43 protein-coding genes, 2 tRNA genes and 1 pseudogene are annotated in these 54,371 nt (G+C 64.0%); 12 read left to right on the forward strand and 34 right to left on the reverse strand.

Features of this window, described 5'->3' with window-relative positions; translation table 11 throughout:
• On the reverse strand, positions 1 to 1,398 hold a 1,398-nt coding region (locus tag Q0D45_RS02440; protein ID WP_293388001.1), incomplete at its 3' end, for a hypothetical protein.
• A gap of 598 nt (positions 1,399 to 1,996) precedes the next feature.
• Here Q0D45_RS02440 and Q0D45_RS02445 point away from each other — a divergent pair.
• The 3 genes from Q0D45_RS02445 (at position 1,997) to Q0D45_RS02455 (ending at position 4,224) form a co-directional block, all read left to right on the forward strand.
• Positions 1,997 to 2,470, forward strand: a complete 474-nt coding sequence (locus tag Q0D45_RS02445) for a Plug domain-containing protein (protein ID WP_293388003.1) — start codon at positions 1,997 to 1,999, stop codon at positions 2,468 to 2,470.
• Positions 2,446 to 2,634, forward strand: coding sequence for a hypothetical protein (locus Q0D45_RS02450; RefSeq protein WP_293388006.1), 189 nt, complete (start codon positions 2,446 to 2,448; stop codon positions 2,632 to 2,634). Before Q0D45_RS02445 ends, Q0D45_RS02450 begins: the two co-directional genes overlap by 25 nt.
• A gap of 96 nt (positions 2,635 to 2,730) precedes the next feature.
• A complete protein-coding gene (locus Q0D45_RS02455; protein ID WP_293388008.1) occupies positions 2,731 to 4,224 on the forward strand; it encodes a TonB-dependent receptor in 1,494 nt (497 codons plus the stop codon).
• Positions 4,225 to 4,335: 111 nt separating this feature from the next.
• On the opposite strand, the gene Q0D45_RS02460 is transcribed toward Q0D45_RS02455, so the two are convergent.
• The 3 genes from Q0D45_RS02460 to Q0D45_RS02470 all read right to left on the reverse strand — a co-directional run bounded on the left by Q0D45_RS02460 (position 4,336) and on the right by Q0D45_RS02470 (position 11,992).
• Positions 4,336 to 10,095: an alpha-2-macroglobulin family protein gene (locus Q0D45_RS02460; RefSeq protein WP_293388011.1), complete on the reverse strand. Its 5,760-nt coding sequence runs from the start codon at positions 10,093 to 10,095 to the stop codon at positions 4,336 to 4,338.
• Entirely contained in the window at positions 10,092 to 10,592 is a 501-nt protein-coding gene (locus Q0D45_RS02465) for a hypothetical protein (RefSeq protein ID WP_293388014.1), read from the reverse strand. The genes Q0D45_RS02460 and Q0D45_RS02465 overlap by 4 nt, the downstream gene beginning before the upstream one ends.
• Positions 10,593 to 10,654: 62 nt before the next feature.
• Positions 10,655 to 11,992, reverse strand: coding sequence for a class II 3-deoxy-7-phosphoheptulonate synthase (locus tag Q0D45_RS02470; protein ID WP_293388018.1), 1,338 nt, complete (start codon positions 11,990 to 11,992; stop codon positions 10,655 to 10,657).
• 84 nt (positions 11,993 to 12,076) lie between these two features.
• On the opposite strand from Q0D45_RS02470, the gene Q0D45_RS02475 reads away from it, so the two are divergent.
• From Q0D45_RS02475 to Q0D45_RS02490, 4 genes are all read left to right on the forward strand, one after another.
• Positions 12,077 to 12,325: a type II toxin-antitoxin system Phd/YefM family antitoxin gene (locus tag Q0D45_RS02475; protein WP_293388021.1), complete on the forward strand. Its 249-nt coding sequence runs from the start codon at positions 12,077 to 12,079 to the stop codon at positions 12,323 to 12,325.
• A gap of 8 nt (positions 12,326 to 12,333) precedes the next feature.
• Entirely contained in the window at positions 12,334 to 12,765 is a 432-nt protein-coding gene (locus Q0D45_RS02480; protein ID WP_293388023.1) for a type II toxin-antitoxin system VapC family toxin, read from the forward strand.
• On the forward strand, positions 12,762 to 15,341 hold the full coding sequence (gene mutS / locus Q0D45_RS02485; protein WP_293388026.1) for a DNA mismatch repair protein MutS: 2,580 nt from the start codon (positions 12,762 to 12,764) through the stop codon (positions 15,339 to 15,341). Before Q0D45_RS02480 ends, mutS begins: the two co-directional genes overlap by 4 nt.
• A 337-nt stretch (positions 15,342 to 15,678) precedes the next feature.
• A complete protein-coding gene (locus Q0D45_RS02490) occupies positions 15,679 to 16,584 on the forward strand; it encodes a recombination-associated protein RdgC (protein ID WP_293388029.1) in 906 nt (301 codons plus the stop codon).
• A gap of 123 nt (positions 16,585 to 16,707) precedes the next feature.
• Here Q0D45_RS02490 and Q0D45_RS02495 read toward each other — a convergent pair whose 3' ends face one another.
• From Q0D45_RS02495 to Q0D45_RS02530, 8 genes are all read right to left on the reverse strand, one after another.
• Positions 16,708 to 17,646: a pseudouridine synthase gene (locus Q0D45_RS02495; protein WP_293388032.1), complete on the reverse strand. Its 939-nt coding sequence runs from the start codon at positions 17,644 to 17,646 to the stop codon at positions 16,708 to 16,710.
• On the reverse strand, positions 17,643 to 18,377 hold the full coding sequence (gene scpB, locus Q0D45_RS02500; RefSeq protein WP_293388035.1) for an SMC-Scp complex subunit ScpB: 735 nt from the start codon (positions 18,375 to 18,377) through the stop codon (positions 17,643 to 17,645). Before scpB ends, Q0D45_RS02495 begins: the two co-directional genes overlap by 4 nt.
• Before the next feature lie 85 nt (positions 18,378 to 18,462).
• A complete protein-coding gene (locus Q0D45_RS02505) occupies positions 18,463 to 19,992 on the reverse strand; it encodes a hypothetical protein (RefSeq protein WP_293388038.1) in 1,530 nt (509 codons plus the stop codon).
• Complete coding sequence (locus Q0D45_RS02510; RefSeq protein ID WP_293388041.1) at positions 19,989 to 20,756, reverse strand: ABC transporter ATP-binding protein; 768 nt, start codon at positions 20,754 to 20,756, stop codon at positions 19,989 to 19,991. Before Q0D45_RS02510 ends, Q0D45_RS02505 begins: the two co-directional genes overlap by 4 nt.
• Positions 20,753 to 21,538: a ScpA family protein gene (locus Q0D45_RS02515; RefSeq protein WP_366946320.1), complete on the reverse strand. Its 786-nt coding sequence runs from the start codon at positions 21,536 to 21,538 to the stop codon at positions 20,753 to 20,755. Before Q0D45_RS02515 ends, Q0D45_RS02510 begins: the two co-directional genes overlap by 4 nt.
• A gap of 65 nt (positions 21,539 to 21,603) precedes the next feature.
• Positions 21,604 to 22,608 (reverse strand): tryptophan--tRNA ligase, encoded by a 1,005-nt coding sequence (gene trpS / locus Q0D45_RS02520; RefSeq protein WP_293388046.1) that lies wholly within the window; start codon positions 22,606 to 22,608, stop codon positions 21,604 to 21,606.
• Between the two features lie 28 nt (positions 22,609 to 22,636).
• Positions 22,637 to 23,305 carry a site-2 protease family protein gene (locus Q0D45_RS02525; RefSeq protein WP_022975597.1) on the reverse strand — a complete coding sequence of 223 codons (669 nt, stop codon included), beginning with the start codon at positions 23,303 to 23,305 and terminating at the stop codon, positions 22,637 to 22,639.
• 39 nt (positions 23,306 to 23,344) lie between these two features.
• Positions 23,345 to 23,980 (reverse strand): L-threonylcarbamoyladenylate synthase, encoded by a 636-nt coding sequence (locus tag Q0D45_RS02530; protein WP_293388050.1) that lies wholly within the window; start codon positions 23,978 to 23,980, stop codon positions 23,345 to 23,347.
• Between the two features lie 156 nt (positions 23,981 to 24,136).
• On the opposite strand from Q0D45_RS02530, the gene ispZ reads away from it, so the two are divergent.
• Both ispZ and Q0D45_RS02540 read left to right on the forward strand, forming a co-directional pair.
• On the forward strand, positions 24,137 to 24,682 hold the full coding sequence (gene ispZ / locus Q0D45_RS02535; RefSeq protein WP_293388052.1) for a septation protein IspZ: 546 nt from the start codon (positions 24,137 to 24,139) through the stop codon (positions 24,680 to 24,682).
• Positions 24,666 to 24,938 carry a BolA family transcriptional regulator gene (locus Q0D45_RS02540; protein WP_293388055.1) on the forward strand — a complete coding sequence of 91 codons (273 nt, stop codon included), beginning with the start codon at positions 24,666 to 24,668 and terminating at the stop codon, positions 24,936 to 24,938. Before ispZ ends, Q0D45_RS02540 begins: the two co-directional genes overlap by 17 nt.
• On the opposite strand, the gene Q0D45_RS02545 is transcribed toward Q0D45_RS02540, so the two are convergent.
• The 4 genes from Q0D45_RS02545 to smc are packed head-to-tail and all read right to left on the reverse strand — an operon-like array spanning position 24,935 to position 32,483.
• Positions 24,935 to 26,020 carry a hypothetical protein gene (locus Q0D45_RS02545; RefSeq protein WP_293388057.1) on the reverse strand — a complete coding sequence of 362 codons (1,086 nt, stop codon included), beginning with the start codon at positions 26,018 to 26,020 and terminating at the stop codon, positions 24,935 to 24,937. The two genes, Q0D45_RS02540 and Q0D45_RS02545, sit on opposite strands and share 4 nt — an antisense overlap.
• Positions 26,020 to 28,110, reverse strand: a complete 2,091-nt coding sequence (gene ligA / locus Q0D45_RS02550; protein ID WP_293388059.1) for an NAD-dependent DNA ligase LigA — start codon at positions 28,108 to 28,110, stop codon at positions 26,020 to 26,022. The genes Q0D45_RS02545 and ligA overlap by 1 nt, the downstream gene beginning before the upstream one ends.
• The gene (locus Q0D45_RS02555) at positions 28,103 to 28,870 is read right to left on the reverse strand and encodes a cell division protein ZipA C-terminal FtsZ-binding domain-containing protein (protein ID WP_293388062.1); all 768 of its coding nucleotides are present in this window, start codon (positions 28,868 to 28,870) and stop codon (positions 28,103 to 28,105) included. The genes ligA and Q0D45_RS02555 overlap by 8 nt, the downstream gene beginning before the upstream one ends.
• 55 nt (positions 28,871 to 28,925) lie before the next feature.
• On the reverse strand, positions 28,926 to 32,483 hold the full coding sequence (gene smc / locus Q0D45_RS02560; protein ID WP_293388065.1) for a chromosome segregation protein SMC: 3,558 nt from the start codon (positions 32,481 to 32,483) through the stop codon (positions 28,926 to 28,928).
• Positions 32,484 to 32,637: 154 nt separating this feature from the next.
• Here smc and queF point away from each other — a divergent pair, with 154 nt between their 5' ends.
• The 3 genes from queF to phaR all read left to right on the forward strand — a co-directional run bounded on the left by queF (position 32,638) and on the right by phaR (position 34,670).
• Positions 32,638 to 33,063: a preQ(1) synthase gene (gene queF / locus Q0D45_RS02565; protein WP_293388067.1), complete on the forward strand. Its 426-nt coding sequence runs from the start codon at positions 32,638 to 32,640 to the stop codon at positions 33,061 to 33,063.
• A 120-nt stretch (positions 33,064 to 33,183) separates the two neighbouring features.
• Entirely contained in the window at positions 33,184 to 34,095 is a 912-nt protein-coding gene (gene gluQRS / locus Q0D45_RS02570) for a tRNA glutamyl-Q(34) synthetase GluQRS (RefSeq protein WP_293388070.1), read from the forward strand.
• Between the two features lie 83 nt (positions 34,096 to 34,178).
• Positions 34,179 to 34,670, forward strand: coding sequence for a polyhydroxyalkanoate synthesis repressor PhaR (gene phaR / locus Q0D45_RS02575; protein WP_293388073.1), 492 nt, complete (start codon positions 34,179 to 34,181; stop codon positions 34,668 to 34,670).
• 362 nt (positions 34,671 to 35,032) lie between these two features.
• Here the strand turns inward: phaR and pnp are convergent, their stop codons facing one another.
• The 18 genes and pseudogenes from pnp to Q0D45_RS02665 form a co-directional block, all read right to left on the reverse strand.
• A complete protein-coding gene (gene pnp / locus Q0D45_RS02580; protein ID WP_293388076.1) occupies positions 35,033 to 37,132 on the reverse strand; it encodes a polyribonucleotide nucleotidyltransferase in 2,100 nt (699 codons plus the stop codon).
• Positions 37,133 to 37,182: 50 nt separating this feature from the next.
• A complete protein-coding gene (gene rpsO / locus Q0D45_RS02585) occupies positions 37,183 to 37,452 on the reverse strand; it encodes a 30S ribosomal protein S15 (RefSeq protein WP_028475122.1) in 270 nt (89 codons plus the stop codon).
• Between the two features lie 80 nt (positions 37,453 to 37,532).
• On the reverse strand, positions 37,533 to 38,492 hold the full coding sequence (truB, locus tag Q0D45_RS02590; RefSeq protein ID WP_293388082.1) for a tRNA pseudouridine(55) synthase TruB: 960 nt from the start codon (positions 38,490 to 38,492) through the stop codon (positions 37,533 to 37,535).
• A complete protein-coding gene (gene rbfA / locus Q0D45_RS02595; RefSeq protein WP_293388085.1) occupies positions 38,473 to 38,871 on the reverse strand; it encodes a 30S ribosome-binding factor RbfA in 399 nt (132 codons plus the stop codon). The genes truB and rbfA overlap by 20 nt, the downstream gene beginning before the upstream one ends.
• A gap of 30 nt (positions 38,872 to 38,901) precedes the next feature.
• Positions 38,902 to 41,595, reverse strand: a complete 2,694-nt coding sequence (infB, locus tag Q0D45_RS02600; RefSeq protein ID WP_293388088.1) for a translation initiation factor IF-2 — start codon at positions 41,593 to 41,595, stop codon at positions 38,902 to 38,904.
• A gap of 19 nt (positions 41,596 to 41,614) precedes the next feature.
• Complete coding sequence (nusA, locus tag Q0D45_RS02605; RefSeq protein ID WP_293388090.1) at positions 41,615 to 43,108, reverse strand: transcription termination factor NusA; 1,494 nt, start codon at positions 43,106 to 43,108, stop codon at positions 41,615 to 41,617.
• The gene (gene rimP, locus Q0D45_RS02610; RefSeq protein WP_293388093.1) at positions 43,105 to 43,560 is read right to left on the reverse strand and encodes a ribosome maturation factor RimP; all 456 of its coding nucleotides are present in this window, start codon (positions 43,558 to 43,560) and stop codon (positions 43,105 to 43,107) included. Before rimP ends, nusA begins: the two co-directional genes overlap by 4 nt.
• Before the next feature lie 116 nt (positions 43,561 to 43,676).
• Positions 43,677 to 43,753, reverse strand: a tRNA-Met gene (locus Q0D45_RS02615).
• A gap of 100 nt (positions 43,754 to 43,853) precedes the next feature.
• A tRNA-Leu gene (locus Q0D45_RS02620) sits at positions 43,854 to 43,938 on the reverse strand.
• A 75-nt stretch (positions 43,939 to 44,013) separates the two neighbouring features.
• On the reverse strand, positions 44,014 to 44,445 hold the full coding sequence (gene secG, locus Q0D45_RS02625; protein ID WP_293388096.1) for a preprotein translocase subunit SecG: 432 nt from the start codon (positions 44,443 to 44,445) through the stop codon (positions 44,014 to 44,016).
• A 21-nt stretch (positions 44,446 to 44,466) separates the two neighbouring features.
• Positions 44,467 to 45,249 carry a triose-phosphate isomerase gene (gene tpiA / locus Q0D45_RS02630; protein WP_293388099.1) on the reverse strand — a complete coding sequence of 261 codons (783 nt, stop codon included), beginning with the start codon at positions 45,247 to 45,249 and terminating at the stop codon, positions 44,467 to 44,469.
• A gap of 44 nt (positions 45,250 to 45,293) precedes the next feature.
• Positions 45,294 to 46,643, reverse strand: a complete 1,350-nt coding sequence (gene glmM / locus Q0D45_RS02635; protein WP_293388101.1) for a phosphoglucosamine mutase — start codon at positions 46,641 to 46,643, stop codon at positions 45,294 to 45,296.
• 7 nt (positions 46,644 to 46,650) lie between these two features.
• Positions 46,651 to 47,505: a dihydropteroate synthase gene (folP, locus tag Q0D45_RS02640; RefSeq protein WP_293388104.1), complete on the reverse strand. Its 855-nt coding sequence runs from the start codon at positions 47,503 to 47,505 to the stop codon at positions 46,651 to 46,653.
• A 67-nt stretch (positions 47,506 to 47,572) separates the two neighbouring features.
• On the reverse strand, positions 47,573 to 49,498 hold the full coding sequence (gene ftsH / locus Q0D45_RS02645; RefSeq protein WP_293388106.1) for an ATP-dependent zinc metalloprotease FtsH: 1,926 nt from the start codon (positions 49,496 to 49,498) through the stop codon (positions 47,573 to 47,575).
• 43 nt (positions 49,499 to 49,541) lie between these two features.
• On the reverse strand, positions 49,542 to 50,171 hold the full coding sequence (rlmE, locus tag Q0D45_RS02650; protein ID WP_022975574.1) for a 23S rRNA (uridine(2552)-2'-O)-methyltransferase RlmE: 630 nt from the start codon (positions 50,169 to 50,171) through the stop codon (positions 49,542 to 49,544).
• A 7-nt stretch (positions 50,172 to 50,178) separates the two neighbouring features.
• Positions 50,179 to 50,658 (reverse strand): transcription elongation factor GreA, encoded by a 480-nt coding sequence (gene greA, locus Q0D45_RS02655; protein ID WP_293388111.1) that lies wholly within the window; start codon positions 50,656 to 50,658, stop codon positions 50,179 to 50,181.
• On the reverse strand, positions 50,655 to 53,891 hold the full coding sequence (carB, locus tag Q0D45_RS02660; protein ID WP_293388114.1) for a carbamoyl-phosphate synthase large subunit: 3,237 nt from the start codon (positions 53,889 to 53,891) through the stop codon (positions 50,655 to 50,657). The genes greA and carB overlap by 4 nt, the downstream gene beginning before the upstream one ends.
• Positions 53,884 to 54,371 (reverse strand): annotated as a pseudogene (locus Q0D45_RS02665) (gamma-glutamyl-gamma-aminobutyrate hydrolase family protein); the annotation flags it as partial. The pseudogene Q0D45_RS02665 and the gene carB, both read right to left, overlap by 8 nt.

Genomic DNA, 54,371 nt, shown 5'->3' on the forward strand with positions numbered 1-54,371 from the left:
GGCGTCGACGATGTACAACACCTCGCCGTTGGAGCTGACCGCCATCGAGCCCGCTGCGGTGGTGCCGATCGGGAATCGGCCCAGCAACTCGCCGGTGTGGATGTTGCGTATCGCCACCTGGTTGCCGCCCTCGTGGCTGTAGGCCAGCGGCAGCACCGGATTGGTCGCGGTACGCAGACCTTCGGCGGCGTACGACAGTCGGCCCGGCTCGGTGCCCGAACGCCAGAACGACACCTCGATGGTCTCCACCGCCGGCTCGCCAGTGCCGATTGCCGGATCGTTGCCGGTCACCGTGACCGTTGCGCGGTGCACGGTATCGGCGGCAAGCACGCCTGGCGTCACGGTCAGACGCAGGGCGCCGCCGGTGACGCCATTTGCCGTCACGCCGAGCCAGCCGGCGCTGGAGCTTGCAGACCAGGGCACACCGGCGCGATCGAGGCTGGTGGTGACGCCGATGTCGCGGCTCAGCAGTTGCCGCGACGGGAATTGCGAGAACGCGACACCGTCGGTCACCACCTGCAGGCGTTCGACCTCGCGATTCAGGCGCACCGGCAAGGTGTAGCTCAGCACGGTGCCGCGGACATCGACGTCGAGCCGCGCCGAGCCGATGTAGACGCCGCCGGTCAGCACCGCGCGGTTCGCGGAAATCATCGTCGACGCACTGCTGCCGCCGACCTGTCCGCCGAGCGCGCTGGCAGCGAGCCAGGCCGGTGCGGGCGGATCGCTGGACAGCGTCACGGTCCACGGATAGGTGTTCGCGCCGGTATTGATCTGGAAGCTGAACAGCTGTGGCGGCGTGCTGGCCAGACCGTCGTCACCGCCGAATTGCAGGCTTTCGGGCCCGGCATTCAGCGTCGGCGCAGTCACGCTCAGCGACACCGGAATGATCACAGTGTTGCCGGCATCGGCGCTGTTGGTCAGGGTCACCGTGCCGTCGTAGTCGCCGATCGAAAGGGTGCTGGCGTCGAGCGTCACCGAAAGCGTCCGGCTGCCGGTGAACGGGCCTGCCGGCACCACAATCCACGGCGCACTCGCGGCTGCACGCCAGGTGACGGTATCGGCCGACACCGAGACCAGCTGTTCGATCGTGGTTGTCGAATCGCCGAACACCAGCGTGCCGGTCAACGGAAACTCGCTGGCCGACAGCCGTGCTCGAACCATCAAGGTCACGGTGATATCGCGATAGCCGAGCACGTTGCCGCTGGCATCGGCATAGCCAAGGCTCGGTCGTGCGGTGTAGGTCCCGGGCGCGAGATTGGTCGCAGCGACCGAGAAGACGGCGTCGTAGGTCGAGCCGGAGCCACTGATACTGATTGCCAGCCAGTCGGCCGGCGTCTGCCCGTCGGGATAGGCCGCTCCGACGAACGCCGCGCGGCTGTCGTTGACGGTGATGCGCACCGTCTGCGCCGGGGTCGCTGATGCGAACTGGTCTGCCTGAAAGCTCAGGCTGGTCCTGTTGACCGAGATACTGCCGCCTTCCGATCCACCTCCGCCTCCCCCGCAGGCCGTCAGCAACACCGCCAACAACGCGCACCACAAGACCCGGATCGACACGGCAGACACTTCCTTTCTGGATGAATAGGCCCCAGGGCCTTGGCGCCCGGATCTCTGTTGCGCATGCGCATCGCTGGGCGGGTCAAGTGTCCAAGTTCGCGAATGGCCGCGCAAATCGCGTTCGTCAGGACGAAGTTCCTGTGACTCGGGAGATTCAAGACTTGTCGCGGCGAACGCCTGAGGATCGGTCGATTTCATTTGCAGCAATTACCACCGGCGGCCCGCATCGCGGCCTCCAGGGCAAATGGATTTTTGATCCTCGTCAACGATCAACGGATGAAAAGTGAAGATTCGGCGCATTTCACAACATGCCGAGAACACCGGCCGGATTCGGGGAACTTTTCCCATTTATTGCCAGCGCTGACCTTCTGATCATGGCGCGCGCCGCCGGCTTTTCCGCGCGGCCGCCCACGACTAGAAATCCCCCGAGAGGAAAGAGACCATGCCGACGACACCCTGCCGCCGCAAACCCATTGCGCTGGCCGCTGCCCTGATGGCCGCCGGCAGTCTGTGGAGCGCCCCTGCGGCTGCACAGGAAACGGCTGAATCCGCGACGGCCGAAGAAGCGGTGAAGCTGGCTCCGGTGCTGGTCGAAGGCACGTTCAAGGGGCCGATCGAGAACACCGCCGGCACCGCTCGCCAGTTGACCGCCGAAACCATCGAGGAACTCAAGCCGGTGCCCCTGCACGAAGCGCTGCGCAGCCTGCCCGGCCTGCGGATGATCGACGACGATATCGCCGGCCGCCGCTCCGGCATCGGCCTGCGGGGCGCGCCTTCGCGGCGCTCGCGCAAGGTGTTGCTGCTGGAGGACGGCTACCGATCAACGCCTCGCCGTATCTGGATTCATCGGCCCACTACACGCCGCCGCTGCAGCGGCTGCAGAACGTCGAAGTGCTGCAGGGCACCGGCCATGTGATCTATGGCCCGCTGAACAATCACGGCATTGTCAATTTCCGCTCGCTGTCACCGACCACGACGCCGCAGAGCAAGATCGACTTGGGCCAGGGCAATGACGACAACTTCCAGCGCCACGCTTCGCACACGCGGACCATCGGCGATCTCGGCATCGCCGTGGCCTAAACCGGCGCCAATGCCGATGGTGCTTTCGATGTCGAGAAGTCGCAGTTCGATGACTTCTACGCCGAGCTCGAATACCAGCTGTCGAAATCGCAGCTGGTGGAGTTCAGCATCACCCGGATGCTCGAAGATTCGAACTACGACGAATCGAATCTGACGCCGGTGGAATACGCGCTGGCGCCGCGGCGCAAGCTTGGCCGCTTCGGTCAGCAGTACAACACCATGGCGGTGGACTTCTCGAAGTACGACTTGAAGCACCAGTGGAATGGCGAGCACCTCACGCTGTCCTCGCGCCTCTACACCACGCGCACCGATCGCCGCCGGTTCACCGTCGATCCCGAAGCGGTGTCAGTCGATGCGCTGCCGACGTTCGTCTATGACAATCCCGACTACCAGTTCGAGCCCGGCGTCAGCGGCGTGATGGTCAGCCGTTCGCGGCTGTACGAGAACTACGGCGCGGAGACGCGCGCCGTGATCGATTTCCAGACCGGCAGCCTCGGCCATGAACTGGCCTTCGGCATACAGGCGATGCGCTCGCTGTTCGATGACGGACGCAGCTTCGGCGCCGTCGGGGAAGTCATCTCCAGGGGCAATCCGGGCAGCAACTTCGGCGAAGGCGAACTGGCCGAAGCGCGACTCGACAAGTACCAGTCGACGGCGATCGCCGGCTACATCCAGGACGCCGTACAGGTTGGCAATCTGCAGATCACGCCTGGCCTGCGAGCGGAGCATTACACCCAGCATCGCGAGCGCCGCTTCACCGGTGCGGAGTTCGAGTTCGATGGCGAGCGTGACGATCGCCTGCTGGCGCTGCTATACACCCGCGTCGAACGCACACAGATCTTCGCCAATGTCGCGCGTGGCTACACGCCGGCCTTCGCACGCTCGGCAGACGAGTTTCCGCTCAAGCCGGAGACCGGCATCAACAGCCAGATCGGCTTCCGCCACAAGCTGGCCAGCGGCCTGAACGTGGAAGGTGCGGCGTTCTACAACCTCATCTACGACACCGTCGTGCAGCTGCCATACACCGTCGACGACGCCAACATCGTCGTCAACTCGGCGGACTCGCGCAGCCTCGGTTTCGACTTCGGCCTGAACTACGAGACGCCGACGATCGCCGGCACCAACGTCCGCGCCAATTCGACGGTCGCCTATAGCTACGCCCGCTCGACGTTCACCGAAGGCGAACTCGACGGCAATCGCGTGCCGGAAACGCCGCTGCATGCCGGCAGCATCACTGTCGGCCTGCGTGGCGGCGAACGCTGGAACGCATCGCTGACCGTCAACCACTTCGGCAGCTACGTCTCGGACCTGCTGAACACCCGCGATTTCGTGCTGGCCGACGAAGATCGCAAGCCGGTGCAGGCGGGCGACAGCGTCGAGATCCGCGAAGTGGTGGTGCTCGGCCGAGTGTCGTCGAACACGCTGCTGCCGGCAAGAGTCGGCTACTTCCTGCCCTGGTCCGGGCCGAAGACCGAGCTGTGGGTGACCGGCCGCAACCTGACCAACAAGCTCTACATCGTCGACATCGAGAACGGCATTCGTCCGGGTGCGGCGCGGACTGTTATTGGTGGCGTTACCGTGCGCTTCTGACTCCTTCCCCCGTTTACGGGGGAAGGTTGGGATGGGGGCGTATGCCGGCAGCGCCAAAGTCAAACGCCCCTACCTCAGTCCTCCCCCGCAAGCGGGGGAGGAAGACCTGAGTCAAGGCTTCGCCGCTTCCTCGACGATCAAGCGCGCCGGCACATCGTTGCCGAAGATATCGGGGTCGTACATCGCTTCGGCATGCGGCGCCTGCACGGCGAACTCGCCGGTCGCAACGGCTTGTCCCACCCAGTACAGACGATGGCTGCCCGACCCGACTTCATCAGCGAACCAGCGCGCCGCTTCGAAGCGCAGTTCGCGGTGATAGAACGGATACGGGCTTGCCGAACCCGGCGGCTCGGCCTCGGCGGCGTCGAGACCGCTGCTGACCGCGAGATCCGGATTGACCGGCTCCAGGCCGCCCGGCACCGGATCGTCGACGACCACGAAGCTGCGCGCCACCGGCGTGTTCAGCAGCAGTTCGATGCGCACCAGTTCGCCACGGCGGATGGTCATCGGTGACGTCAGCGCCTGCCATTGGCCATCGCGCTTCACCGCGTAATTGCGCTTCAGGCTGATGCCGGCATTCGCCGCAGTGGCCTGATCATCGGCCTGCACATAGCGGACGTTCGCGGCCCAGTAACCACGGCCCTCGCCCGCATGACGAATCTCCAGTTCGCGACGCTTGCCGATGTCTTCGGCCTTGATCGGCTTGGCAGCCGCAACGGCGGCATCGCGCGGTGTCGAGAACTTCGCGTTCGCGAAGCTCTGACCATCGAGCAGCGCTTCCAGCGTGAACGCCGGCGCGGCCGATTCGTAGCGCCGTGCATAGGCTTCCATGGCGCTGGCGCAGAACACGTTCTCCTGGGTGTTCTCCCAGTGATCGCGACCGCCTCGGGACTGGCTGATCGAGCGCACCAGCTTGGCCGGCAGTTCGCGCAGCGAAGCATCGTCATCAACCAGTTTGTCGTCGCTGCCGACCAGGGCCATCAGCGCCATGCAGTTGGCGCGCAAGGGCGAACCGAGCAGTGGAATCCAGGCGCTGTCCTCGGTTTCACGCAGCACGAAGGTGCCGGCACTTTGCTGGCCACGTGCCAGGATCTGATCGAGCGCTGAATGCGCAACGGCAGACCCACCATCGACCCGCTGCGCCGCATCGAGCAGCATCGCCTGACCGAACAGGCCCATGCGCGGCAGCGCCGGCGCATGACGTTCCAGTTCCGCCGCATCGAGCTTGCCGCGCCGCGCCAGCGCCGCCAGCACCACCGCGCGCACCGTGCTCGAGGCTTCGGCGGACTGGCCGGCGACGTTCTTCCGCAACAGCGTCTGCAGATAGCCATCGAGCTTGGTCTGCACCGCCTGCGGCGGCTGCAAGCCAGCGGCACGCAGCCACTCGAAGGCCAGCGCGGTGTAGGCGGACAGATAAGGGCTGACGCGCGACTCGTCGCCGTTCCAGTAGGTCATGCCGCCGTTCTGGGCCTGGAAACCGGCGGCATCGGCGAACAACTGCGTGGCGATGCCCGGTGCTTCCGGCCAGGCGAACGCCGGGTCGAGCCAGGGCTGCAGGCGGCCGTACTGCGCGGCCATCACGCCCTTGGTCAGGCGCTGCTCCCAGCACAGGTAGGGGTAGTCGCGCAGATAGCGGAAGGCACCGTCGAGATTGCCGAGCACGGTTGGCGAGAAGCGGACCGCGACTTCGCCGCCGGGCAAGCTGCCGGCCGGCACTTCGATCGGCGTCGTGGCGCTGCCGTCATCGAGGAAGCCGAACTCGGAGGCGGTCACCGTCGGCCGGCGTGGCTTCACCGGCAGGCTGAACGTCAGGCCATCCTTGTCCTTGGCATCGCCCGCCGTCGCCTTGAACGCGATGGTGCCCGGCTCATTGCCGGCCACTTCGGCGGCGATATCGAGATACACGGTCTGGCGCTCGAAAGCCGCGAGCTTCACGGTCTGTTCGGTCTTCGCCGTCGCAGCGCCCGTCGCCTCGATGGTCACCACCAAGCTGCGTGGCGCATCGGCGCGATTGAGCACCGAGAAGCCGGCGCGGAACTGGTCGCCGCTGCTGATCTGGTTCGGCATCACCGGCCGCAGCTCGGTGTCCTTGGTCGAGATCAGCTTGCTCGAACCGAGGCCGAAGCGATCGCCCGGCGATACCGCGAGGACGATCACCTTCCAGGCGGTGAGATTGTCCGGCAGCACGAAGTCGAAGCTGGCCCTGCCATTGGCATCGGTGACCAGCGACGGGTTCCAGTAGGCGATGAATCTGTCGACCGAACGCAAACTGAGATCGGCACCGCCATCACCACCCGGCGTCGCGCCCTTCTTCTCGAACTTCTGGCGGCCGACGAGACGGGTCAGCAGGCTGTAGTTGGCGAGGTCCAGGCTCTGCAGGCCGTTGAAGCCACGATAAGGATCGAAATAGCTTTCGCCATCACGAATCAGGTCGTAGACCGCTTCGTCGACGACGGCGACGGCGAGCTCCATCTTCGGATCGGCGAGCGCTGCTTTCGGGGTCGCGCTGATGCTGAGCTTCGCGGTTTCGCGCGGCCGGTACTTGGCCTTGTCGGCGGTCACCTCGACATCGATCTGCCGGTAGGGATCATCGACGGTGATCGTCCGATAACCCATCCGGAAGGTCGGCTTGCCGAGATCGACATCACCATCCGGCGGCGGGCTCGCCACACGCGGCGACTGCACGACCACCGACAGATAAAAGCCCGGCAGATGCTCCGGCGTGATCTTGACCTCGATCACCGGCGTCGAACCTTCGAGCACCTGGGTGCGGCGATCGATGACGCCGTAGCGCTCGGTGGTGATCAGTGCGATCGCGCCGGGGTACGGATTCTTGACCAGGATCTTCGCGACATCGCCAACCTTGTAGCGCTTGCGATCGGCATCGAGTTCCAGGCCGTAATCGTCCTTCTCCTGCCAGACGAAGTGATTGCTGCCGCTGGCCCACATCCAGCGCGAGGAACGATGCAGGCGGTTCTGGGTATCGCGAACCATCGCGGTGATCCGGTACTGGCCGCCGGCATCCGGCGTGAACGCGCAGGCCTGCGGGCCGGCGGTGGAGCGGCCCTTGCAGATCGCGACATCGACCCACTTCTCGCTGTAGCGCGAGACATAAGCGTTGCCGATGTCCTTGACCCGGGCCACCGAGACATCGCGACGCTCGATGCGCACATAGCGCGGCGTGCCGGCCGCTGGTTTGCCATCGGCATCGCTGACCAGGGTTTCGATGCTGGTCGCCTTGCCTTGGCTCAGCAGCCAGTCCTTGCTGCGCAGGCCGATGAAGCGATCGCGGCCGGCGTAAGGCGCCGATGCCGCAGCGGCGATGGTGCGGCCGCGATCGTCCTGCACGCTGGCTTCGACCATTACCGTGCCCCAGGCGATGTCGCTCTCGGGCGCGGTCAACTCGGCGCTGAACTCGCCCTGGCCATTGGTCGTCGCCCGCTTGGTCGAGATGCCGCGGCTGCCGCGCGGATCGTCGCCGGCATCGGCCGAGTAGCTGAAGTCTTCGGCAGCTGGATCCTTGCTGGTGAACGGTGCCGCTTCGACTCTGGCGCTGATCGTGGCCGGCGCGCCGCTGAAGCCGCCGCCGCTGTGCAGGCTGGCACGAAGCAGCGCAGTGAACGGCTGGCCCGGTGCCACGCGCTTGGCGTGGATCTCGGCCGCAAGCTTGAACGGCGCCGGAGTGAAATCGGAGACCAGCACTTGCATCGGATACAGCGTGTCCGGATGCCGCTTGCCCTCGCTGTCCGGCTCGCGATCGGCGGCGGTATAGCTGGCTTCCAGCTCGAAGCGATACCAGCCGACCTTGCCCTGCTTGGCCACCGCGAACTCGCCATCGACAGCACCGAATTCGGACAAGGTCAGGCCGTCGCGCTCATGCACCACCTGGTCCGCCGGATCGAGCACGCGCAGCTTGTATGGCCCGCGCTCGGCAGCCGCCAGCGCCTTGTTGGCCTCGTTGCGGACATAGAGCTTGAACTGCACGGTATCGCCGGCGCGATAGACGCCCTGCGCCGTGGTGCCCCAGCTCTTCAGATGGCCGTGGCGCTGCTGGCGCGAGGCGTAGACCTCGTAACCGGAAGCGCGATAGGTATCGACGCTGAAGCCGTCATTGAGCGGCAGCACGGCGATGTCGCCATCGCGCACCACCCGCACGGCCAGCGGTGCTTTCGCATTCCAGCCGCTGTACGTGAGCATTGGATCGACGCTGGCAGCGCCGGGCAGTTCGGCCAGGCCATCGGCATCGGTCTTCACGGCGACCGCATCGCTCGACGACTCCGGCTGCCACACCGGCGGCTTGGCAACGAACAGATCGACGGCAGCACCGGCCACCGGCTTGCCGGTGGCGAACTCGGTGACCCAGACCAGGGTGTTGTAGTGGCCGAACTTGGCGTGCACCTGCCAGGGCGTGACCTGCGCGAACAGCGGCTCGCCCGGGCGCTGCAGCGGATACTTGCCAGTCGCCGGCCTAGTCGTCAGCCAGCCTTCGACGACGCCGGAATGGCCATCGAGCAGCTTGCGGATATCGAGCGGCATCGCGAAGGCGATGTCCCGCGCCTGAGCCACCGGACGGCTGGCCTTGAGATTGCGCTCGACACCGCTCGCCGTGGTCCGCGTGTAGGCGATCTCGACACTGTCGAGATTGGTGACCACCGCGGGCACTTCGGCATCGATACCGGCTTCGAGCACGGCCTGCGGATGCGAGAAGCTGAGATTCGGGCTGCGATGCGCGGTACGGAAGGTGAGGCTGATCGGCGGTTTGATTGAATCTGGCAGCTTGCGATCGAACAGATCGTGGATGTCTTCGCCGCCGCTGATCCGATACTCGGCATCGGCCTTCAAGGTGAACGGGAGGCGCAGCAGGTAGCGACTGTTGTCGCGGTTGCTCGAGCCGGCATACCAGCTGGTCGAGGCGTTCGCCCAGGGGTCGTAGTCCTTGCGGCCGCCGGAGGGGTCCGGCGTGATCCTCAGCTTGCGGCCATTGCCTTCGGCTTCGACTGGCGCGGTGAACACCAGTGCCGCGTTCGACAGCGGATCGCAGAGCGGCGCCTTGTCGCCGGGCCGGGTCAGCAAGGTCTGGCCGCCGGCCGTCACGCATTGCAGGCCGAGCAGGCGCAGGTCGGCAAAGGTGTGGAACGGTGCGGCGCTGTCGCTGGCAACGCCGCGCTCGGTGCCGAGCGCCGATACCAGCCCCGGGCCGACTTGCAGCTCGCCATCGCGATCGGCCGGCAGCGGCTTCGCTGGCAGCACCCGCCATTGCTTGCGCGCCTCGCCCGCCGGCATGCCGTGCAGTGCCGGCACGTAGTAAGGCGTTTCATCGTCCTGCGGATCGGCTTCGACGATCACCGGCATGCCACCGAGATTTGCCGCTGCTTGCAGCGAAGCCGCAGTGACCGGCTGATCGAACACCGCGCGAATCACCGGCAGGGTCGGCGAACGCCATGACGCCACGCTGCCGTAGCGCAAGGCCGGCCGCGCGGTGATGAAGCGATGGCTCATGCTCTTCAGCAGCTTCGCGCCGCTGTCGGCGACCAGTTCCGGATGCACCTCGACGGTGTAGGCCGTGGCCGGCGTCAGTGCCGCTTCCTCCGGCAGCTGGCAGGCCAGGGTCGTGATATCGATCCAGCGCCACTCGCAGGGCAGCGTGGGCGTGATGGTCACCGGCACTTCTTCGGGCTTGCGCTCCATGCGGCCTAGCGGCACCACGGCGCGATCGAAGGCCAGCACGATCTGCTGCTGACCCGCTTCGACATCCTCACCGGCCGGCGTGATCCGCAGCAGCTTCAGCTCATCCGCCGTGGCGCTGTTTGCGATCAGCAGCGCGCCGATCAGCGCACTGACACCGCGCCCCAGAGTCATGACCACGCTCATGACTTCACCTTGATGCGCAGCATCTGCACGCCATCGCCACTGCTGACGGCGCGCACTTCACGCAGGCCGGCAACGCCGGTCCAGATCAGTTCTTCGGTGGTGCTCTGGTCCGGCTTCTTCTCGACCAGGCCGATACGAGTCAGCACGCTGGCATCGAAGGCGACTTCGCCCGGCGAGCGAACCGTCAGCCAGTCCGCCTTGCCATCAATGAACACCACTTCGGTGCTGCCCGGTGCGTAACGGCAGCGGCGCGAATACAGCGAGCTTTCGCAATCCCAGGGCGGCCCGAGCACGACCGCGAGTTCGGCTTCGGTGCGGCCGGCGACATCAGCAATGCGGAACAGCGGCGCGCCGCTGGCCGGGTCCAGCGATTCGAACGCGGCCGCGTAGTCGTAGTCCTCATCACCGTGGCGTGCACGGGTCAGCCAGAAGGTGACGGCGGCGGCGATGACGATCACCACTGCCAGTACTGCGAGCTTGCTGAAGTTCTTGCCCATGCTTTCCCTGCTCCTGGCTTCGGTCATGCAACGCGGCGGGATGCGCCCGCGGCTTTTCCAAGCTACGGCTTGTGACCACCATGGGCCGCGATCTTCAGCGACAACTCCAGCGCCTGTTCGTAGTTCAGACGCGGATCGACGGCCGATCGGTAAGCGCGTTCGAGGTCGGTTTCGGTGAGGTCACGGGCACCGCCGAGACATTCGGTGACGTCCTCGCCGGTCAGCTCCAGATGCACGCCGCCGAGCCGCGACCCACAGGCCGCATGCACCGCGAACGAAGCTTCGACTTCGCTGAGGATATCGTCGAAGCGCCGGGTCTTGAGGCCGTTGCCAGCGGTCTGGGTATTGCCGTGCATCGGATCGCAAAGCCACAGCACTTCATGGCCCGCGGCGCGTACCGCATCGATCATCTTCGGCAGCCCGGATTCCACCTTGCCCGCGCCCAGGCGATGAATGAAGCTCAGGCGGCCCGGTTCCTTGTCCGGATTCAGCAGGCGGCAAAGCTCCTGCACCCATTCCGCGCTCATCGACACGCCGAGCTTCACGGCAATCGGATTGCGGATGCCGCGCATGTATTCGACGTGCGCGCCATCGACCGCCGCCGTGCGCAGGCCGATCCATGGCAGATGGGTCGACAGGTTGTACCAGCCCGGCTTGCGCGGCACCTGACGCGTCTGCGCGGCCTCCGCAGCCAGCAGCAGCGCTTCATGCGAGGTGTAGAACTCGACGCGATTGAAGTCGTGGATCGGCTGGCCGGCCAGCGTTTCCATGAACTTCACCGATTCGGTGATCGCTTCGACCCGCTTGGAGTACTGCTCGGCGAGTGGCGCGTGATGCACCCAGTCGAGATCCCAGTATTCCGGGTGATGCAGGTCGGCAAAGCCGCCATCGATCAGGCCACGGACGAAGTTGATGGTCATCGCCGAACGCTTGTGGCCTTCGAGCAGCAAGGCAGGGTTCGGAATGCGCGCGTCGGAGGTGAATTCCGGCCGATTGACGGTGTCGCCGCGATAACACGGCAAGGTCAGACCGTCCTTGGTCTCGACATCGGCCGAACGCGGCTTGGCGTACTGGCCGGCGATGCGCCCGACCCGCACCACGGGCATCTTCAGCCCGTGGACCATGACCAGACTCATCTGCAGCAACACCTTCAGCCGGTTGGCGATCAGACCGGATTCGCAGTCGGCAAAGCTTTCCGCGCAGTCGCCACCCTGCAACACGAAACGCTTGCCGGCTTGCGCTTCGGCCAGCCGCGATTTCAGCGCATCGACTTCCCAGGACGTGACCAGTGGCGGCAGGCGGCGCAGTTCGCCGAGTGCAGCTTCCAGCGCATTCGCATCGGGGTAGTTCGGCTGCTGTACAGCTGGCATGGCCTGCCAGCTCGAGGGGGTCCAGGTCATCGGTTTCGGGAGGTGTTCTTTGGAGGGAGAATTATAGGCGGCGTGGTAGGATGACCATCGAGATGACCAACTGGGAAATCGCCCGTGGACAACAGCATCAACATCAGCGTCGCCGAAGCCAAGAGCCATCTGAGCGAAATCCTTGATCGCGTCGAAGCCGGCGAGGAAGTAGTGATCACCCGCCGCGGCAAGGCCGTGGCGCGACTGACTGCAGAGGGTACGAAGAAGCGCAAGCCCCTGCCATCGCTGGCCGAGTTCCGCGCCCAGATGCCGATGGCCCTGACACCTGCCGGTGAAGTGATCCGCCAGATGCGCGACGAAGAGCGCTACTGAGCAGCCCGATGCTGTACTTCGATACCAGTTTCCTGCTGCCCTACTTCACGACCGAAGCCTCGTCGACGGCTGTAGAGACGTTTTTCTCCCGTCACGATTTCGAAAGCTTCACGATCAGCCAATGGACCGCTACCGAGTTTCACAGCGCGATCAGCTTCAAGATCCGCTCCGGTCAACTGGCTGCTGCCATGCATGACGCCATCCTCGAACGCTTCGCCACCGCCCGCGCTGAAACCTTCCTCGTCGTATTACCCACCGCCGCCGATTTCGAACTGGCCGGTGGCTTGCTGCGCGACTGGAAAAGCGGCCTGCGCAGCGGCGACGCCCTGCATCTAGCCATCGCCCGAAATCGTGAAGCGACTTTGGTAACGCTCGACAAAACGCTGCTGAAAGTAGCTCGCAGTCTCAAGATCGCCCACAAGACCCTGCCCGGCTCATGAGTAGCGCGAAACCCGGCGAACACACGCCGATGATGCAGCAGTACCTGGCGATCAAGTCGCAGTACCCGGACACGCTGGTGCTGTATCGGATGGGCGATTTCTACGAGCTTTTTTACGAGGACGCACGCAAGGCCTCGAAGCTGCTCAACATCACGCTGACCAAGCGCGGCGAATCGAATGGCGCGCCGATCGCGATGGCGGGCGTGCCTTATCACCAGCTCGAAAACTATCTCGGCCGATTGATCCGCCAGGGTGAATCGGCGGCGATCGTCGAGCAGGTCGGCGAAGTCGGCGTCGAGAAAGGTCCGGTGCGCCGCGAAGTGGTTCGCGTGGTCACGCCGGGTACGGCGACCGAGGATTCGCTGCTCGATTCGCGTGCCCAGAATCTGCTCGCGGCAGCCTGCATCGGCGGTGGCAAGTTCGGCCTGGCCTGGCTGGAACTGTCGTCCGGACGCTTCTCTGTGCTGGAAACCGAGAGCGCTGGCGACTGGCGCGCCGAGCTGCATCGGCTGCGCGCTTCTGAACTGCTGACACCGGAAGACGCGGCCTATGAACTCGGCGGCCTGCACGGCCGGGCGCGGCCGGTCTGGCATTTCGACACCTCGTCCGCTCGCCGCCTGCTGACCGAGCAGTTCGGTACTCGCGATCTGCGCGGCTTTGGTGCCGATGAACTCGGCCCTGCGCTCGGCGCAGCCGGCGCGCTGCTGCAATACGTGCAGGAGACGCAGAAGGCCAAGGTCGCGCATCTGACCGGTTTGCGAGTCGAAACCATCGACGAAGCGCTGATCCTCGATCCGTCGACGCGGCGCAATCTGGAGATCGAGCATTCGCTGTCCGGCTCCGTGCCGCACACCCTGGTTGCGGTGCTCGATGCCTGCGTGACCAGCATGGGCAGCCGGCAGATGCGGCGCTGGCTGTCGCGGCCGCTGCGTGATCGCGAAACGGTGGGTGCCCGCCATGACGCGGTGGCGATGCTGATCGACGATGGCAGCTATCGGACGCTACGCGAAGCGCTGCGGCCGATCGCCGATATCGAACGCATCCTGGCGCGCGTGTCCTTGCGCTCGGCAAGGCCGCGCGATCTCGCCGGGCTGGGCGCTTCGCTGGCCGGGCTGCCGGCGCTCGTGCAGACCTTCGCGGCCATCGATGCACCGCTGCTGAGATCGCTGGCCGCAAGACTCGGTGATCACCCTTCCCTCGCCGCCGAACTGGCCCGCGCGATCGTCGACGAGCCGCCGCTGCTGGCCCGTGATGGCGGCGTGTTCCGTCCGGGCTTCGATGCTTCGCTCGACGAGCTGCGCAATCTGTCGACCAATGCCGACGGCTTCCTGCTCGATCTCGAAAGCCGCGAGCGGGCGCGTTCCGGCATCGACGGCCTGAAGGTTGGCTACAACCGCGTGCAGGGCTATTTCATCGAGGTGTCGAAGCTGCATTCGGCGAAGGTGCCGGCCGACTACCTGCGCCGCCAGACCCTGACCAATGCCGAGCGCTACATCACCGAGGAGCTGAAGCGCTTCGAGGATCAGGTGCTCGGTGCCCGTGACAAGTCGCTGGCCCGCGAGAAACAGCTTTACGAAGCACTGCTCGACCGGGTTGCTGCCGATCTCGTGCCGCTGCAGGCCACCGCCGCTGCGATCGCCGAACTCGATGTGCTGGGCAGCTATGCCGAGCGCGCCGAAGCACTGCGCTGGACGCGGCCGGCACTGGTCGAAACCGCCGGCATCCGGATCAGCGGCGGCCGGCATCCGGTGGTCGAAACCACGCTCGATACGCCGTTCGTGCCGAACGACAGCCTGCTCGACGACAGCCGCCGTCTGCTGCTGATCACCGGCCCGAACATGGGCGGCAAGAGCACCTACATGCGCCAGACGGCGCTGATCGTGCTGCTCGCCCACGCCGGCAGTTTCGTGCCGGCGGAAAGCGCGGTGATCGGCCCGGTCGATCGCATCTTCACCCGCATCGGCGCTGCCGACGATCTGGCGCGCGCGCAGTCGACGTTCATGGTCGAGATGTCGGAAACCGCGAACATCCTGCACAACGCGACCGCGCAAAGCCTGGTGCTGATGGACGAAGTCGGCCGCGGCACGTCGACCTACGACGGCCTCGCCCTCGCCCGCGCCTGCGCCGAATATCTGGCGACGACCTCGAAAGCCTGGACGCTGTTTGCGACCCATTATTTCGAACTGACCGCACTCGCCGACGAACTGCCGGCGGTGGTCAACGTCCACCTCGACGCCGCCGAGTATTCATCGGCCGCCGGCGAACAGCTGGTGTTCCTGCACAAGGTGCAGCCGGGCCCGGCGAACCGCTCCTACGGCCTGCAGGTGGCCGCATTGGCTGGCGTGCCGACGCCAGTGATCGCGCGGGCGCGGACCATCCTCAACACGCTGGAAACGCAGGCCGAAGCGGCACCGGCGAAAGCCCTGCCCGCCGCGCGCAAACCGGAACCGCCACAGCTCGCGCTGTTCGCGCTGGCCGAATCGAAAGCGCTGAGCCTGCTCGACAAGACCGATCCCGATTCCCTGAGCCCGCGCGAGGCGCTGGAGCTGCTCTATCGGCTGAAGAAGCTGCGCTGAGCGCTGGGCCTGTTCACGATCGCTTTGATCGCTGCGTTGCAGGTCAAAAGCACGCCGGGCGAGGCGCGAACCGCAGGCCATAGCCACCTATGGTCAAGGTTCGCAACGAAGTCCCGGCGCGCTTTTGGCCGCAACCCTTCGGGGCGGGGCCATTTCTGCGCATTGCTGCCTCTCTCGTCGCGCCAATGGGTCGGCCATTGGCCGCTCCTCGTTCGTTGCACTACGCAGGAATGACCTCCGCCGCAGCGATCAAAGCGATCGTGAACAGGCCCACGGCTAGCGACCGGCGCCCGCCTCCGCTACCCTCTTGCGCCCCACGCTGACCTGCCTCCATCCGATGTCGATCTGGTTCAAGAATTTGACGGTGTACTCGCTGGCGCCGGGCTGGCGGATGACGGCAGCGCAGGTGGAAGAAGCGCTGGCCAAGCACCCGCTGATCCCGGTCAACAGCGCCAGCATGCAGAGCCAGGGCTGGGTGCCGCCGGCGCCAGGCGCCGGCCTGGTCTACTCGCAGGGCAAGCAGTTGCTGATCGCGCTCGGCATCGAGCAGCGCATGCTGCCGGGCTCGGTGGTCAATCAGGTGCTCAAGGAAAAGGCCGCCGCGCTCGAACAGCAACAGGGCTTCGCGCCGGGCCGCAAGCAGCTGCGTGATCTCAAGGATCTGGTCATCGACGAGCTGCGGCCGCGCGCCTTCATCCGCAGCCGCACGGTCCGCGCCTGGATCGATTTCGAGCATCACTACCTGATCGTCGACAGCTCGTCGCCGAAGCTCGCCGAAGATCTCGGCACCGTGCTGCGGGCCGATCTCGGTGATCTGCCGGCGGTGCCGCTCGATACCAAGGAAGCGCCGTCCGCGGCGATGACGGCCTGGCTGGCGACGGGTTCGTCACCGCCGATGTTCATCGTCCAGGACGATTGCGAGCTGCTGGCAGACAATCCGACCAAGGCCGCGGTGCGCTACGCCCGCCACAGCCTCGATGGCCCGGAGCTGAAAAGCCTGATCAGCGGCGGCAAGATCGTCACCCGCGTCGGCCTGGGCTGGCGCGAGCGCCTGACCCTGGTGCTGACCGACAAGCTGGCGATCAAGCGCATCCGCTTCATCGACATCAGCGAAGACGATGCGGCCGCGAAGAAGAACGACGCCGACGCCTTCGATACCGATTTCACCCTGATGACCGGCGAGCTGAGTCTGCTGGTCGGCGATCTGGTGGCGGCGCTGGGCGGCGCCAAGCCGGCGGGCTGAACAGAACAGCGATCTCACGCAAAGACGCAAGGACGCCACGAACAGCGACGTCAAAATTCTTCTGTAAAAGCTTCTCTTTGCGTCTTTGCGTGAGACAGCCTTTGATGTTCAGCCGCCGCCGATTTACTCCGGCTTGCGCGGCTTGTAGCCGGTCCAGCCTTCCGGCTTGGCCTTGCGATCGACCTTCTTGATCGCATCGCGACGCGGCACGTCGCCGATCTTTCGCTCTTCGGCGCCCGGCCGTGAACGCCGCTCGCGCGGCTCCTTGGCTTTCTTCGGTGCTTCGAAGCCAACCGCCGCACGCAGCGCGCTCAGCTCGTCGCGATCGAGATCGCGGAAGCCGCTGGACTTGACGCCACGGCCGAGCAGGATCGGGCCATAGCGAACGCGGATCAGGCGGCTGACCTTCAGATCCTGCGAATCGAACAGGCGCCGCACTTCGCGATTGCGGCCTTCCTTCAGGGTGACCTTCCACCAGGTGTTCGCCGAGCCGGTCCGGCCTTCATCGTCGCCATCGTCATCGAGTTCGGGGGCAATGCGCTCGCCGGGCTCGATCTTGTCGAAGTGCGCCGGGCCGTCTTCCAGCTCGACACCCTTGCGCAGCTTGTCGAGCGTTTCCTTGGTGATGGTGCCGAGCACGCGTACGGCGTACTCGCGTTCCATCTCGTAGCTCGGATGAGTCAGGCGCCGGGCCAGCTCGCCATCGTTGGTCATCAGCAGCAGACCGGAGGTGTTGAGATCGAGACGGCCGACGGCGATCCAGCGGCCGTTGTCGAGCTTCGGCAGCTTCTTGAACACCGTCTTGCGGCCTTCGGGATCGTCACGGGTGACCAGCTCGCCGACGCGCTTCTTGTACAGCAGCACGCGGGTCGCTTCCTTCGCATACGAATGGCGAACCATGCGGCCGTCGATGGTGATGCGATCGCCGGCAACCACCTTCTGGCCGGCGGTCGCCGCGTCACCATTCACCTTGATGCGGCCTTCGGCGACCATGGTTTCGATGGCGCGACGCGAAGCGAGGCCGGCGTCGGCCAGCACCTTCTGAATCCGCTCGCCGCTCAATGGAGCACCACGTCGGCTGGTGACTCATCGCCGTCGGAACCGGTATCCGATTCCTCGTCGCTGTCGGCCTCCTCTTCGCCCGGACGCGGTAGCGCCGTGGCGCCAGCGCCGGCACCGAGCTTGGCCAGCGCGGCTTCCAGCTGTTCGAGATCCTTCACATCGGGCAACGCCGGCAACTGGTCGAGCGTGCGCAGATTGAAGTCGTCGAGGAACTGCGAGGTGGTGCCGAACAGCGCCGGGCGGCCCGGTACGTCCTTGTGGCCCAGCTCGCGTATCCAGCCGCGTTCCGAAAGCGTGCGCAGGATGTTCGAGGACACGGCGACACCGCGCACGTCCTCGATCTCGCCACGGGTGATCGGCTGGCGATAGACGATCAGCGCCAAGGTTTCGAGCAGCGCGCGCGAATACTTCGGCGGCTTTTCCTGCCACAGGCGCGCGACCCATTCGGCGTATTCCGGCCGAACCTGCACGCGCCAGCCGCTGGCCACTTCCTTCAGCTCGCTGGCGGTGCCGGAGAAACGGCTGTCGACCAGTGCCAGCGCTTCGCGCAGTTCGCGCTTGCCGAGGTTGAACTCGGAGCCGACGAAGCGCACCAGCTGATCCATCGACAGTGCGCCGTCGGAAGCCAGCAGCAGCGCTTCGATGATCAAGCTGACCGCGCCGAGATCGACGGCGGGTGAGGTCTCGGCCGAAGCCTCGACCATGGGGTTTTCCTGCTCTTCTTCGTTCACGCTTTCAGTCCTTCGGATGCATCGGTGATCGCCCAGCAGTGGCTGCGCGCTTGCCGCCTCACGGCGGGGTTATCTCGTAATACCGTCAGTATCCCAGCAAATTCTGCCGATTGGCGTCGCGCCACCATTCGAAGAACGGCACCAGCAGCACTAGCAGCACGATGCCGGCGCCCCAGAGATTGCCATTGGCGAGAAACCAGGCGGCAGCGGTCCAGCCGAATTGCATGGCCAGGACGCTGACGATGTCGAGCGGATCGCGCGAGCGGCGCGCCGCCGCAACCTGCACGAACGAGCGCCGCGGCGATGGATACGGCCGCGCCACTTCGACCGCGCAGGCACAGAAGCCAGCGCCGAAGCTGCACAGCAGGCAGACGATGCCCATCCACAGGTTCTGCGCCATCGCCCAGAGCGAGGCCAGCAGCATCAGCAGCAGCACCGGGGCAAGTGCGGCAATGCACTTGTAGGCGATCAGCTGGCTTCTGGAGCGTGGCGAGGCGCCGAGCAGCGCTGGGGCTTCCTCGGCGCTGATCATCAGGTTCGAGATGTACTGGCTGAGCTGGCCGGCGAAGAACGTCGTCGCGGCGACAGCCGCGGCAAGCTGGTACTGCCCCTTGAACAGATTGCCGTAGAAGAACGCGACGATCAGCATCGGCTGCGCGAGCAGTGCGATCGCCAGCCGTGGATCGCGAACGATGGTCCGCCATTCCTTGAGCATCACCACGCGCAGCAAGCCGGGACGGAAGCGCGGCATCGTTTCGCCACTCGCCTGCTGACGGCGCTGGCGCGGCGGCGCGTTGTCCGGCGATTGCACGGCCTGCAGGATTGCCGGCGCGGCATAACGGGTGGCGAGCACCAGGCTCAGGCCGGCCAGCAGAGACATGCTCAGCAAGGCGGTGAGATCGCCGGTCATCGCCAGCGCCGGCAGCCGCACCAGGTGGGCATGCGCCGCCAGACCGCTGCTGGCGATGCCGTGACCGCCATCGCTGGCCTTCGCCTGCGGATCGCGTGACAGCAGGCTGACGGCGACGAAGCCCAGCGGCACCAGCGCCTGCACCACCTGCAGCACTCGTCTCGCCTGCACCACGCCGAACAGCCGCACCGCCAGCCCGATGATGAACAGCGCCAGCGCCAGGGTCACCATCGCCATCATCACGGTGACCGGATAGGCGAGCAGGAACAGCGGCTCGCCGAGCAGCGCGCCCATGTTGGCGACCGGCGTCACCAGCAGGATCGAGATCGCCCAGGTGCCGGCGATCAGCGATACCACCCGCATCCACAGCACCCGTTCGAACGGCAGCGGGCTGGACAGATGCAGGCTCAGTTCGCGGCCGGCGAGGATCAGGCGGAAGCTGCCGATCATCGCGGCCATCAGCATGAAGAACTCCAGCGACAGCAGCATCACGCCGGAAAACTGCAGCGCCCGCTCGGTGCTCAAGCTCGTTGGCGCATTGAGCATCGCGTACAGCACCAGCCCGGCCACGGCGTGCAGGCCGATCAGGAAGCCGCCGTAGAGCAGGTACGGCCACAGGCGCCGACGGCCCAGGCTCATGCCGCGGAAAGCGAGGCGCAGATCCTGCCAGACCAGCCAGGGCAGACTGCCGGCAGCGAGCCTCATGCGGCGCGCGTGTCGGGGTCGGGACCGGTCGCCGACAGGAACAGGTCTTCGAGGGTGTCGTGGACGTTGCCGTACTGCTGGCGCAACTCGTCCAGCGTGCCTTCGGCGATCAGCTGGCCGGCGCGGATCAGGCCGATACGCGAAGCCATGCGCTCGGCCACTTCGAGGATATGCGTGGTGAACAGCACGGTCAGGCCATCGCGGACGAGGCCGGCGAGGAAGTCCTTGACCTTGCGCGCGGCGGCGGCATCGAGGCCGGTCAGCGGCTCGTCGAGAATCAGCAGCTTCGGTTCGTGGATCAGCGCGCCGGCCAGGGTCAGCTTCTGCTGCATGCCGCGCGACAGGTTTTCGCAGTAGTTGGCGCGCGCATCCCAGAGATCGAGCCAGCGCAGCAGGTCTTCACCCTTGCGCTCGGCGGTGCGGCCGTCGACGCCCCAGAGCCCGGCGACGAACTCCAGATATTCGGTGCAGCGCAGCTTGCCGTAGAGCATCGGCTCATCGGGCAGAAAGGCCAGCTGCTGCTTGGCCGCCATCGGCTTAGCCGCCAGATCATGGCCGAACACGCGGATGCTGCCGGCATCCGGCTGCAGCAGGCCGGCGATCATCCGCAAGGTGGTGGTCTTGCCGGCGCCGTTGGCACCGAGCAGCGCGTAGAACTGCCCCGCTTCCAGCCGCAGGTTCAGGCTGGCGACGGCGGCCTTGCTGCCGAAACCCTTGGCGACGTTCTCGAGTTCCAGTGCCCAAGCAGATGAAGGCGCGCTCATGCGTCCTCGGCCAGCGCCGCTTCACCCGCGCCGGCCGCGGCGATGGTCACCAGCGCGAACGGGCCGGACTGGGTGATCTCCAGCATCGACGACTTCGCCAGTTCCAGAATCGCCAGCAGGCAGACCACGACTCCTGCCCGCCCTTCCGCCGGATCGACCAGATCGACGAAGCGGATCGGGCCGTTGCGCACGCAATCGAGCACATGGCTCATCCGCTCGCGCACGCTCAGCGGCTCGCGGGCGATGGTGTGACGGGTGAACAGTTCGGCGCGCAGCAGCACCTCGCGGAACGCCAGCATCAGTTCGCGCAGACCCGGTGCCGGCGGCAGCACGACGACATCGACCTTGTCCGGCCGCGCCTGCACCACGGCGATCTCGCGGCCGACTCTCGGCAGCGCGTCCAGCGCTTCGGCAGCGGTCTTGAAGCGCTCGTATTCCTGCAGGCGACGCACCAGTTCCATGCGCGGATCGCCGCCGGTTTCGTCGTCATGCGCAGGCGGCTTGGGCAGCAGGATGCGCGACTTGATCTCGGCCAGCCATGCGGCCATCACCAGATACTCGGCCGCCAGTTCCAGACGCAGCTCGCGCATCAGGCGGATGTATTCCATGTACTGCTGGGTGATCTTCAGCACCGGGATATCGAGGATGTCCAGGTTCTGCTTGCGGATCAGGTACAGCAGCAGATCGAGCGGGCCTTCGAAGGTTTCGAGGAAGACTTCCAGCGCATCCGGCGGGATGTACAGATCGCTGGGCATCTGCGCCAGCCGCTCGCCATTGACCAGCGGGCCGCGCGACTCGGCAGCCGGAGCTGCTGCGTCGGCGGCAAGCTCGGTGGCTTCCTCTGCGCTCACGCCGGAATCAGGCCAAGCACATCGTGCACGCGCTTCAGGGTGGCGTTGGCGCGGACACTGGCGCGTTCGGCGCCGTCCTTCAGCACGGCGCGCAGGCCGTCGCGGTCTTCACGCAGTTCGGCGTACTTCGCCTGCACAGGCTTCAGGCATTCGACGACCGCATCGGCCACCGCGCCCTTGAAGGCGCCGTACTGCTTGCCTTCGAATTCCGCTTCCAGCGCAGTCACGGTCTTGCCGGTGGTCGCCGCGAGGATCGACAGCAGATTCGATACGCCGGGCTTCGCAGCGATGTCGAAGCGGACGAGGCCATCCATGTCGGTGACCGCGCGCTTGATCTTGCGGACGATCACGTCCGGCGAGTCGAGCAGGTACAGCGCATTGGTTTCGGCGTCGTCGGACTTCGACATTTTTGCCGTCGGGTCCTGCAGGCCCATGATTCGCGCGCCGACCGGCGGGATCATCGGCTCCGGCACCGTGAAGACGGGGCCGTAGATGTTGTTGAAGCGATTGGCGATGTCGCGCGTCAGTTCCAGATGCTGCTTCTGATCGTCGCCGACCGGCACCTGAGCGGCGTCATAAAGCAGGATGTCCGCCGCCATCAGCACCGGATAGCCGAACAGACCTGCGTTGATGTTGTCGGCGTGCTTGGCGCTTTTGTCCTTGAACTGGGTCATCCGGCCCAGCTCACCGAACTGGGTGTAGCAGTTGAGAATCCAGCCGAGCTGTGAATGCGCCGGCACGTGGCTCTGCACGAACAGCACGTTGTCTTTCGGATCGAGCCCGCAGGCGATGTACAGCGCCAGGAATTCGTAGCAGCGCTCGCGGAGGATCGCCGGGTCCTGACGCACGGTGATCGCGTGCAGGTCCACCAGCATGTAATGGCAGTCGTAGTCCTTCGACAGCGGCAGCCAGTTCTTGATCGCGCCCAGATAGTTGCCGAGCGTCAGGCGGCCGGACGGCTGGATGCCGGACAGAACGGTGGGGCGTGCGTTGGAAGTCATCGGAAACGAGTGAGGTTGCGCAGCGGATTTACAGACCGACGATCAGCAGGATCAGCGCGATCACCAGCCGGAAGATCGGCGCGATGATCACACCCAGCACGCCGAGCACGGCCAGCGCCAGGATGATCAGGAAGGTGTAGGGCTGCAGCTTCTCCAGCGCGATCGACTGCTTCGGCGGCAAGGTGACCAGCAGCATGCGACCGACATCGAACGGCGGCAGCGGCAGCAGGTTGAGCACGAAGAAACTGACGTTGAACATGATGCCGAGATTGGCCATGGTGCCGATGCCGAGCCAGACGCCTTCGCTGGAACCCGGCATGCCGACGGAGATCTTCAGCACCACCGCCCAAAGCACGGCCATCACCAGGTTCGACAGCAGACCGGCGGCGGCGACCTTCACAGCGCCGCTGCGCGGATTGCGGAAATTGCGCTCGGAAATCGGGATGAACTTGGCCCAGCCGATCAGCAGACCGCCAAGGCCGGCGCTGCTCAGCGCGATGAACACGCCGGGCAGCAGCAGGGTGCCGATCGGATCGACATGGGCGAGCGGATTGAGGCTCATCCGGCCTTGCTGCTTCGCGGTGTTGTCGCCGAGCGCCAACGCCATGCGGCCACGGACGATTTCGCGAACGGTGAGGGCGAGCACCAGCGGCAGCAGCGACACAGCCAGTCGCTGAAAAAGGGTCAGGGATTCCATCGGCCGATTATACCGGTGCCAGACCTGCTATCCGCCCGCTCAGCTTTCCTTCAGGCCCAGCGCCGATACGTCGCCACGCCCCTGGCGGATCAGCACCGGCGCTTCGCCGGTGAGATCGATCACCGTGGTCGGGGTGACGCCGCAGGTACCGGCGTCGAGCACCAGATCCACCGAACGCTCCAGCCGCGCGCGATCGTCGTCGAGATCGTCGAGCGGCTGCTCGGCGTCCGGCCATTGCAGCGTGCAGCTGAGGATCGGCTCGCCGAGCAGTTCCAGCAGCGCCTGGGTGACCTTGTGCTCCGGAATGCGGATGCCGATGGTCTTGCGCTTCTCGTGCATCACCCGGCGAGGCAGTTCCTTGGTCGCTTCGAGCACGAAGGTGTACGGGCCCGGCGTCAGCTGCTTCAGCAAGCGGTACTGCCAGTTGTCGACCTTGGCGTAGGTGGCGATCTCGGACAGATCGCGGCAGACCAGGGTGAACTGGTGCTGGCGATCGAATTCGCGCAGGCCGCGGATGCGTTCGGCAGCATCCTTGTCGCCCAGGCGGCAGCCGAAGGCGTAGCAGGAGTCGGTCGGATAGGCGATCACCGCGCCCTGGCGGACACGGTCAGCCGCCCGCTGCAGCCAGCGGCGTTGAGGATCAATCGGATGTAGTTCCAGCCATTCGGAAGCCATGGCGCCATTGTCCCATGCCCGGATGGCGGATCGTTGACTGCCGCGATCAGGCCCTAATGATGCGAGGACCGGCGTGGCTATAATCCGGCCATCCGAGGCCTGGGGATCGACGATCCGCGGGCCACCAACGATTCGATGCAGGAACCTGCCGCTGCCATGAATGCTGTGCTCGACCTGATTCCCGCGATCCTGTTCTTCGTGGCCTACAAGCTGTACGACCTGTTCACGGCCACCGCCGTGCTGATCGCAGCGCTGCTGGTGATGGTGGTGGTGACCTGGCTGCGCACGAAGAAAGTGCCGAAGCTGCAGTTGGCCACGGCGCTGGTCGCCGCCGTACTCGGAGGTCTGACGCTGTGGTTCCGCGATCCCAAATTCATCCTGTTCAAGCCGACGGCGATCTACGGTGCTTTCGCGCTGGCCCTGCTCGGCAGTCACCTGATCGGCGACAAGGTGCTGATGCAGCGCATCCCGCAGAAGAACCTGGTGCTGCCCGATGCGCTGTGGCGCAAGCTGAATCTGGCCTGGGCGCTGTTCTTCGTGTTCTGCGCCGTGCTCAACATCTATGTGGCGATGAACTTCAGCGAAGCGGTCTGGGTGAAGGTCAAGGTGTTCGGCTTCACCGGGCTGATGTTCGTGTTCATGCTGGGCCACATCCCGTTCCTGTCCCGCTACATGGTCGATCCCGATGCCCCTGCGCGTTGACAACATCCGCAAGACGCTCGAAGCCGCGCTGGCGCCCTCGCAGCTGGATATCGAGGACGACAGCCATCGCCACGCCGGCCATGTCGGCGCCAAGGGCGGCGGTCATTACCGGGTGTTCATCGTCTCGGCGAAGTTCTCCGGCCGCTCGCTGATCGGCCGGCACCGGATGGTCTACGAAGCCTTGGCCGACCAGATGAAGGGCGACATCCACGCGCTGTCGATCGTCGCCAAGGCGCCCGAGGAAGTCGGCGGCTAAGCCTCTTGCACCGGACGGCGTAGCAGCCAGCCCAGGCTCAGGCTCAGGCATTCGAACAGCAGCCAGGCAAGCACGGCGCCGGTCAGCAGCACAGCCTGATCATCGAGCAGATGGTTCAGCAAGGCTGGCAGATGGCCGCTCCAGAAGGCCTTGATCAGCCCCAGCAAGGGATGCGGCCGCAACAGGTCGGCACCGCGGCGGCCCAGGAATTCGATGCCTGCCTCGCCTTTGCGCGCGGCTTTCAGCAGCCAGCGTTCTCCGACAGCTTCGCCGCTCAGCTTCAGCCAGGCAGTCGACCGTGCCGGGCTCAGCCACAGTGCCAGGCTGCCGCCCGGACGCTCGGCCAGATTGGCGACTCGATTGAGCATCTGCGGATCGTCGATCGGCCTCAGGATGCGCAGTGCTGCCGCCGGACGTGCGCGCTCGGATAGCCGAGACACATCGCCGGCCACGGCCAGCAGTTCATCGGTCTTGCCGGTCTCGAAAGCACGCCGGCCTAGGCGCAGCAGGGTTTTCGCAAACGTCTCGCTGAGCGCGCCGGCCCGGCGCGCGAACTTCATCAAGGCCACGCCGGCATCGGCGCCGGGCGCGATGGTCGTCGCCAGACCAAGCGCCGACAGCGCCACGATCACCTCGTCGCTGTCCTCGCCGCGCAGCGCCTTTGCGCCCTGGATCAGCAAATCGCGAACATCGCCGATCACCAGCAGATCGGCCGCCACCGCACCGGCCAGCGCTTCGGTGCTGTCGCCCTGCCCGGTCAAGGCACCTCGCCCGGCTTCGGTCAGGCGACGCAGCACGGCATCGCGCTCGGCAACGATCTGCGCTTGCGCGGCGAGCAGCGCCGGCCTCTGCTCGTCGTCACTCGTTTCCAGGCCCGCGTCAATGATCATCAGCGCTTCGCTGAAATGACCGGCCGCACGTTCCACTTCGGCGCCGGCAAGCGGATCGTAATCGGCCAGCGCATCGAGTTCGGCATACGCGGACAGACTCGGCCAGTGCTGAAGACAGGCCCAGGACAGCGCCGCCGCTACCAGCAATCGAAGCACACGCAAGCCAATACTGAACTTGCGTGCTTCGATCACTAGCCGATCAATCCGCGCAGCGCCGCCAGATCAAGCACCGGCACGCCGAGCTTTTCGGCTTTCGCGAGCTTCGATCCCGCGGCTTCGCCGGCCAGCAGGAAGTCGGTTTTCGCCGATACGCTGCCGGTCACCTTGCCGCCATTCGCTTCGATCAGCGCGGCGGCTTCTTCGCGGCTCAGGCCCGGCAAGGTGCCGGTGATCACGAAGGTCTTGCCGGTCAGCGCGCCCTCGGCGGCGGCTTTCGGCGCCGGCCAGTGGATGCCGGCGCCGCCGTCTTCACGCGGCTTGACCAGCGTGTCGATCACTTCGCGATTGCGCGGCTCGGCGAAGAAATGAGCGATCGATGCGGCGACCGTCGGGCCGACATCGGGCACCGATTGCAGCAGCGGAAACCGTTCTTTCTTCTTCTCGGCATGCTCGGTGGCGAGATCCGCTGCGGCCGCTGCCAGCAGCGCTTCCAGGCTGCCGTAGTGCTGCGCCAGATCGCGCGCCGTGGTCTCGCCGACCACCGGGATGCCGAGCGCGAACAGGAAGCGGCCGAAGCTGGTGTCACGGCTGGCGTCGATCGCCTTGACGAGGTTCTCGGCCGATTTCTCGCCCATGCGTTCGAGCACCGCGAGCTTCGCGGCGTCGAGCTTCAGATAGATGTCGGCCGGCGTGCGCACGTCGAGCGCGTCGATCACCAGCGCCAGCAGCTTCTCGCCGAGGCCGTCGATGTCAATCGCCTTGCGCGACACGAAGTGGATCAGCGCGCCATGCAACTGCGCGCGGCAGGACAGGCCGTTGGTGCAACGGGCAATCGCTTCGCCTTCCTCGCGGGCGATGGCGCCGCCGCAGACCGGGCAACTCGGCGGCAGCACGACGATGCGGGCATCGGCAGGCCGCTGTGCCAACACCACTTCCTTGACTTCGGGAATCACGTCGCCGGCGCGGCGCACGATCACGGTGTCGCCGATACGCACATCCTTGCGCTGCACTTCGTCCATGTTGTGCAGCGTCGCGTTCGAGACATTGGCGCCGCCGACGAACACCGGCCTGAGCCGTGCGACCGGCGTCACCGCGCCGGTGCGGCCGATCTGGAATTCGACGTTCTCGAGCACCGTCACCGCTTCCTCGGCCGGGAATTTGTAGGCCACGGCCCAGCGCGGCTCGCGCGATACAGCGCCAAGTTCATTGCGGCCGGCGAGATCGTCGAGCTTGAAGACGACGCCGTCGATATCGAAGGGCAGACTCGCGCGCTTCTTGCCGATCGCTTCGAAGTACGCAAGACAGCCTTCAGCACCGGTCACCGGCTCGATCAGCTCGGAAACCGGAAAGCCCCAGGTCTTGAGCTGATCAAGCACGTCGCGATGACGCGCCGGCTGCGGCCAGCCCTCGGAAATACCCGTGCCGTAGGCGTAAAAAGCCAGCGGCCGCTTCGCGGTGATCACCGATTCGAGCTGCCGCAAGCTGCCAGCAGCAGCATTGCGCGGATTGACTGGCGGCTTTTCGCCACGAGCCTCGGCATCGCGAACCATCTTCTGGAAGCCGGCCAGCGGCAGGAAAACTTCGCCACGCACTTCGACCAGCGGTGGCACCTCGCCACGCAGGCGCAGCGGCAGGCTGCGAATGGTGCGCAGGTTCTGGGTGATGTCTTCGCCGGTCTCGCCATCGCCGCGCGTCGCACCCTGTACCAGCACGCCGTGCTCGTAGATCAGCGACACGGCAAGGCCATCGAGCTTCGGCTCGGCGATGTAATCGACCTTCGCCTTCAGCAGCACTTCACGAACGCGGCGATCGAAGTCGATCAGCTCGGCGTGCTGCAGTTCGGGTCCCTCGGCCTTCAGATCGATCGCCGCCTTGCGCAGACTCAGCATCGGCTGGCGATGACGGACCGCCGCGAACATCGGCGACGGGGCGCCACCGACTCGCTGGGTCGGTGAGTCAGGGGCCTTCAGTTCGGGGTTGGCAGCTTCCAGCTGCTGCAGCTCGCTGAACAGCTGGTCGTACTCGGCGTCCGAAATTTCCGGCGCATCAAGCACGTAGTAGCGATGATTGTGCTGCTCAAGCTGCTGCCGAAGCTCGGCAGCACGCTGCGCCGTCTCAGACACCGTGACTGCGCGCCCAGGCTTCGACTTCCTGCTGCAGTGCCCGCGCCGAGGACGGCGAGAACGGCTGCTTCTTGGCGTCGAACACTTCGGCGTTCAGTGCACGCGCCAGCTTTTCGGCGGTGCCGATCATGTCGCGGATCGCGTCCGGTGCCCGCACCGGGCCGGGCAGCACCATGAACAAGGTCAGGCCCGGGGTCGCGAAAGTGCCGGCCGCCGCTGGATCGAGATGCCCCGGCTTCAGCAGGCTGGCGACGCTGAACACGGCATCGGCGCCGAGCAGACGGTGATAGATCTGGCGTGCGCCGTATTCCAGCTTCTGGTCTTCGAGCGCTTCGTGCAGTTCGTGGCCGAGGATCGCCTGCCCTTCGCGCTGCGCGATCAGCAGCGACACGATCTTCTGCGGGCCGGGCATCACCGGCTTCGCCGGAGTCACCGCTGCGGGCGGCGCCGGCGCTACCGGAACTGTCTTCGGAGTGCCAAAGCTCGGGCCGCGCGCAGGCACGATCGGCGCCGCTTCCTCCGCCGCGGATTCGCCGAAGCGGGGTTCGACTCGGCGCGCCTTGCCGACGCCGAACTCGTCGAACTGCTGGCCTTCCGCGCCGAAGATATCGAGCTGGCGCTCGCGCACCCCATTGCCGGTGCCGACACTGGGAATGTCGCTATCGGCGTTCATTGCCCGACGATCACGGCGCGACAGAACGTAGATCGCGATGACGGCGATCACCGCGAAAATCAGCAACGCCCACTGCAATGGACTCATCGTTTCGCCTTTAGACCCCGAAGCATTTCAACGGCCGCTGACCCCGCACCGAGCCTCAAACGGCCGGTGCTTCCGCTGCTTCTTCCGGCGTGCCGGCCAATGCCACGGCCTGCTGCACATCGACGCTGACCAGGCGCGACACGCCCGGTTCCTGCATCGTCACGCCATGAAGGTGCTCGGCCAGCTCCATCGTGATTTTGTTGTGGGTAATGATAATGAATTGAACGCCCTGCGACATTTCCCGCACCACTTCGCAGAAGCGGCCGACGTTGGCGTCGTCGAGCGGCGCATCGACTTCGTCCATCAGGCAGAACGGCGCCGGGTTGAGCTGGAACAGCGCCAGCAGCAAGGCCACCGCGGTCATCGCCTTTTCGCCGCCTGACAGCAGCTGAATCGTCGAATTGCGCTTGCCCGGTGGCCGCGCCATGACTTTCACGCCACGGTTCAGCACCGTCGCGGTTTCGCCATCCGGTGCATCGCCGGTCAGTTCCAAATAGGCCTCGCCGCCGCCGAACAGCTGCGGGAAGCGCGCCTTGAAGATCTCGTTGACCTGATCGAACGTGGTCTTGAAACGATCGGTCGTTTCGCGATCGAGCTGGGCCATCGCGTCTTCCAGCGTCGCCAGCGCATCGCTGACATCGGCGTGCTGGGTGCTGATGTAGGCCTCACGCTCGCGGCCCTCTTCCAGCTCCTGGATCGCCGCCAGATTGATCGCACCGAGACGGTCGATACGCCGGCCGATCGCGCCCAGCTTTTCTTCCCAGAGTTCCAGCGGCAGATTGCCGTTGGCATCCGGAATCAGGTCTTCGGCCAGTTCTTCGCGACTGAAGCCACTTTCCGCGAACTGGCCTTCCGCCACTTCGCGACGGGCGCGCAGGTTCTCGAACTCCAGACGCGCGTTCTGCAGACGTTCCTGTGCGGCTTCCTTGCGCGCTTCGGCAGCGCGCAGTGCCCGCAGGTTTTCCGCCTGCAGGGTTTCGGCGGCAGTCAATGCATCGCGGGCAATACGCAGACGATTGCGTGCTTCGCCGACGGCGGCGCGAGAGGCTTCGACTTCGGCGGTCTTGGCGACGATCGGCGCATCGAGTTCTTCGCCGGCGACACGCCGCGAGCTCAGCGCCTGTTCGAGCGCTTCACGCTGTTCGGCCAGCGAATGCAGCGATTGATTGACCGCAGCAAGCGCACTGTTCTGGCCGGCCAGATGAACTTGCGCCTGGCCCCGCTGCACCGACGCCTGCTGCACGGCGGCGCGCGCCTGAGTCAGCGCGTCGCGAGATGCGGCAAGCACGCGGCTGCGCTCGGCGCGCTCGTTGCGCAACTGCTCGGCGGTGTCTTCGAGATCACCGAGTCGGGCACGCGCTTCGGCCAGTTCCTCGGCCTGCTGCTCGCGCTGGGCGCTGAGCAGTTCGAGTTCCTGCGACAGTTGACGAATGCGGCTTTCGGTCTGCTCCAGCCGCACCGCCTGTGCCTGCCGATGCGCCAGACGCTGACCGTGACGGCTGCGCGTCTGATCGAGCCTTGCCGCGACACCGCGGCGCTCGTTGTCGAGCTGCACGCGGCGAGTGTTCATCTCCGTGAGCTGCTGCTCGCCGGTGCGCACGGTGCCGGTCAGTTCTTCGACCGAAGCCTTGAGTTGTTTCAGTAGCAGGCCGCGGGCGATGACGCCGCTGTGCTGCGGATCGAGCTTGGGATAACGAACCCAGGCACGGCCGCGCCAGACGCCATCGGCGGTGATCACCGATTCGCCTGCGCTTAAGCTTGCCGCGATCCGCTCGGCTTCCTCGATCGACGATGCCGCGCGAATGCCGGACAGCCAGTCGATGACTGCAGCAGGGCCGCTGACGCGCGCGGCCAGTGTGCCGTCCGTTCCAGGAAAACCAGCCTCGGCATGCAGCAAGGTCGCACCGGATTTCGGGCCGGCTGGCACCCGCTGCCCCTGCCATTCCGGCAGCAGCGGCGCCTGCAGCAAGCCGCTCAGCACATGTTCAACGGCTGCTTCCCAGCCGGTGTCGACCTGCAATGCCGCGTTCAGACGCGGCAGGTTCGCCCAGCCGTTGCTGCGCAGCCAGTGACCGAGATCGGCGTCGTCCTCGCGCAAGGCCGCCTGCTGCAGGGTTTCCAGCGAGGCCTGGCGGCCACGCGCGCTTTGCAGCGCCTGCCGCGCTTCGTGCAGGCCGGTTTCGACCGTGGTGCGCTGCTCGCGCGCGGCCTGCAATTCGGCATCGGCGGTCTGCAAGCGGGCCTGCGCTTCGCTCAGTTCGTCTTCCAGCTCGGCGAGTTCGATATCGACTTCGGCCAGGGAATCGCGGATCGGCGTGCCATCGAGTGCGCCGCGCTCGCCGGTCATTCGACGCAGGCGTTCCTCGGTCTGCACCAGCGCCCGTTCCTGGCTCTGCACGCGGACTCGCTCGCCTTCCGCGGCGAGCATCGGCGCCTGCGAACGCTGCGAGAACGATTCCCAGCGGCTCTGTTCTTCGGAAACGCGCGATTCCGCGCCGGCCAGCAATTCCTGCTGCTGGGCTTCGCGCGCTTCGGCTTCCTCGGCGCGGGCTTGAGCGGCGGTGGCGGCCTGGGTCAGCGATTGATGACGCAGCTGTTCCTGATCGCGGCGGCGGGTCAGCTCGAACAACTGGCCTTCGAGCTGTTCGAGTTCACGAACCCGGAGATTCTTCAGCTCGCGGGCATGCGCGAGATTCTGCTCGTGGCGAGCCAGCCCGCTTTCGGCCTCGTAGACCTGCGCCTGCTCGGCATTGAGCAGGTTGCCAGCTTCACGCAGGCGCGTGTCGGCGGCGTCGCGTGCTTCCTCAGCCGACACCACGGCCGCGCGGGCGACTTCCAGGGCCTCGTCAAGGCTGGCAATCGACGCTTCCTGCGCCGAGGCCTGGGCTTCGAGCGCGCGCAGCCTCAGCAGCAGCACCTCGGCTTTGAGACGACGCTCCTCGTCCTTGTATTGCTTGTACTTTTCGGCGTTCGCAGCCTGTTTCGCCAGCACTTCGATGCGAGCGCGAAGTTCGCCCTGCAGATCGTTGAGTCGGCTCAGGTTTTCCCGCGTCTGCTTGATCCGCGACTCGGTTTCCCGACGGCGCTCCTTGTACTTGGAGATGCCGGCCGCTTCTTCGAGCAACTGGCGCAATTCCTCGGGCTTGGCCTCGACCATCCGCGACACCATGCCCTGCTCGATGATCGCGTACTGGTTCTTGCCGCCGAGGCCGGTACCGAGGAACAGATCAGTGACGTCGCGCTTCAGGCACTTGCTGCCGTTGAGGTAATACTGGCTGCCGCCATCGCGAGTCAGTTCGCGCTTGACCGCCAGTTCGGCGTAAGCGGCGAACGGGCCGGTGACCTGGAAGTCGCTGTTGTCGAAGGTCAGTTCGACGCTCGCCCGGCCGGCCGGCTTGCGCGAACGCGAACCGTTGAAGATCACGTCCTCGGAGTCGGCACCGCGCAGGTTCTTGATGCTGGCTTCGCCCAGCACCCAGCGCACGGCATCGATCAGGTTCGATTTGCCGCAGCCGTTCGGCCCGACGACCGAGGTCAACCTGGATGGCAGCGGCAGGCTGGTCGGGTCGACAAAGGACTTGAACCCGGCGAGTTTGATTCCGGATAGACGCATGTATGGTGGGGTTTGCAGGGGGCTGGACGGAGCTGAGCCCGCCGCGAATAACCGACAGTTTAAGGGATGACGGCCATTTTGCAGTTCGACGACCGTTTACCAAGGGTGTCATTTGCGACAATAGCCGCCTCAGCTTCCTACCCCATCTTCAACAATGTCGACCAAGCCTTCGAAAGCGCTGGAAAATTTCCCCAACCCGAACCCGGGCCGAGACTTCGTGATCCGCATGCGGATGCCGGAATTCACCTGCCTATGCCCGAAAACCGGCCAGCCGGATTTCGGGACGTTGTACCTCGAATACATTCCCGAGGCGCTATGCGTCGAACTGAAATCGCTGAAACTGTATCTGTGGAGCTACCGCGATGAAGGCGCGTTCCACGAAGCCGTGACCAACAAGATCCTCGACGATCTGGTCGCCGTGACCCAGCCCCGCTTCATGCGCGTTACGGCCGACTGGTACGTGCGTGGCGGCATCTACACCCATGTGGTCGCCGAGCACCGTGCCCCGGGCTGGGCGCCGACCTTCGCCGACACCGTGCAACTGCCGCCGGCGATGTGGCAGGGCTTCCAGGGTCATTGAGGCGGACTTCGGATTGTGATCTGACACGCAATCAGGGGCAGCCGATGCGGTCACTGAGGCGGCTACCGCGCATGAATTTTGCTCGGGCCATTCCTGATCGTTGCCGGGGGGCGTCGGGACATGCTTGATTCCATCAGCGCGGCGGAGCAACGCCCTTATCGCGGACGCTTCGCCCCGACGCCATCGGGGCCGCTGCATCTCGGTTCGCTGAGCACCGCGCTCGCCAGTTACCTGGATGCGCGGCACGCTGGCGGTCGTTGGCTGATCCGGATCGATGATCTCGATGCGCCACGCTGCCGCCCCGAACACGCCGACACGATCCTGCGCCAGCTGGAAGCGCATGGGCTGCGCTGGGACGAAGCAGTTCGCTATCAATCCCGGCACACGGCCGAGTACGAAGCGGCCTTCGACCAGCTGCGCGCCGACGGCCTTTGCTATCTCTGTACCTGCACGCGCGCCCGGCTTGCCGAAACCTCGCATTCGGGAATCGATGGGCCGGTCTACGCGGGAATCTGCTCGCGTGCGGGTCATCACGGCTCCGGAAGCTGGCGCGTCCGGATGCCGGACGGTTTGATTTCGCTGGACGATCGCCTGCACGGCACGATCGGCCGAGACCTGCAGCGGGATATTGGCGATTTCATGATCCGCCGCGCCGATGGCCTGATCGGCTACCAGCTTGCTTCGGTGATCGATGAACGTGAGCAGGGCATCAGCGCCCTGGTTCGCGGCGCTGACCTGATCGGATCGAGCCTGCGGCAGCAGTATCTGCTGCGCCATTTCGAGATCCCGATTCCTGCCTACCTGCACGTGCCGGTGCTGCTCGATAGCAGCGGGCTCAAGCTCAGCAAGCAGAACCATGCGCTGCCGATCGCTTCGAAGAACGCAGCACAGAACCTGATCCGGGCGCTGACCCTGCTCGGCCAGAGCGCCTTCGCCGCGGACTGGCACGGAAGAATCGACGAAATCCTGCGTCTGGCGGTCCGAAACTGGAACCCGGCGCTGATTCCAAGACGCCTCGACCTGCCCGCCTGAACCGGTCATCAGCACCACAGGGACTTCATGGTGCTATGCGGCATAGTCTGGCATTCTTGGCGCACCGCAACATAGTGAACCGCATGAACGATATTCGCGTCATCAAGAAATATCCGAATCGTCGCCTGTACGACACCAATGTCAGTCGCTACATCACGCTCGAGGAAGTGCGGCAACTGGTCTTGAGCAACGTCAAGTTTCGGGTCGAGGACAAGCGCAGCAAGGACGACATCACGCGCAGCATCTTGCTGCAGGTGATTTCTGAGCAGGAAGAAGGCGGCAATCCGATCTTCAGCTCGGAACTGCTGACCCACATCATCCGTTTCTACGGCGACCCGATGCAGCCCAGCATCAGCCGCTATCTGGAAATGTCGCTGCAGCTGTTCCTGCAGCAGCAGACCAATTTCAGCGAGCAATTGAAGGAACTGCTCGGCCAAGCTCAGCAGCCGGTGCAGCGCCTCAAGGATCTGGCAGAGCGCCAGGTGCCGATCTGGCGCACGGTTCGCAAGGAGTTCCTGAAGAACCTCACGCGCGCCAAGGTCGTCAGGAAAGGTGGCACGGAACTTGGTGATTAATCAGCAGTCCCGCTGAATCATTCCGGGAATTAGGCGGAAATTTTTGACGCATCCGTCAAATTATTGAACATCATCGTTAACTGTATGATTTAAGTATACTTAATGATCTTGATCTAATTTGACAAGACGCAATCAAAAATTTATAGTGCACTGCAACAACGATCAAGTAACAAGACGGCGCACCCAAATTCAAGTATTACCTGCGCTGTGAATGTCTCCTCCAGAAAGGCCTAGCGCCTTTCTCGCACCTTGCCCCCTGCTTCAGGGGGCTTTTTTTGTCTGTCATTTTCGTGCGGCTAACCTCCGGGCACAAAAAAGCCGACGCGTGCTCGGCACGCGTCGGCTTTGATCAGCAATCCGCTTTAAGCGACGTCGACGGCCTTCATCGACAGACGGATGCGGCCCTGCTTGTCGATTTCGAGAACCTTGACGCGCACGGTCTGACCTTCGCTCAGTTCTTCGGAGACGTTCTCGACACGCTTTTCGGAGATCTGCGAGATGTGCACGAGGCCGTCCTTGCCCGGCAGGATGGTCACGAAGGCGCCGAAATCCATCAGCTTGGCGACCTTGCCTTCGTAGACTTCGCCAACCTGCACTTCGCGGGTCAGCGCTTCGATGCGCGCGATTGCGGCCTTCGCGGCATCGCCATCGATCGCGGCGATACGGATGGTGCCGTCGTCGTCGATGTCGATCGAGGTGCCGGTCTCTTCGGTGATCGAACGGATGGTGACACCGCCCTTGCCGATGATGTCGCGGATCTTGTCCGGATGGATCTTGATCGTGGTGATGCGCGGCGCGAACTCGGACATTTCCGAACGCGGCTTGGCGATCGTCGCGGTCATCGACTCCAGGATGTGCTGACGACCGGCGCGGGCCTGTTCCAGCGCCTGCTTCATGATCTCGCCGGTGATGCCGGTGATCTTGATGTCCATCTGCAGCGCGGTCACACCGGCAGTGGTGCCGATGACCTTGAAGTCCATGTCGCCGAGATGATCTTCGTCGCCGAGGATGTCGGTCAGCACGGCCCAGCGCTCGCCTTCCTTGATCAGACCCATCGCGACACCGGCAACCGGCGCCTTGATCGGCACGCCCGCGTCCATCAGCGCGAGGCTGGCGGCGCAAGCCGAGGCCATCGACGACGAACCGTTCGATTCGGTGACTTCGGCGACCACTCTAACGACGTACGGGAAATCCTTGACCAGGTCCGGCATCACGGCAGCAACGCCGCGCTTGGCCAGACGGCCGTGGCCGATTTCGCGGCGCTTCGGCGCGTTCAGGCGGCCGGTTTCGCCAACGCAGTACGGAGGAAAGTTGTAGTGCAGCATGAACTGGTCGCGCGACTCGCCCTGCAGGTTCTCGATCAGCTGCGAGTCCTTGCCGGTACCAAGCGTGACCACGCCGATGACCTGGGTTTCGCCACGGGTGAACACGGCCGAACCATGGGTGCGCGGCAGGATGCCGACCCCCATGTCGAGACGGCGCACGGTCGCGTTGTCGCGGCCGTCGATGCGCGGCGCACCCGACAGGATGCGATCACGAACCACGGCGTATTCCAGATCGCCGAACGCGCCCTTGACCTTGGCGGCTTCGAACTTCGGCGCATCACCTGAGGCGAGCGCGGCAACAGCCGAATCACGGACAGCGCGAACGGCGTCCTGACGGGCCTTCTTGTCGGTGATCGCGTAGGCGGTGGTGACGTCGCCGGTGTAGGCGGCCAGCGCGCCGGTCAGATCGGCGTTGGCAACAGCCGGCTTCCACTCGGACTTTGGCTTGCCGCATTCGGCGACCAGTTCGTTGATCGCGGTGATCGCGGCCTGCATCTGCTCGTGACCGAACAGCACGGCGCCGAGCATCACTTCTTCGGAGAGCTGCTGCGCTTCGGATTCGACCATCAGCACGGCCGCGGCGGTGCCCGCCACAACCAGATCAAGCTTCGAGTCTTCGAGCTGCTTGTGCGTCGGGTTCAGCACGTAGGCGCCGTCGATGTAACCAACGCGCGCCGCACCGATCGGGCCCTGGAACGGGACGCCGGCCAGCGACATGGCGCAGGACGCGCCAATCAGTGCCGGGATATCGCCATCGATCTGCGGATTCGACGACATCACCATCGCAACGACCTGAATCTCGTTGTAATAGCCTTCCGGGAACAGCGGACGCAGCGGACGATCGATCAGACGCGAGGTCAGCGTTTCCTTCTCGGTCGGACGGCCTTCACGCTTGAAGAAACCACCCGGAATACGGCCACCCGCGTAGGTGCGCTCCATGTAATCGACGGTCAGCGGGAAGAAGTCCTGACCTTCCTTGGCATCCTTCTTCGCCACCACGGTGACCATGACCACGGTCTGGTCGACGGTAACGATGACCGCTGCGGTCGCCTGACGGGCGATGGCACCGGTTTCGAGGGTGACGGTGTGGGCACCGTACTGGAATGATTTCTTGATGGGCGCTACGGGATAGACCATGTTGGACTCTGTCGAACTCGGAGAAGGAACAGCGAGAACCGCGGCGCTTTTTAGCGACGCAGACCGAGTTCGGCGATCAGCTTGGAGTAACGGCCTTCGTCTTCACGCTTCAGATAGTCCAGAAGCGTGCGGCGCTGGTTGACCATCATGGTCAGACCGCGGCGGGAATGGTGATCCTTCTTGTTCGCTTCGAAATGCCCCTGCAGCGACTTCAGCCGCTCGGTGATCAAGGCAACCTGCACTTCAGGCGAACCGGTATCACCCTTGGCGCGGGCAAACTTGGACACGACGGCGGATTTCTGCTCAACGGAAAGGGACATCATCAACTCCAAAAAATGATTTTACGGTTCTGTAAACCAGCTATTGTAACGGCCGTGACCACGGGTCACAACCGCGACGGTCAATGACGGCGCGGTGCGAAGGTCGAGGCCAGGATTTCCTCGGACGGCTCCGGACCAATCCAGCGTTTCGACGAGACTCGCCGATTCCGATCGACCTTGGCGATGCTGCTCGCCAAGCCTTCCGGACCGTAGACGATCACGTCCCCGGGTAGCGCCGCCGGGTACGGCCCGCATTCGAGACCGCGACGCAGTCTCGCGGCATCGAAGGCGTCAACATCGAGCCGAGGTCTGTCGCCCAGCGCAGCAGCCAGCGGCAGCAGCAGCGCGTTGAGACGATCCATCTGGAAATTGCAGGCGTGGAGATCGGGCATCGTCACCATGCTGACCTTGCGGAACGGTCCCGTTTCCAGGCGACGCAAACCAGTCAGATAGGCGCGCTGACCGAGCAGATGCGCCCAATCCTCGGCCAGCGTGCGGATGTAAGTGCCTTTCGAGCAGAACACCTCGAACGAAAAGCCACCCGGCTCGAAATCAAGCAGTTTCAGTTCATGAATGGTGACGCGGCGCGGCTCGCGATCGATCTCGACACCTTCGCGGGCGAGTTCATAAAGATGCCGGCCGCCACGCTTGATCGCCGAGTACATCGGCGGAATCTGCTCGATCTCGCCGAGCAACTGCGGAAGCACCGCTTCGATGTCACTGCGCGTGATCTGCGACGCATCGGACGTCGCGATCACCTCGCCTTCCGGATCACCGGTGGACGTCTGGGTGCCGAGCAGCACCTGCGCCTGATAGCGCTTGTCGGATTCAAGCAGGAAGCCACCGAGCTTGGTCGCCTGGCCGAAGCAGATCGGCAACAGCCCGGTCGCAAACGGATCGAGGCTGCCGGTATGCCCTGCCTTCTCGGCGTCGTAAAGCCGACGAACCTGCTGAAGCACGTTGTTGGAGCTGACACCGGCCGGCTTGTCGAGCAGCAGGAAGCCGTCGATCAGCGCCCGTTCACGATGCCGGCGGCTCATCATCAGCCACCTTGAGATCAACCTTGGAATCAGCGGCTTCGCTGCTGGCCTGGTCGTTGGCGATGGCTTCCCGGATCAGACCACCGACACGATCTGCTTCACGCAAAGCCATGTCGGCGGTGAAGTGCAGCGTCGGCACATGGCGGATGCGCATGCGATCGACCAGCAAATGTCGCAAGCGACCAGCCGCACCGTTCAGGGCCTTGACCGCCTGCTTCAGTTCATCGTCGGTGCCCAGCTGGCTGATCGATACCTTGGCATTGCGAACATCGGCAGCCACCACCACATCGGTCACCGTCAATTTGCCGATGCGCGGGTCAGTCAACTCGTCGCGGATCAATTCCGACAGCTCGCGCTGGAGCTGGGAATTGATCCGCAACGTGCGGGAATACTCTCTCGGCACTCGGGATTAAGCCTCGGCCTTCACGGTGCGCTTGACCTGAACGCGGTCGAAGCACTCGATCTGATCGCCCGCCTTGACGTCGTTGTAGTTCTTCACGCCGATACCGCACTCCGTGCCGACGATGACCTTGGCAACATCGTCCTTGTGGCGACGCAGGGATTCCAGTTCGCCTTCATAGATGACGACATTGTTGCGCAGCACGCGAATCGGCAGGCCGCGGCGGACTTCGCCGTCCATGACCAGGCAACCGGCGATGGCGCCGAACTTCGACGAACGGAACACGTCGCGAACCTGCGCGGTGCCGACAATCTGCTCGCGCGTCTCGGTACCCAGCAAACCGCCGATGGCATCGGAGACGTCATCCAGCACGTCGTAGATGATCGAGTAATAGCGAACGTCGAGGCCGGTGTCCTGAATACGACGACGGGCAACGCTATCGGCACGGACATTGAAGCCGATGATGATGGCGCGCGAAGCCAATGCCAGATCGACATCCGACTCGCTGATGCCGCCGATCGAGCTCGATACCACCGTGACCTTGACCTCGGCACTCGGCAACTTCTTGAGCGATTCGGACAGCGCTTCGGCAGAACCCTGCACGTCGGCCTTGATCATCAGATTCAGCGACTTCTGCTCGGCTGAACCATCGCCCATGCGAGCGAAGACCTGATCCATGCGCACTGCCTGATTCGACGCCAGCTTCGCTTCGCGCTGCTTCGATTCGCGCAGGATCGTCAGTTCACGGGCCTTGCGTTCATCGGCCACGACAACGATGTCATCACCGGAATCCGGCGGGCCGGACAAGCCAAGCACCGCGACCGGAATCGACGGACCGACTTCCTTCACCAGCGCGCCAGCCTCGTTGAACATGGCGCGAACGCGGCCGTAATGCGAGCCGGAAATGATCACATCGCCCTGCCGCAGCGTGCCCGAACGGACCAGCACGGTCGCAACCGGACCACGTCCCTTCTCGATCGACGCTTCAACGATCGTGCCGCGCGCCATGGTGTCGACCGGCGCCTTCAGTTCCAGCACTTCGGCCTGCAACAGGATCGCGTCGAGCAGTTCATCGATACCGGCGCCGGTCACCGAAGACACGCCAACCACCTGAACTTCGCCGCCGAAATCTTCGGCGACCAGTTCTTCTTTCAGCAAATCAGTCTTGACGCGAGCGATGTCGGCGTCCGGCTTGTCGATCTTGGTGATCGCGACGATGACCGGCGCGCCAGCCGCCTTCGCGTGCTGGATCGCTTCCTTGGTCTGCGGCATCACGCCGTCGTCGCCAGCCACGATCAGGATGACGATGTCGGTCAACTGGGCGCCGCGGGCACGCATGCGGGTAAAGGCAGCGTGACCCGGCGTATCGAGGAAGGTGATGACACCCTTCTTCGTCTGCACGTGGTAGGCGCCGATGTGCTGAGTGATACCGCCGGCTTCGCCCGCAGCCACGCGCGTCTTGCGGATGTAGTCGAGCAAGGAGGTCTTGCCGTGATCGACGTGACCCATGATGGTGACCACCGGCGGACGCGGCAGCGCAGTCGATTCCTGCACTTCGCCGGTCGCAGCCGTCATCAGGCCATCTTCATGGTCGCTGTCCTTGACGAGGCGGATCTTGTGACCCATTTCCTCGACCATCAGCGCCGCGGTGTCCTGATCGATGATCTGGTTGATCGTCGCCATCAGGCCATTCTTCATCATCACCTTGATCAGTTCCGTGGCCTTGATGGCCATGCGGTTGGCCAATTCGGCAACGGTGATTGCTTCCGGCACTTCGACTTCACGCACCACCGGCGCCGTCGGGCGTTCGAAGGTATGGGCGTTATCGACATGAATCTGGCCGCTTGGCTTGCGCTTGGTCTTCTTGTCGCGCTTGCCGCCCTTGCCGGCCGCCAGATGCAATTCGTTGCGACCGCGATCACCACCCGCACGATCCTTGTCGCGATCCGGCTTCTTCGCGGCAGCTGCAGGTGGCGTCGGGGCCGGGGTCGGAATGATCTTGACTTCGGTGGCACGGCGCAGATTTTCGGCCGCGCGGCGGCGCGAGGATTCAGCATCCATCCGGGCGCGATAGATCGGATCCGTGCGCATGCGCTCGGCTTCCGCTGCCTTGACGCGTTCGGCCTCTTCGTTCGCTGCCAGCACCCGCGCTGCCTCCGCCTCGGCAGCCAGACGCGCCGTTTCATCGGCAGCCGCCTTTGCAAGGGCTGCTTCGTCGGCCGTCGTCTCTGCCACGACCGGCTGCGGAGCATCGATCGCTTCGACCGCTACAACGACCGGCACGGTCTCGGCAGGCGTTGCAATCGGCGCTGCCGGAACCGGCTGAGCAACAACGGCTGCGACTGGTGCGGCAACAGGCTCTGTCGCCTCGACCTCGTCACTCTTGAGGTAGGTGCGACGCTTGCGCACTTCGATGCTGACCGTCTTGGTCGGCGCGCCGCGGCCACCGCCGAGCTTCAACTCGGTGGTTTCCTTGCGCTTGATCGAAATGCGACTGTCGGCCCCCGGAGACGTGGATGTCCCCAAGGTGGTCGCAGTACGGGAAATCTTGTGCAGATGCTGCAACAACGCCACCTTGTCGGCGGGGCTGATCGGAGAATCTGCACTTGCCACCGCCACACCGGCGTCCCTGAGCTGAGTCAACATTTCAGGAACCGGCTTGCGCAGCTCGGCGGCGAGGTCCAACACGGTAAGGCTGCTCATCGGCGCGCTCCGGAGGGGGTCAGGCCTTCTGTGACTCAAGGCCACGGGCGGTCATGATCAACCGGGCCGCGACGTCTTCGTCCATCGGCACTTTTTCTGTCAGCTCGTCGGTCGCAAGATCGGCAAGGTCGTCCCGCGTCACCACACCGGCAGCCGCCAGGCGATACGCAAGTTCCTCATCGACTCCCGGCACGGCGAGCAAATCTTCTGCGGGCTGCACCGAAGCAGCTTGTTCGGCCTTGGCCAGTGCTCGGGTCAGCAGCACATCCTTGGCGCGATTGCGAAGTTCTTCGACGATCTGCTCGTCGAACTCTTCGATGTCGAGCAATTCTTCGTCCGGCACATAAGCAATTTCTTCGAGCGAAGCGAAACCTTCCTGCACGAGGATCAAGGCGACTTCGGCATCGACTTCCAGGGCTTCCATGAAGAGAGCCTGGACGGTCTGATTTTCCTGTTCCTTCTTCGACTCGGCTTCGGCAGCCGTCATCACGTTCAGAGTCCAGCCGGTCAGTTCGGACGCGAGACGGACGTTCTGTCCACCACGACCGATCGCCTGCGCAAGCTTGTCTTCAGCCACGGCGATCGACATGGCATGGGAATCTTCATCGACGATGATCGATTCCACTTCTGCCGGCGCCATCGCATTGATGACGAACTGGGCGATGTTGTCGTCCCAGGGCACGATATCGATGCGCTCGCCCGCCAGTTCGTTCGACACACTCTGCACGCGCGAACCGCGCATGCCGACGCAGGCGCCGACCGGGTCGATACGCTTGTCCTTGGCCTGAACGGCAATCTTGGCGCGCAGGCCCGAGTCGCGGGCAGCGCCCTTGATCTCGATCAATCCCTGGGCGATTTCCGGCACTTCGAGCTTGAACAGCTCGATCAAGAACTTCGGTGCCGTGCGGCTCAGGAACAGCTGCGGGCCGCGCATCTGCGGGCTCACTTCATAAAGATAGCCGCGAATGCGATCGCCAGGACGAACCGGCTCGCGCGGAATCACCTGATCGCGCGGAATGATCGCTTCGGTGGTGCCACCCAGGTCGACGATGATCGCGCCGCGCTCGATGCGCTTGACCAGACCGGTCATCAATTCGCCGACACGATCAGCATAGGCATCGACGATGCGCGCCCGCTCAGCATCGCGCACGCGCTGGAAAATGACCTGCTTGGCCTTCTGCGCGCCGATGCGACCGAACTCGATCGACGGCAGCGGTTCTTCGCGCACATCGCCGGGAATCGCCTCGGGCTGGGTTTCCTGCGCACGCGCCAGCAGGATCTGCCGCAGCGGCGTCTCGAAATTGGCGTCTTCGTCATCGACGATCGTCCAGCGGCGCCAGGTCTCGTAATCGCCGGTGTCGCGGTCGATGGTGACGCGGATATCCCATTCCGAGCCGTAATGTTCCTTGCTTGCGGAAGCCAGAGCCGCTTCAAGCGCCTGAAAGATGATTTCTTTCTCGACGCCTTTTTCATTGGAGACGACATCCACCATGAGCAATACGTTCTTGTTCATGAACCTGTCTTCTCCTTGTCAAAATTCGGGACCAGCTTGGCCTTGTCGATATCGGCCAGCGGCAATGTGACGACGCCTTCTGCAGTTTCAATCGAGACTTCGTCGTCGGTCGCGCCCAGCAGCACGCCCTGGAAGCGGCGGCGTCCGGCGATCGGGGCCAACGTCTGGATTCTTGCTACTTCACCCTGGAAACGCCTGTAGTGTTCAGGCGTCACCAGCGGACGATCAAGACCCGGTGACGAGATCTCGAGACGATAGGCCTGAGTGATGACATCTTCGACATCGAGCGTCGCCGCCACTTCGCGACTCACTTTCTCGCAGTCATCCAGACCGATGCCATCGGGCGAATCGATGAACAGCCGCAACATGCCGGAGCTGTCGCGCGGACTGTATTCCAGCAGCACCAGCTCGTAACCGATGGCATTCACCACCGGCTCCAGCAGTTGGATCAAGCGATCTCGCAGCACCCAGCTTCCTCGTCTGAACCGCCCAGTGGACAGTCCTCTCAAATTCAAAAAACCAATAAAAAAGGCCCACACGGGGCCCGAATGCAGCGTAAAACCTGAATTGGTAGCGGGGGCAGGATTCGAACCTACGACCTTCGGGTTATGAGCCCGACGAGCTGCCAGACTGCTCCACCCCGCACCGTCTTCAGTTGACTAGTATAACCAGCAACACACTCTTAAGCAAACACATTTTCAACTTCTGGATAACGATAAACCCGCTTATCCCTACTGCATATCCATGGTGCCGACGGGGAGACTCGAACTCCCACGACTTTCGCCGCTACCACCTCAAGGTAGTGCGTCTACCAATTCCGCCACGTCGGCCTTCAGGATTTCTACTTCTACTTCTAGCGCCGCTGCTGAAAGAAAAATTCATCAGCACCAAGCGCGTCGACTATTTTACTGTGGAACCGCTGGCTTTTGCGAGCCCGGAGCAGAATCATTTCCTGTCGGTGCCACGGGTGCTGCCGGACTTGGTACGGGGACTTCCGGTGCAGGAGTTGGGGCCGGAACAGCACCACCTTCTGCAGGCACTGCCGGAACAACGGGCTCGGAGACAACCGCAGCCGGGGCCTGATCGACCACGCTGCTGCTCGCACTCTTGCCGTGCACGACGTAAGCCAGCGCCAGACTGAGCAGGAAGAACGCGCCAGCCAGCCAAGCGGTGATCCGGGTCAGAAAATTGGCCGAACCGCGTGAGCCGAATACGGTGCCCGAAGCACCACTGCCGAACGCAGCACCCGCGTCGGCACCCTTGCCGTGCTGGATCAGCACGAGGCCGATCAGTGCAATGGACACCAGCACGTGTAGCACTACCAGAATTGTGTACATGAAACCCGATCGTTGTTGATGTCAGGCGTCGAGCGATGCGGCCAATATCTGGGCCGACGCGCAGATCGCGAGGAATTCCGGGGCTTTCAGCGACGCGCCGCCAATCAGACCACCGTCCACGTCCTCACAGGAGAACAGAGACGCTGCGTTGTCAGCTTTGACGCTGCCGCCGTAAAGCAGGCGAACCGAATTTGCGATTTTAGCATCGTTAGCCGCGATGACGCCACGGATAAATGCGTGCGCCGCCTGAGCCTGCTCGACGCTGGCCGTACGGCCGGTACCAATGGCCCAAACCGGTTCGTAAGCAACCACCGCATTGATGAATGCACCGATTCCGGCAGCGGCAATGACAGCATCCAGCTGACGCTTCAACACGACTTCGGTCTGATCAGCTTCGCGTTCAGCGAGCGTTTCGCCGATGCACAGCACCGGGATCAGGCCGCCCGCCTGCGCCACGACGAACTTGCGTGCCACGCAGGCATCGTTTTCGCCGTAAAGCGTTCGGCGCTCGGAGTGGCCGACCAGCACGTGGCTGCAGCCCACATCGTTCAGCATCGATGCGTGAAGTTCGCCGGTGTAGGCGCCAAGCTCAGACTCATCGCTGAGGTTCTGGCCGCCAACCGCAATCGGCGCAGCACCGATATGTCGCCTGACCGCATCCAGATACAAAGCCGGTGGGCAGACAAGTACATCGATCGCCGGACATTCGGCGATGCCTCGCAGCAAACCTTCGACCAGTGCGGCATTCGACGCCGATGATCCGTTCATCTTCCAGTTGCCCGCCACCAGATATCCGCGCGACATAGGTCCTCCGCTCTTGTTAGTGGATTGAGTCATTCAATTTTGCGTCAAGCAGCCGACAAGGCCGCAGCCTGCCGCACTGCCGTCGCCAGGCGTTCTGCCGCCTTGTTTGCATCGTCGGGATCATTGGCTTCCACCATGACCCGCAACACCGGCTCGGTACCGGACGCCCGCAGCAGCAAGCGCCCTCGCCCTGCCAGCCATTGTTCGACCTCGGTTGCCGCTGCCTGCACCAGCGCATGATCCAACAGCGGCTTGGCCTTGCCGGTCACCGGCACATTCAGCAACACCTGTGGCAACTTGGCCATGCCTTGCACCAGTTCGGCAAGCGACAAGCCTTGGATCTGCATCGCTTCCAGTATCTGGAGCGCGGTGATGATGCCGTCACCGGTGCGGGCCCGATCGAGACAGATCGTGTGCCCCGAGGTTTCGCCGCCGATGATGCCGCCAGTGGCACGCAGGCGTTCGAGCACGTAACGGTCACCGACGGCAGCACGTTCGAAGGCGATGCCATGTCCAGCGAAGGCGCGCTCAAGGCCGTAATTGCTCATCAGGGTACCGATCACCGGTCCACGCAAGCTGCCTGACAGCTGACGTTGACGCGCCAGCACGTACAGGATCTCGTCACCATCGACCGATTGGCCATCGGCCCGGACCATCAGGCAACGATCACCATCACCATCGAGGGCAATGCCGATGTCGGCACGATGGTGAGCAACAGCTGCCTTCAATGCTTCCAGATGTGTGGAGCCACAGTCCTCGTTGATATTGAGGCCGTTCGGGCTGACGCCGATCGACACCACCTGCGCGCCGAGCTCGGCAAACACTGCCGGTGCAACCCGATAAGCCGCGCCATGGGCGCAATCGACAACCAGCTTCAGGCCGCGCAGCGAATCGCCGGCGAAAGTACCCTTGCAGAACTCGATGTACCGGCCTTGCGCGTCATCGATCCGTCGCGCCCGTCCCATTGATTCGGGCGGCACGCAGACGATATCCCGCTCCAGATAGGACTCGATTTCCTCTTCGAGCTGATCGCTGAGCTTGTCTCCTTCACCGGAGAAGAACTTCACGCCATTGTCGAAATGCAGATTGTGCGAAGCCGAGATAACAACCCCCGCCTGAGCTCGGAGTGCGCGAGTCAGGTAGGCGACTGCCGGGGTCGGCAGCGGCCCGAGCAGATAGGTTTCAACGCCGGCCGCAGCCAGACCCGCTTCCAGTGCCGATTCGAACAGATAGCCCGAACGCCGCGTGTCCTTGCCGACCAGCACCCGGGCGCCCGGCGTTTTCGCCAGCACGCAGCCTGCTGCCCAACCCAGCTTCAAGGCGAACTCCGGGGTCATCGGCGCCTGACCCACGCGCCCTCGAATGCCGTCCGTTCCAAAATATTGTCGACTCATCCCGACATTATGACGGGGCCGACACCGCTTGCACCGCGCGTCGTACTGCGCCAGCCACTTTCACGGCGTCAACCGTTGCCGCGACATCGTGCGTACGGACGATGCTTGCTCCATTCCAGACCGCGAGCGTCGCGGCCGCCAGTCCTGCCGCTGTTCGATCGACCACTGCTCGCCCTGTGATCTGGCCAAGCATGCCCTTGCGTGACATCCCAACCAGGATCGGCAAACGCAGCGCCTGAAAGCTGGGCAACTGCGCCAGAAGCTCAAGGTTATGCGCGAGCGTCTTGCCGAAACCGAAGCCCGGATCGATCAGCAGCCGCGAAGCCGGAATGCCTTGCGCCAGACATGTCGCGATCCGCGATTCGAAGAACGCGCCCACCTCATCGACCACGGCCCCGTAGGCAGGTGCCAGTTGCATCGTTCGAGGCTCGCCCCGCATGTGCATCAGGCAGACAGCAGCCTGCTCGGCAGCGGCCACTTCGATGGCCCCGGGCGCCTGCAAAGCCTTGACGTCATTGATGATCGCAGCCCCCGCGCGACAAGCCGCCCGCATCACCTCCGGCTTCATCGTGTCGATCGACACGATGCAGTCCCGTTCGCTGCACAGGCGCTCGATCAGCGGCAGGACGCGATCGCATTCCTCGCCTACCGATACTGGATCGGCACCCGGTCGAGTCGATTCGCCACCGATGTCGATGATCGCGGCGCCTTCATCGAGCATTCGATGCGCAGCGGCCAGCGCGGCATCGATCCCGACATGGCGGCCGCCATCGGAGAATGAATCCGGGGTGAGGTTCAGAACGCCCATGACCACAGGCGAGGACAGATCCAGTCGTCGTCCACGCGGCAGTTCGAGAATCACGATCGGTTCCAGCTCGCCAAATGAAAAGGGCCGGTATGAACCGGCCCCGGAAACTACTGCAGCAGCTTCAGTTCTGGCTGGCAGGTGTCGGCGTGACAGTCGGCGGAACTGCTGACGGCCCGTTCGGCTTGTTACCCACCGGCGGCACCCGCGTGCCATCAGTCCACGAACCCGGCGCGCCCGGATCCTTGCCCTGCATGATCCGCGCGATCTGATCGCTGTCGATCGTTTCGTACTTCATCAGTGCATCAGCCATTGCATGCAGCTTGTCGAAGTTGTCGACCAGAATCTGTTTGGCACGCGCGTAATTGGTATCGATGACTTCGCGAATTTCGCGATCAATCGCGTTCGCCGTGTCGTCGGACATGTTCTTGTGCTGCGTGACGCTGCGGCCCAAGAACACTTCGCCTTCATCTTCGCTGTAGGCCAGCGGACCAAGCTTGTCCGACAGACCCCACTTGGTGACCATGTTGCGCGCCAGGTTGGTCGCACGCTCGATGTCGTTCGATGCGCCGGTGGTGACGCCATCGGGCCCCAAGGTCAGTTCTTCGGCAACACGACCTCCGAACATCATGCAGATCAGGCTGTTCAAGCTCTGCTTCGAGCGCGAATGACGATCCTCTTCCGGCAGGAACATGGTCACACCCAAGGCGCGGCCGCGCGGAATGATCGTCACCTTGTAGATCGGATCATGTTCCGGGACGTTCAGACCGACGATCGCGTGGCCGGCTTCGTGATAAGCCGTATTGCGCTTTTCATCCTCGCTCATGACCATCGAGCGGCGCTCGGCGCCCATGATGATTTTGTCGCGAGCACGGTCGAAATCGTCCTGACCGACCAAACGCTTATTGCCGCGTGCGGCGAACAGCGCAGCTTCGTTGACCAGATTGGCCAGATCGGCACCCGAAAAACCAGGCGTCGCACGGGCGATGATTTCCGGCTTCACGTCATCGGCCAGCGGCAGCGCACGCAGATGAACCTTGACGATCTGCTCGCGGCCACGGACATCCGGCAGCGGCACGACCACCTGACGATCGAAACGGCCCGGGCGCAGCAGCGCCGGGTCGAGCACGTCCGGGCGGTTGGTCGCGGCGATGATGATCACGCCTTCGTTACCTTCGAAGCCGTCCATCTCGACCAGCAACTGATTCAGCGTCTGCTCGCGCTCGTCATGACCACCACCGAGACCAGCACCGCGATGACGGCCAACCGCGTCGATTTCATCGATGAAGATGATGCAGGGAGCGTGCTTCTTGCCCTGCTCGAACATGTCGCGAACACGGCTGGCACCGACACCGACGAACATCTCGACGAAATCCGAACCGGAGATGGTGAAGAACGGCACACCGGCTTCACCGGCGATCGCCTTGGCGAGCAGGGTCTTGCCGGTACCCGGCGAGCCCACCATCAGCACACCGCGCGGAATCTTGCCGCCGAGCTTCTGGAACTTGCCCGGATCCTTCAGGAAGTCGACCAGTTCGGAAACTTCCGCCTTCGCTTCCTCGACACCGGCAACATCGTTGAAAGTGATCTTGACCTGATCGGCATTGAGCATGCGGGCGCGCGATTTTCCGAAGCTCATCGCACCGCGACCGCCGCCACCGCCGGACTGCATCTGGCGCATGAAGTAGATCCAGACGCCGATCAGCAGCAGGATCGGACCGAAGCTGAACAGGATTTGCATCACCAGCGGCGTTTCCGGCTTCACCGCACCGTCGAACTTGACGTTGTGGTCGAGCAGGATGCCGATCATCGCGCGATTGTCCGTTTCCGGGCTGATCGCCGTGAAGGTCTGGCCGCTCTTCAGCTTGCCGCGAATGTTCTGGCTTTCGATCTCGGCGCTATCGACCTGGCCGGATTTGACCTGTTCGAGGAAGTCCGAATAAGCCAGTTTCGGCTGCGCGCCATTGCGCGAAGAAAAGCTCTGGAACGAAAGCACCAGAACAACCAGGATGACCAACCAGAGCAGCAGATTCTTGGCGAGATCGTTCAACGGATAATCCTCGGGATTCTTGAATCCGTAATTCGTTTTGACACTACACGACGCGATGATTGCGCGCCAGCACGTAAACCTCGGGACTTCTGGCCCGCGATGCCTTGGGTTTTCGGATTTGCACGGTGCGAAATTTCGTTCGCACCAGCTTCAGATACGCCTCGGACCCCGGCCCCTGGAACAGCTTCACCAGAAAAGCTCCACCTGGCTTGAGACGCTGGACCGCAAAATCCAGCGCCAGTTCGCACAGGTAGATCGACGCAGCTTGATCTGCAACGTCGATGCCAGAGATGTTGGGGGCCATGTCGGACAACACAAGATCAGCCGAACCTGCCGGCACCGCCGCTTCGATCGCCTGCAGCACCGAGTCTTCCCGGAAGTCGCCGAGAATGAACTCGACGTCCTTGAGCTGATTCATCGGCAGGATATCGAGCGCTACCACCCGTCCGTTTTTACCAATCTGCGGACGCGCGAACTGACTCCAGCCGCCAGGCGCAGCGCCCAGGTCGACGACCGTCATGCCGGTCTTCAGAATCTTGTCGCGTTCCTGGATTTCCTTGAGCTTGTAGACCGCCCGCGAACGGTAGCCTTCCTTGCGCGCCAGCTGCACATAGGGGTCCGCCTCGTGCTCGGCGAGCCATTGGGTGCTGCTCTTGCTGCGCGGTTTGCTCAATACGGTCTCAGAGGTAACTGACTTTGACGACTTCCAGCTCGCGGATGCCGCGAGGCGTTTGAACCTGGGCGACATCGCCTTCGGTCTTGCCGATCAAGGCCCGGGCGATTGGCGAATTCACCGAGATCAGGCCGTTCTTGATGTCGGCCTCATCTTCACCGACGATCTGATAGCGCAATTCCTCGCCGGAATCGGCATCGACCAGCTCGACGGTCGTGCTGAACATCACCTTGCCAGTCTTCGGCAGCCCGGCCGGGTCGATGATCTGGGCATTCGACAGCTTCGCTTCCATCTCGCCGATGCGGCCTTCATTGAAGCCATGCTGCTCTCGGGCGGCGTGATATTCGGCGTTTTCCTTCAAGTCACCGTGAGCACGGGCTTCCTCGACCGACGCGATGATCTTCGGGCGCAGTTCGCTCTTGCGGTAACGCAATTCTTCGCGCAGCGCCTCGGCGCCGCGCAGAGTCATCGGGGTCTTGGTGCTCATGCAGTGATTTGCTTATGGAGGTCCTGGAGACGGTTGACGTCGACGTGATCGAGATGATCCATCGCGATCGCCGCCGCATGGGCGCCAGCGATGGTCGTGAAATAGCACAGCTTCTGGGCGATGGCCGCGGCGCGGATCGAATGCGATTCCTCGACCGACTTCTTGCCCTCGGTGGTGTTAGCGATGAACTGGATCTCGCCATTCTTGATCATGTCCACGCAATGCGGGCGGCCTTCCTTGACCTTGTTGACCCGTTCGCAAAGCAATCCGGCCGCGGTGATGGCATTCGCCGTGCCTTCAGTGGCCACGACTTTGAAGCCCTTGGCCACCAGCAGACGGGCCAGATCGACGGCCTTCGCCTTGTCCGCCTCGCGCACCGACACAAAGGCCGTGCCTCCCGAAGGCAAGGTCATGCCGGCGGCGAGCAAGGCCTTGTTGAAGGCCTCGCCGAAATGCACACCGGCGCCCATCACTTCGCCGGTCGAGCGCATTTCCGGGCCGAGCAGAGGATCGACACCCGGGAACTTCGCGAACGGAAACACCGATTCCTTGACCGAAAAATACGGCGGCACGATTTCCTTGTGGATACCCTGGCTGGGCAGCGACTGCCCGGCCATGCAGCGCGCCGCGATCTTGGCCAGCGGCCGGCCGATGGCCTTGGACACGAACGGGCTGGTGCGTGAAGCACGCGGATTCACTTCCAGCAGATAGACCGTATCGCCCTGCAGCGCGAACTGCGCGTTCATCAGGCCGCAGACCTTCAGCGCCCGCGCCAGCTTGAACATCTGGTCGCGGATGTCGTCCTGCACCTTCTGGCTCAGCGTGTAAGCCGGCAGCGAGCAGGCCGAGTCGCCCGAATGCACGCCAGCCTGTTCGATGTGCTCCATGATGCCGCCGATCACGACGTTGCCTTCGCTGTCAGCCAGTGCATCGACATCGACTTCGATCGCGTTCTCGAGGAATCGATCAAGCAGCACCGGCGAATCGTTCGACACCTTGACCGCTTCGGTCATGTAGCGCTGCAGGTCGGCGTCGTCGTGAACGATTTCCATCGCCCGGCCGCCGAGCACATAGCTCGGACGGACGACCAGCGGATAGCCGACCTTCTGGGCGACGGCGAGCGCCGCCTTCAGCGAAGTCGCCACGCCATTCGGCGGCTGCTTCAACTTCAGCTCGTCGACCAGCTTCTGGAAACGCTCGCGGTCTTCGGCGAGGTCAATCGAGTCCGGGCTGGTACCGATGATCGGCGCGCCAGCGGCTTCCAGCGCTCGCGCCAGCTTCAGTGGCGTCTGGCCGCCGAACTGCACGATCACGCCGAGTGGCTTCTCGAGCTCGATGATCTCCATCACGTCTTCGAAGGTCAGCGGTTCGAAGTACAGGCGATCCGAGGTGTCGTAGTCAGTCGACACGGTCTCCGGATTGCAATTGATCATGATCGTTTCGTAACCGTCTTCGCGCAGCGCCATCGCGGCATGCACGCAGCAGTAATCGAACTCGATGCCCTGACCGATACGGTTCGGGCCGCCGCCAAGGACGATGATCTTCTTGGCGTCCGTGACCGCGGCCTCGCATTCCTCGTCATAGCTGGAATACAGGTAGGCGGTCGACGACGGGAACTCGGCCGCGCAGGTGTCTACCCGCTTGTAGACCGGCCGGATGCCGAGCTTGTGACGACGGGCACGCACCGATGCGGCCTTCACACCGAGCAGGGTCGCGATGCGGCGATCGGCGAAACCGAGGCGCTTGTAGCGGCGCAGATTGTCCTTGCTGATCTTGCTGATCGATTCGGCAGCGATTTCGCTTTCGGTCTGGATCAGCTCCTCGATCTGCTCGAGGAACCAGGGATCGATCTTCGAATAGCGGAACACGTCGGCGATGCTCATGCCGGCGCGGAAGGCGTCGCCGACGTACCAGATGCGGCCGGCTCGTGGCGTCGCCAGCTCTTCGCGGATCTTGGTCAGGTTCGCTTCCGAGAACCTGCCGCTTTCTGGGGCGACGACCGGATCGAAGCCATCGGAACCGACTTCCAGGCCACGCAATGCTTTCTGCAGCGATTCCTGGAAGTTGCGGCCGATCGCCATCACTTCGCCGACCGACTTCATCTGCGTGGTCAGGCGCGAGTCGGCGGTCGGGAATTTCTCGAAGGTGAAGCGCGGAATCTTGACGACGACATAGTCGATCGAAGGCTCGAACGAAGCCGGCGTCACGCCGCCAGTGATCTCGTTGCGCAGCTCGTCCAGGGTGTAGCCGACAGCCAGCTTGGCGGCGATCTTGGCGATCGGGAAACCGGTCGCTTTCGAAGCGAGTGCCGACGAACGCGACACGCGCGGATTCATCTCGATGACGATCATCCGGCCATCTTCGGGATTGATCGCGAACTGCACGTTCGAGCCGCCGGTATCGACGCCGATCTTGCGCAGCACCGCGATGCTCGCGTTGCGCATGATCTGGTATTCCTTGTCGGTCAAGGTCTGGGCCGGCGCCACGGTGATCGAGTCACCGGTGTGCACGCCCATCGGATCGAGATTCTCGATCGAGCAGACGATGATGCAGTTGTCCAGACGATCCCGGACCACTTCCATCTCGTACTCCTTCCAGCCGAGCAGGGATTCTTCGATCAGCACTTCCGTGGTCGGCGACAGGTCGAGACCGCGCAGCACGATCTCCTCGAACTCCTGCACGTTGTAGGCGATGCCGCCACCGGAGCCGCCGAGCGTGAAGCTGGGGCGGATCACCACCGGATAGCCGACCTGCTCCTGGATGTATTTCGCTTCCTGCATCGAGTGGGCGACACCCGAGCGCGCCGAACCGAGACCGATCTCGGTCATCGCGTCACGGAATTTCTGGCGATCTTCGGCGAGGTCGATCGCATGCGCGTTGGCGCCGATCAGTTCGCAGTTGAATTTTTCCAGGATGCCTTCGCGGGCCAGATCCAGCGCGCAATTCAGCGCGGTCTGGCCGCCCATCGTCGGCAGCACCGCATCCGGGCGCTCCTTTTCGATGATCGCGGCGACGGTCTGCCAGCGGATCGGTTCGATATAAGTCGCATCGGCCATTTCCGGGTCGGTCATGATCGTCGCCGGGTTCGAATTGACCAGGACGACTCGATAACCCTCGGCACGCAGCGCCTTGCAGGCCTGAGCGCCGGAGTAATCGAACTCGCAGGCCTGGCCGATGACGATCGGGCCGGCGCCAATGATCAGGATGGACTTCAGGTCGGTGCGCTTAGCCACGGGCACTCTCCTTCGAAGCATCGATCAGGGTGACGAAGCGATCGAACAGGTAGCTGACGTCATGCGGTCCGGGGCTGGCCTCCGGATGTCCCTGAAAACTGAAGGCCGGGGCGTCGGTCAGGCGCAGGCCCTGGTTCGAGCCGTCGAACAGCGAGCGATGCGTGACCACCGCATTGGCCGGCAGCGTGGCTTCGTCGACCGCGAAACCGTGGTTCTGGCTGGTGATCAGCACGCGGCTGGTTTCAAGATCCTGCACCGGGTGATTGGCGCCGTGATGGCCGAACTTCATCTTCAGGGTTTTCGCTCCGGCCGCGAGGCCGAGAATCTGGTGGCCGAGGCAGATGCCGAACGTCGGCAGCTTCATCGCAAGGAATTCGCGCGTCGCGGCGATGGCGTAACTGCAGGGCTCGGGATCGCCGGGGCCGTTGGACAGCATCACGCCATCCGGCTTGAGCTTGAGCACATCGGCGGCGGTCGATT

This window comes from Nevskia sp. (genome assembly GCF_023266035.1).
GTDB lineage: Bacteria > Pseudomonadota > Gammaproteobacteria > Nevskiales > Nevskiaceae > Nevskia.

Bases quoted from the DNA above. Each gene is read 5' to 3' on its own strand.
- Q0D45_RS02445 (WP_293388003.1), top strand. From the start codon at position 1,997: ATGCCGACGACACCCTGCCGCCGCAAACCCATTGCGCTGGCCGCTGCC.
- tpiA (WP_293388099.1), bottom strand. From the start codon at position 45,249: ATGTCGCGCGGATATCTGGTGGCGGGCAACTGGAAGATGAACGGATCA.
- Q0D45_RS02465 (WP_293388014.1), bottom strand. From the start codon at position 10,592: ATGGGCAAGAACTTCAGCAAGCTCGCAGTACTGGCAGTGGTGATCGTC.
- phaR (WP_293388073.1), top strand. From the start codon at position 34,179: ATGAACGATATTCGCGTCATCAAGAAATATCCGAATCGTCGCCTGTAC.
- Q0D45_RS02470 (WP_293388018.1), bottom strand. From the start codon at position 11,992: ATGACCTGGACCCCCTCGAGCTGGCAGGCCATGCCAGCTGTACAGCAG.
- Q0D45_RS02540 (WP_293388055.1), top strand. From the start codon at position 24,666: ATGCCCCTGCGCGTTGACAACATCCGCAAGACGCTCGAAGCCGCGCTG.
- Q0D45_RS02490 (WP_293388029.1), top strand. From the start codon at position 15,679: ATGTCGATCTGGTTCAAGAATTTGACGGTGTACTCGCTGGCGCCGGGC.
- pnp (WP_293388076.1), bottom strand. From the start codon at position 37,132: ATGGTCTATCCCGTAGCGCCCATCAAGAAATCATTCCAGTACGGTGCC.
- Q0D45_RS02505 (WP_293388038.1), bottom strand. From the start codon at position 19,992: ATGAGGCTCGCTGCCGGCAGTCTGCCCTGGCTGGTCTGGCAGGATCTG.
- Q0D45_RS02480 (WP_293388023.1), top strand. From the start codon at position 12,334: ATGCTGTACTTCGATACCAGTTTCCTGCTGCCCTACTTCACGACCGAA.
- Q0D45_RS02510 (WP_293388041.1), bottom strand. From the start codon at position 20,756: ATGAGCGCGCCTTCATCTGCTTGGGCACTGGAACTCGAGAACGTCGCC.
- nusA (WP_293388090.1), bottom strand. From the start codon at position 43,108: ATGAACAAGAACGTATTGCTCATGGTGGATGTCGTCTCCAATGAAAAA.
- Q0D45_RS02525 (WP_022975597.1), bottom strand. From the start codon at position 23,305: ATGGAATCCCTGACCCTTTTTCAGCGACTGGCTGTGTCGCTGCTGCCG.
- mutS (WP_293388026.1), top strand. From the start codon at position 12,762: ATGAGTAGCGCGAAACCCGGCGAACACACGCCGATGATGCAGCAGTAC.
- Q0D45_RS02555 (WP_293388062.1), bottom strand. From the start codon at position 28,870: ATGAGTCCATTGCAGTGGGCGTTGCTGATTTTCGCGGTGATCGCCGTC.
- Q0D45_RS02460 (WP_293388011.1), bottom strand. From the start codon at position 10,095: ATGAGCGTGGTCATGACTCTGGGGCGCGGTGTCAGTGCGCTGATCGGC.
- truB (WP_293388082.1), bottom strand. From the start codon at position 38,492: ATGAGCCGCCGGCATCGTGAACGGGCGCTGATCGACGGCTTCCTGCTG.
- queF (WP_293388067.1), top strand. From the start codon at position 32,638: ATGTCGACCAAGCCTTCGAAAGCGCTGGAAAATTTCCCCAACCCGAAC.
- smc (WP_293388065.1), bottom strand. From the start codon at position 32,483: ATGCGTCTATCCGGAATCAAACTCGCCGGGTTCAAGTCCTTTGTCGAC.
- glmM (WP_293388101.1), bottom strand. From the start codon at position 46,643: ATGAGTCGACAATATTTTGGAACGGACGGCATTCGAGGGCGCGTGGGT.
- ispZ (WP_293388052.1), top strand. From the start codon at position 24,137: ATGAATGCTGTGCTCGACCTGATTCCCGCGATCCTGTTCTTCGTGGCC.
- trpS (WP_293388046.1), bottom strand. From the start codon at position 22,608: ATGACTTCCAACGCACGCCCCACCGTTCTGTCCGGCATCCAGCCGTCC.
- gluQRS (WP_293388070.1), top strand. From the start codon at position 33,184: ATGCTTGATTCCATCAGCGCGGCGGAGCAACGCCCTTATCGCGGACGC.
- secG (WP_293388096.1), bottom strand. From the start codon at position 44,445: ATGTACACAATTCTGGTAGTGCTACACGTGCTGGTGTCCATTGCACTG.
- rpsO (WP_028475122.1), bottom strand. From the start codon at position 37,452: ATGTCCCTTTCCGTTGAGCAGAAATCCGCCGTCGTGTCCAAGTTTGCC.
- infB (WP_293388088.1), bottom strand. From the start codon at position 41,595: ATGAGCAGCCTTACCGTGTTGGACCTCGCCGCCGAGCTGCGCAAGCCG.
- Q0D45_RS02530 (WP_293388050.1), bottom strand. From the start codon at position 23,980: ATGGCTTCCGAATGGCTGGAACTACATCCGATTGATCCTCAACGCCGC.
- greA (WP_293388111.1), bottom strand. From the start codon at position 50,658: ATGAGCACCAAGACCCCGATGACTCTGCGCGGCGCCGAGGCGCTGCGC.